Annotated in this window: 56 protein-coding genes (2 of these 56 only partly in view); 24 read left to right on the forward strand and 32 right to left on the reverse strand. The window is 65.2% G+C overall.

Annotated elements, in window-relative coordinates; genetic code table 11:
* Positions 1-154, forward strand: the 3' end of a protein-coding gene (locus ABGN05_RS07910) for an NADP-dependent malic enzyme (RefSeq protein ID WP_367953469.1). 2,129 nt of this gene lie to the left of the window's left edge; the window shows 154 of its 2,283 coding nt (coding positions 2,130-2,283); its start codon lies beyond the left edge, outside the window; its stop codon occupies positions 152-154.
* Between the two features lie 4 nt (positions 155-158).
* Here ABGN05_RS07910 and ABGN05_RS07915 read toward each other — a convergent pair whose 3' ends face one another.
* Together ABGN05_RS07915 and ABGN05_RS07920 are read right to left on the reverse strand one after the other, a co-directional pair.
* A complete protein-coding gene (locus ABGN05_RS07915) occupies positions 159-2,435 on the reverse strand; it encodes a mechanosensitive ion channel domain-containing protein (RefSeq protein ID WP_367953470.1) in 2,277 nt (758 codons plus the stop codon).
* Between the two features lie 147 nt (positions 2,436-2,582).
* Positions 2,583-3,701 carry a hypothetical protein gene (locus ABGN05_RS07920; protein ID WP_367953471.1) on the reverse strand — a complete coding sequence of 373 codons (1,119 nt, stop codon included), beginning with the start codon at positions 3,699-3,701 and terminating at the stop codon, positions 2,583-2,585.
* Between the two features lie 217 nt (positions 3,702-3,918).
* Between ABGN05_RS07920 and ABGN05_RS07925 the strand changes: the two genes are divergently transcribed.
* From ABGN05_RS07925 to ABGN05_RS07950, 6 genes are read left to right on the forward strand one after another with little or no spacing between them, the layout of a single operon-like run.
* A complete protein-coding gene (locus ABGN05_RS07925) occupies positions 3,919-4,470 on the forward strand; it encodes a cytochrome c oxidase assembly protein (protein WP_367953472.1) in 552 nt (183 codons plus the stop codon).
* 2 nt (positions 4,471-4,472) lie between these two features.
* Positions 4,473-5,639, forward strand: a complete 1,167-nt coding sequence (locus tag ABGN05_RS07930) for a c-type cytochrome (RefSeq protein WP_367953473.1) — start codon at positions 4,473-4,475, stop codon at positions 5,637-5,639.
* Positions 5,636-6,628, forward strand: a complete 993-nt coding sequence (locus ABGN05_RS07935; RefSeq protein ID WP_367953474.1) for a cytochrome c oxidase subunit II — start codon at positions 5,636-5,638, stop codon at positions 6,626-6,628. The genes ABGN05_RS07930 and ABGN05_RS07935 overlap by 4 nt, the downstream gene beginning before the upstream one ends.
* Before the next feature lie 3 nt (positions 6,629-6,631).
* Positions 6,632-7,702: a sodium:calcium antiporter gene (locus ABGN05_RS07940; RefSeq protein ID WP_367953475.1), complete on the forward strand. Its 1,071-nt coding sequence runs from the start codon at positions 6,632-6,634 to the stop codon at positions 7,700-7,702.
* Positions 7,699-10,239 carry a cytochrome c oxidase subunit I gene (ctaD, locus tag ABGN05_RS07945; RefSeq protein ID WP_367953476.1) on the forward strand — a complete coding sequence of 847 codons (2,541 nt, stop codon included), beginning with the start codon at positions 7,699-7,701 and terminating at the stop codon, positions 10,237-10,239. Before ABGN05_RS07940 ends, ctaD begins: the two co-directional genes overlap by 4 nt.
* Position 10,240: 1 nt before the next feature.
* Positions 10,241-10,624 (forward strand): hypothetical protein, encoded by a 384-nt coding sequence (locus ABGN05_RS07950; protein WP_367953477.1) that lies wholly within the window; start codon positions 10,241-10,243, stop codon positions 10,622-10,624.
* A 67-nt stretch (positions 10,625-10,691) separates the two neighbouring features.
* On the opposite strand, the gene ABGN05_RS07955 is transcribed toward ABGN05_RS07950, so the two are convergent.
* On the reverse strand, positions 10,692-11,183 hold the full coding sequence (locus tag ABGN05_RS07955; protein WP_367953478.1) for a BA14K family protein: 492 nt from the start codon (positions 11,181-11,183) through the stop codon (positions 10,692-10,694).
* A 424-nt stretch (positions 11,184-11,607) separates the two neighbouring features.
* Between ABGN05_RS07955 and ABGN05_RS07960 the strand changes: the two genes are divergently transcribed.
* Entirely contained in the window at positions 11,608-12,087 is a 480-nt protein-coding gene (locus ABGN05_RS07960) for a pyridoxamine 5'-phosphate oxidase family protein (protein WP_367953479.1), read from the forward strand.
* 158 nt (positions 12,088-12,245) lie between these two features.
* Here the strand turns inward: ABGN05_RS07960 and ABGN05_RS07965 are convergent, their stop codons facing one another.
* The gene (locus ABGN05_RS07965) at positions 12,246-13,352 is read right to left on the reverse strand and encodes a mechanosensitive ion channel family protein (protein ID WP_367953480.1); all 1,107 of its coding nucleotides are present in this window, start codon (positions 13,350-13,352) and stop codon (positions 12,246-12,248) included.
* A gap of 449 nt (positions 13,353-13,801) precedes the next feature.
* Between ABGN05_RS07965 and malQ the strand changes: the two genes are divergently transcribed.
* Together malQ and treY are read left to right on the forward strand one after the other, a co-directional pair.
* The gene (malQ, locus tag ABGN05_RS07970; protein WP_367953481.1) at positions 13,802-15,526 is read left to right on the forward strand and encodes a 4-alpha-glucanotransferase; all 1,725 of its coding nucleotides are present in this window, start codon (positions 13,802-13,804) and stop codon (positions 15,524-15,526) included.
* A complete protein-coding gene (gene treY / locus ABGN05_RS07975) occupies positions 15,523-18,177 on the forward strand; it encodes a malto-oligosyltrehalose synthase (protein WP_367953482.1) in 2,655 nt (884 codons plus the stop codon). The genes malQ and treY overlap by 4 nt, the downstream gene beginning before the upstream one ends.
* A gap of 117 nt (positions 18,178-18,294) precedes the next feature.
* Here treY and ABGN05_RS07980 read toward each other — a convergent pair whose 3' ends face one another.
* Complete coding sequence (locus tag ABGN05_RS07980) at positions 18,295-19,692, reverse strand: sensor histidine kinase (RefSeq protein WP_367953483.1); 1,398 nt, start codon at positions 19,690-19,692, stop codon at positions 18,295-18,297.
* 177 nt (positions 19,693-19,869) lie between these two features.
* On the reverse strand, positions 19,870-20,004 hold the full coding sequence (locus ABGN05_RS07985) for a hypothetical protein (protein WP_367953484.1): 135 nt from the start codon (positions 20,002-20,004) through the stop codon (positions 19,870-19,872).
* Between the two features lie 207 nt (positions 20,005-20,211).
* On the opposite strand from ABGN05_RS07985, the gene ABGN05_RS07990 reads away from it, so the two are divergent.
* The 3 genes from ABGN05_RS07990 (at position 20,212) to ABGN05_RS08000 (ending at position 22,141) form a co-directional block, all read left to right on the forward strand.
* The gene (locus ABGN05_RS07990) at positions 20,212-20,394 is read left to right on the forward strand and encodes a hypothetical protein (RefSeq protein ID WP_367953485.1); all 183 of its coding nucleotides are present in this window, start codon (positions 20,212-20,214) and stop codon (positions 20,392-20,394) included.
* A 483-nt stretch (positions 20,395-20,877) separates the two neighbouring features.
* Entirely contained in the window at positions 20,878-21,090 is a 213-nt protein-coding gene (locus ABGN05_RS07995) for a hypothetical protein (protein WP_367953486.1), read from the forward strand.
* 76 nt (positions 21,091-21,166) lie between these two features.
* On the forward strand, positions 21,167-22,141 hold the full coding sequence (locus ABGN05_RS08000) for a YihY/virulence factor BrkB family protein (protein ID WP_367953487.1): 975 nt from the start codon (positions 21,167-21,169) through the stop codon (positions 22,139-22,141).
* Between the two features lie 17 nt (positions 22,142-22,158).
* Here ABGN05_RS08000 and ABGN05_RS08005 read toward each other — a convergent pair whose 3' ends face one another.
* The 11 genes from ABGN05_RS08005 to sppA all read right to left on the reverse strand — a co-directional run bounded on the left by ABGN05_RS08005 (position 22,159) and on the right by sppA (position 31,984).
* Complete coding sequence (locus ABGN05_RS08005) at positions 22,159-22,290, reverse strand: hypothetical protein (RefSeq protein WP_367953488.1); 132 nt, start codon at positions 22,288-22,290, stop codon at positions 22,159-22,161.
* A gap of 95 nt (positions 22,291-22,385) precedes the next feature.
* Entirely contained in the window at positions 22,386-23,261 is an 876-nt protein-coding gene (olsB, locus tag ABGN05_RS08010; RefSeq protein ID WP_367953489.1) for a l-ornithine N(alpha)-acyltransferase, read from the reverse strand.
* 106 nt (positions 23,262-23,367) lie between these two features.
* Positions 23,368-25,521, reverse strand: coding sequence for a response regulator (locus ABGN05_RS08015; protein ID WP_367954339.1), 2,154 nt, complete (start codon positions 25,519-25,521; stop codon positions 23,368-23,370).
* 206 nt (positions 25,522-25,727) lie between these two features.
* Positions 25,728-26,723: an acrylyl-CoA reductase (NADPH) gene (gene acuI / locus ABGN05_RS08020; RefSeq protein WP_367953490.1), complete on the reverse strand. Its 996-nt coding sequence runs from the start codon at positions 26,721-26,723 to the stop codon at positions 25,728-25,730.
* Positions 26,724-26,778: 55 nt separating this feature from the next.
* A complete protein-coding gene (gene lspA, locus ABGN05_RS08025; RefSeq protein ID WP_367954340.1) occupies positions 26,779-27,279 on the reverse strand; it encodes a signal peptidase II in 501 nt (166 codons plus the stop codon).
* Positions 27,279-28,136 (reverse strand): TrmH family RNA methyltransferase, encoded by an 858-nt coding sequence (locus tag ABGN05_RS08030; RefSeq protein WP_367953491.1) that lies wholly within the window; start codon positions 28,134-28,136, stop codon positions 27,279-27,281. Before ABGN05_RS08030 ends, lspA begins: the two co-directional genes overlap by 1 nt.
* A complete protein-coding gene (locus ABGN05_RS08035; RefSeq protein ID WP_367953492.1) occupies positions 28,133-29,209 on the reverse strand; it encodes an RsmD family RNA methyltransferase in 1,077 nt (358 codons plus the stop codon). The genes ABGN05_RS08030 and ABGN05_RS08035 overlap by 4 nt, the downstream gene beginning before the upstream one ends.
* Positions 29,210-29,279: 70 nt before the next feature.
* Positions 29,280-30,263, reverse strand: a complete 984-nt coding sequence (gene lhpI, locus ABGN05_RS08040) for a bifunctional Delta(1)-pyrroline-2-carboxylate/Delta(1)-piperideine-2-carboxylate reductase (RefSeq protein WP_367953493.1) — start codon at positions 30,261-30,263, stop codon at positions 29,280-29,282.
* Positions 30,264-30,290: 27 nt separating this feature from the next.
* Positions 30,291-30,644: a LapA family protein gene (locus ABGN05_RS08045; protein ID WP_367953494.1), complete on the reverse strand. Its 354-nt coding sequence runs from the start codon at positions 30,642-30,644 to the stop codon at positions 30,291-30,293.
* A gap of 35 nt (positions 30,645-30,679) precedes the next feature.
* Positions 30,680-30,961 (reverse strand): integration host factor subunit beta, encoded by a 282-nt coding sequence (locus ABGN05_RS08050; RefSeq protein ID WP_072601755.1) that lies wholly within the window; start codon positions 30,959-30,961, stop codon positions 30,680-30,682.
* 48 nt (positions 30,962-31,009) lie between these two features.
* Entirely contained in the window at positions 31,010-31,984 is a 975-nt protein-coding gene (sppA, locus tag ABGN05_RS08055; protein WP_367953495.1) for a signal peptide peptidase SppA, read from the reverse strand.
* A gap of 229 nt (positions 31,985-32,213) precedes the next feature.
* On the opposite strand from sppA, the gene ABGN05_RS08060 reads away from it, so the two are divergent.
* From ABGN05_RS08060 to ptsN, 6 genes are all read left to right on the forward strand, one after another.
* Entirely contained in the window at positions 32,214-32,957 is a 744-nt protein-coding gene (locus tag ABGN05_RS08060) for an LPS export ABC transporter periplasmic protein LptC (protein WP_367953496.1), read from the forward strand.
* Between the two features lies 1 nt (position 32,958).
* Positions 32,959-33,519, forward strand: coding sequence for an LptA/OstA family protein (locus tag ABGN05_RS08065; RefSeq protein ID WP_367953497.1), 561 nt, complete (start codon positions 32,959-32,961; stop codon positions 33,517-33,519).
* A gap of 11 nt (positions 33,520-33,530) precedes the next feature.
* Positions 33,531-34,334, forward strand: a complete 804-nt coding sequence (lptB, locus tag ABGN05_RS08070) for an LPS export ABC transporter ATP-binding protein (RefSeq protein WP_373695908.1) — start codon at positions 33,531-33,533, stop codon at positions 34,332-34,334.
* Between the two features lie 153 nt (positions 34,335-34,487).
* On the forward strand, positions 34,488-36,008 hold the full coding sequence (gene rpoN / locus ABGN05_RS08075) for an RNA polymerase factor sigma-54 (RefSeq protein ID WP_367953498.1): 1,521 nt from the start codon (positions 34,488-34,490) through the stop codon (positions 36,006-36,008).
* A 241-nt stretch (positions 36,009-36,249) separates the two neighbouring features.
* The gene (gene hpf, locus ABGN05_RS08080) at positions 36,250-36,837 is read left to right on the forward strand and encodes a ribosome hibernation-promoting factor, HPF/YfiA family (protein ID WP_367953499.1); all 588 of its coding nucleotides are present in this window, start codon (positions 36,250-36,252) and stop codon (positions 36,835-36,837) included.
* Between the two features lie 67 nt (positions 36,838-36,904).
* A complete protein-coding gene (gene ptsN, locus ABGN05_RS08085; protein WP_367953500.1) occupies positions 36,905-37,369 on the forward strand; it encodes a PTS IIA-like nitrogen regulatory protein PtsN in 465 nt (154 codons plus the stop codon).
* 29 nt (positions 37,370-37,398) lie between these two features.
* Here the strand turns inward: ptsN and ABGN05_RS08090 are convergent, their stop codons facing one another.
* Together ABGN05_RS08090 and ABGN05_RS08095 are read right to left on the reverse strand one after the other, a co-directional pair.
* A complete protein-coding gene (locus ABGN05_RS08090) occupies positions 37,399-37,656 on the reverse strand; it encodes a BQ00720 family protein (RefSeq protein WP_367953501.1) in 258 nt (85 codons plus the stop codon).
* Between the two features lie 61 nt (positions 37,657-37,717).
* The gene (locus ABGN05_RS08095) at positions 37,718-38,143 is read right to left on the reverse strand and encodes an Hsp20 family protein (protein ID WP_367953502.1); all 426 of its coding nucleotides are present in this window, start codon (positions 38,141-38,143) and stop codon (positions 37,718-37,720) included.
* A 118-nt stretch (positions 38,144-38,261) separates the two neighbouring features.
* Here ABGN05_RS08095 and ABGN05_RS08100 point away from each other — a divergent pair, with 118 nt between their 5' ends.
* Entirely contained in the window at positions 38,262-39,203 is a 942-nt protein-coding gene (locus tag ABGN05_RS08100; RefSeq protein WP_367953503.1) for a nucleoside hydrolase, read from the forward strand.
* A 21-nt stretch (positions 39,204-39,224) separates the two neighbouring features.
* Here ABGN05_RS08100 and ABGN05_RS08105 read toward each other — a convergent pair whose 3' ends face one another.
* From ABGN05_RS08105 to ABGN05_RS08115, 3 genes are all read right to left on the reverse strand, one after another.
* Complete coding sequence (locus ABGN05_RS08105) at positions 39,225-40,130, reverse strand: ribokinase (RefSeq protein ID WP_367953504.1); 906 nt, start codon at positions 40,128-40,130, stop codon at positions 39,225-39,227.
* A gap of 70 nt (positions 40,131-40,200) precedes the next feature.
* Positions 40,201-41,094 carry a methylated-DNA--[protein]-cysteine S-methyltransferase gene (locus tag ABGN05_RS08110; protein ID WP_367953505.1) on the reverse strand — a complete coding sequence of 298 codons (894 nt, stop codon included), beginning with the start codon at positions 41,092-41,094 and terminating at the stop codon, positions 40,201-40,203.
* A 72-nt stretch (positions 41,095-41,166) separates the two neighbouring features.
* Positions 41,167-41,652 carry a DUF2244 domain-containing protein gene (locus ABGN05_RS08115; protein WP_367953506.1) on the reverse strand — a complete coding sequence of 162 codons (486 nt, stop codon included), beginning with the start codon at positions 41,650-41,652 and terminating at the stop codon, positions 41,167-41,169.
* 21 nt (positions 41,653-41,673) lie between these two features.
* Here ABGN05_RS08115 and nth point away from each other — a divergent pair, with 21 nt between their 5' ends.
* The gene (gene nth, locus ABGN05_RS08120) at positions 41,674-42,435 is read left to right on the forward strand and encodes an endonuclease III (protein WP_367953507.1); all 762 of its coding nucleotides are present in this window, start codon (positions 41,674-41,676) and stop codon (positions 42,433-42,435) included.
* A 55-nt stretch (positions 42,436-42,490) separates the two neighbouring features.
* Here the strand turns inward: nth and ABGN05_RS08125 are convergent, their stop codons facing one another.
* Positions 42,491-42,760, reverse strand: coding sequence for a hypothetical protein (locus ABGN05_RS08125; protein ID WP_367953508.1), 270 nt, complete (start codon positions 42,758-42,760; stop codon positions 42,491-42,493).
* Positions 42,761-43,041: 281 nt separating this feature from the next.
* On the opposite strand from ABGN05_RS08125, the gene rpsU reads away from it, so the two are divergent.
* Positions 43,042-43,323 carry a 30S ribosomal protein S21 gene (gene rpsU, locus ABGN05_RS08130; RefSeq protein ID WP_367953509.1) on the forward strand — a complete coding sequence of 94 codons (282 nt, stop codon included), beginning with the start codon at positions 43,042-43,044 and terminating at the stop codon, positions 43,321-43,323.
* A gap of 136 nt (positions 43,324-43,459) precedes the next feature.
* Positions 43,460-43,945, forward strand: coding sequence for a hypothetical protein (locus ABGN05_RS08135; protein ID WP_367953510.1), 486 nt, complete (start codon positions 43,460-43,462; stop codon positions 43,943-43,945).
* Between the two features lie 69 nt (positions 43,946-44,014).
* Here the strand turns inward: ABGN05_RS08135 and ABGN05_RS08140 are convergent, their stop codons facing one another.
* The 8 genes from ABGN05_RS08140 to dnaK form a co-directional block, all read right to left on the reverse strand.
* On the reverse strand, positions 44,015-45,298 hold the full coding sequence (locus tag ABGN05_RS08140) for a polyhydroxyalkanoate depolymerase (protein ID WP_367953511.1): 1,284 nt from the start codon (positions 45,296-45,298) through the stop codon (positions 44,015-44,017).
* Between the two features lie 589 nt (positions 45,299-45,887).
* Positions 45,888-46,181 carry a DUF1330 domain-containing protein gene (locus ABGN05_RS08145; RefSeq protein ID WP_367953512.1) on the reverse strand — a complete coding sequence of 98 codons (294 nt, stop codon included), beginning with the start codon at positions 46,179-46,181 and terminating at the stop codon, positions 45,888-45,890.
* A gap of 17 nt (positions 46,182-46,198) precedes the next feature.
* Entirely contained in the window at positions 46,199-46,885 is a 687-nt protein-coding gene (pyrF, locus tag ABGN05_RS08150) for an orotidine-5'-phosphate decarboxylase (RefSeq protein ID WP_367954342.1), read from the reverse strand.
* 17 nt (positions 46,886-46,902) lie between these two features.
* Entirely contained in the window at positions 46,903-47,493 is a 591-nt protein-coding gene (locus tag ABGN05_RS08155; RefSeq protein WP_367953513.1) for an NADPH-dependent FMN reductase, read from the reverse strand.
* 284 nt (positions 47,494-47,777) lie between these two features.
* Positions 47,778-48,386, reverse strand: a complete 609-nt coding sequence (pmtA, locus tag ABGN05_RS08160) for a phospholipid N-methyltransferase PmtA (RefSeq protein WP_367953514.1) — start codon at positions 48,384-48,386, stop codon at positions 47,778-47,780.
* Positions 48,387-48,505: 119 nt separating this feature from the next.
* Positions 48,506-49,633, reverse strand: coding sequence for a molecular chaperone DnaJ (gene dnaJ / locus ABGN05_RS08165; protein WP_367953515.1), 1,128 nt, complete (start codon positions 49,631-49,633; stop codon positions 48,506-48,508).
* A gap of 169 nt (positions 49,634-49,802) precedes the next feature.
* Complete coding sequence (locus ABGN05_RS08170; protein WP_367953516.1) at positions 49,803-50,906, reverse strand: acyltransferase family protein; 1,104 nt, start codon at positions 50,904-50,906, stop codon at positions 49,803-49,805.
* 173 nt (positions 50,907-51,079) lie between these two features.
* On the reverse strand, positions 51,080-52,996 hold the full coding sequence (gene dnaK, locus ABGN05_RS08175) for a molecular chaperone DnaK (protein WP_367953517.1): 1,917 nt from the start codon (positions 52,994-52,996) through the stop codon (positions 51,080-51,082).
* 271 nt (positions 52,997-53,267) lie between these two features.
* Between dnaK and ABGN05_RS08180 the strand changes: the two genes are divergently transcribed.
* Entirely contained in the window at positions 53,268-54,383 is a 1,116-nt protein-coding gene (locus tag ABGN05_RS08180) for a zinc metalloprotease HtpX (protein ID WP_367953518.1), read from the forward strand.
* A 1-nt stretch (position 54,384) separates the two neighbouring features.
* Here ABGN05_RS08180 and mutM read toward each other — a convergent pair whose 3' ends face one another.
* On the reverse strand, positions 54,385-55,162 hold the 3' portion of the coding sequence (gene mutM / locus ABGN05_RS08185; RefSeq protein ID WP_367953519.1) for a bifunctional DNA-formamidopyrimidine glycosylase/DNA-(apurinic or apyrimidinic site) lyase. It continues 116 nt past the right edge of the window; 778 of the gene's 894 nt are visible here — the last part of the coding sequence; its start codon lies beyond the right edge, outside the window; the stop codon is at positions 54,385-54,387.

Genomic DNA, 55,162 nt, shown 5'->3' on the forward strand with positions numbered 1-55,162 from the left:
CGCCACGAAGATGCTTCAGGAACTTGGCGGTTCCATGGTGATCGGGCCGCTGCTGGTGGGGCTCAACAAGCCTGTCCAGATCGTCAGCCTGAACGCCAAGGACAGCGACATCGTCAACATGGCGGCGATCGCCGCCTACAGCGCCGGGTCATGACGTATCAGGTCTGAGGGTCGGGAACGTCGATTGTTTCCGTCAGCCGTTCCGGCTCGCTCTTCGCAGCGGGCGAGGAGCGGACGCGCAGGGGCGGCGCGTTGCCGTCCTTGCCCTCGCCCATGTAGACGGTGAGGTGCGGGAAGGGAATCTCGACGCCGGCCTCGTCCAGCACTTCCTTGACGACCTCGTTGTAGGCGCGGCCGACGCCCCATTGCGAGCCCGGCAGCGTCTTGATGCGCACACGAACGACGACGGCGGAATCGCCGAGCTCGTTGACGCCGAACATCTCGAGATCCCCGATGATGGCGTCCTTGTGCTCGCCCTCCCTCAGGCGTTCGAAGGCGACGCCGAGCAGGCGCTTCACCTCCTTGATGTCCTCCCGATAGGCGACCCCGATGTCGGCCACGTGATAGGAGAAGCCGCGCATGAAGTTGGTGACGGTGTCGACCGACGAGAACGGCACGATGTGATAGTTACCGTCGATGCTGCGCAGGCCGACCGAACGGACGGTGAGCTTCTCCACGACGCCGGTCGTGCTGCCCACGGTGACGACGTCGCCCTCGTTCATAGCGTTCTCGAACTGGATGAAGACGCCGGTGATGATGTCCTGCACCAGCTTCTGGGCGCCGAAGCCGATGGCGAGGCCGGCCACGCCCGCGCCGGCGATCAGCGGTCCGATGTTGACCCCGATCTGCGACAGGGCGAGCATCAGGCCGAGCACGATCAAGGTGACCAGCGCCGCGTTGCGGAACAGCGCCAGCAGCGTCCGTTCCCGCGCCGTCGGCACCGTCCCGAAGGATGGATTGAGCCTGTAATCGATCCACGACGAGACCGCCAGCCACAGCACCAGGGCGATCAGGACCGTCAGGAACGCGCCGAACAACCCGCCGATGACCGACGACCCGGTCTCGCTGGCAGCCCATTCCACAACGTCCACCAGTTCCCAGATGTCGACCACCGCGAGCAGGAGGACCATAAGGATGATGAACCGGACGATCTTCAGGATTGTCGGCACGTAGTGGTTCAGCTGGCGCTCGAGCAGCGGCAGGCGCGCCTTCAGGTCCTCGGGCAGCCGCATGCCCCCGGTGATCGCGCGGCGGATGACCGCCATGACCAGCGCTGCCGCCGCAATCGCGATCAGCGTCTGCGCCGTCGAGACGAGCATGTATTCCATCGCGCGGTCGGGCCGCGTGACGGAGACCAGAAAGAGCGCCACGACGTAGAAGATTGCGAAGATGTGCCAGACGCCGCCGATGAGCTGAAGGGCGCGGCGCGACGAAATGCCGGGAAGTCCCTCGCCGTAGTCGCGGATGGCCTCGCCGACCTTGCTCTTCTTCTGCAGGATGATGACGATCGCCATCACGGCCGCGGTGATCTGGATCACCATGCGCAGTCCGCGGCCCGCCGCGAAAGACAGGGTGGAATTGGTGAAGGAGACGAAAAAGAGGATGCCGTAGCCGAGGAAGCCGGTCAGCCGCGCGCTCCAGAAATACCAGAAGTTCGCCTCGGTGTCGGTGATCGGCAGGACGCGCAGCCCGCCATAGCGCGGCGCGAGAAGGAAACGCAGCGCGACCTTGATGGCCTCAACGACAAGGAAGGCATTGAGGAAGTAGGCAAGCTGGACCTGCATGCGACCCATCTCGGCACCGCTGAAGAGCGCGATGCCGTAGCCCGCCGCCCATGCGACGAGAATGATGGCGAGATCGATCAGCCCGCCAGCCAGACGATAGACCAGGCGTCCGACCGTCCCGACCCTTGCCGAACGCCGCTCCAGCGACGCGAAGGGGCGCCGGGCGAGGAGCCGCAGCAGATAGAAGATCGCAAAGGCCGCCGCTGCGACGAGGACCACGCGCAGCACCAGTGAACCGAAGGCTTCCCAGCCGATGGTGGTCGTGCCTTCGAGCAGTCCGGCGAGGCCGTAGACGGACCGGACGATCTGGATACCGACCGCCGACGCCGCTTCGGCCGCGCCTTGCGTGTACGCGCCGATGCGCTGTGCCAGCGAAAGGGTCGGCGCGGCGGGCGCCGGTTGGGTGTCGGCGGATCTCGACGCCCCGGCCGCGCCGCGCAGGTACTCGATCAGCGCCGCGCGCGCCGCCGGGTCCTCCAGCGCTTGCACCAGCGCTTCGGCCAGCGCTGGATCGATGCCCGAGCGCTCGCTGGATTGCTCCGCCGCAGCCTCCGTCTCTGGAAGGACCTGGGCGAATGCCGAAGCCGACGGGCCGAAGGCGAGGATCGCCGTCAGGAAAATGCTGAGAATGAGGCGGAGCGGGTTCGACATCACGGTCCGGGTAGCCAATGAAGGCTTGTAAGGCAAGTTTCGCCGGCGGCGCGACCGCGGATCCCTCCCGGCGACCGCCAGACCGCGGACAAGAAAGCGGCCCGGACGTCGAGGCCGGGCCGCGTTTCGAAACGTCGACTGTCGGGACTAGCTTCGGTCGATGTACCGCACCGACATGTCGCGTCCGTCCGCCCTGATCTTGACTGAGAGAGGCCGGCCGGCCTGCGAGTAGCCTGCGAACTCATAGTAGATGTCGAGATCGCGCGTCAGGCTGCGGGTCGAATGGGCGACGCGGAAACGTCCGAGTTCATTGCGGACAACCCTGCGGACGGATTCTGGAACCGCTTCGAGCGGCACCGACTGGTCGATCGAATGGATGCGACCGTTCGGCAGCACGTCGACTTCGACGCGGCGTCCGTTCTCCAGATCCTGCCCGGCGATCTCGATTACGCGCCGGCCGTCATCGATCTCGAACTCGTATGTGCTGAAGCGCGCATCCGGAACGGCGTAGCGCGCCGTCCTCAGTGCGCGCCTGGCGACTTCGGCGCGCCGCTCCTCGCGGGCGGTCTGGCGATCAGAGCCGCGCGAGGCCTGGCCGTCGCCCCGCATCGTTTCGCGATCACGCATCTGCCGGCTCGTATCTTCGTCGCGGGCGGCGGATCGGCTGCTGCGGTCGGTTCGGTCCTGGCGGTTCACCGTCTCCTGTCCGGGACCTGCTCCGAGGTCCCAGCTCCTGTCGTCCTGGAACTGCTCGATGTCGCCGGGGACCTGTTCGCCCTCCTCGATGATGTCGCTGAAATCTTCCTGCATCCCGCGATCGGTGCTTGCAGTGCGATCCTGACCGTCATTCATGCGGTTGCGGGTCTCGACGTCATCGTTGGCGACGTCGGGGATCGGAAGCAAATCGGCGAGATCGCCGAATGTCCGGTCGTGCGAGGCTTGGGCATCCCGGTTTCTGTCATCGGGACGATGCCACTCGGAAGGCTGCCCTCCGCCGTCGTCCGCCTCTGCGACGTCGGCGCTCGCGCCGGGGTTGACGGGCGGATCGCCCATCGCATCGCGGACCGATCCATCGTTTCGGCCGGTCTCGTCGATCGCGTCGAGAATGTCCTCGCTTCGCAGGCCGTTGTCTTCGGCCGTGTAATCGGGACAGTTCATCTGCAACTGGGCGGTCGTGTCTTTCTGGCCCCCGCCAGAATCCTGCGCCATCGCGGGCGTCATGCCGATCGCCAGAACGCTGACTCCAGCCATCATAAGATGTCTCATTTTGCTCTCCCATATCTTTGCTGCGGGGGTGGACTGTCTCGGTTTTCCCCGCGCTGTTCTTTGCGTATGCTGCAGCGACAGTCCCATGGGACAACCCTTCAGGGTGGGATTTGTTCGATCCGATCCGGTTCGATCCCTCGTCTGCCCGGCGAATGTCCCTGCCCCCGGAACAAATGGCGCCGCGGCCTATTTCACGAGTGATGAGGGAACAGACGGCATGTTGACCGAACACATGCTCGAGCACATCGTGGCGATGAACGTCGTCGCGCCCTTCGCGGTTCTCGCGGGGCGAGGCTTTTTCATGCACCGGGCCTCGCCGTCCAGATGGCTCGGCGTCGCCATCGTTCTTCAGATCGTGCTTCTGTGGGGCTGGCACATGCCGGCGGGTCTGACCTTCGCGGTACGAAACCCGGCCGCCCTCCTCGCCATGCACCTCTCGCTCTTCGCCGCTGCCCTCCTGTTCTGGGCCGCCGTGATTGACGCGGCCGGCACGCGCGCCTGGGGCGCGCTGAGCGCGCTCCTCGTCACTGCCAAGCTGTCCTGCCTCCTCGGCGCCCTCTTCACCTTCGCACCACGACCGCTCTATGCGGGCTATCTTGCATCGAACGGCATCCAGACCGATGGTTCGGCACTGGAAGACCAGCACGTGGCAGGCCTGCTGATGCTCACGGCATACACCTTCAGCTACATCGGCGCGGCGGTGGTGATCGTGGCGCGATGGCTGTCGGAGGTCGAGAAAGCTCCCAGCTGGCATGACGGTCCGGCCTGACCATGTGGCGGCCGAAGAAGTTCAAGGCGCAACGGGCGGCGTTCTACCTGATCGTGTTCATGGCCATCGGTGCCGTGGGCGCCGCGGGGCTCATGCTCTCCGGCGTCTACAACGTCGCGGCATCCGCAAGACATTTCTCCATTACGGAGTACCTCATCAAGGTGGTCCTATGGCGCTCGGTCGCATTCCATAGCCGCGGCGGCCCCGAGGCTCCCGACCTTGCCGACCCCGGCCTCATCCGGTTGGGGGCGAATCACTTCGCCGCTGGGTGCGCCCCCTGCCACGGAAGCCCCGGTCAGGACAGGTCGGCGGCGGTGGACCGGATGTATCCTGCTCCGCCGCCGCTGGATCTCGTGCGCGACGACTTCGACACGTCGGAACTCTTCTGGATCGTCCAGAACGGATTCAAGTTCACCGGGATGCCGGCCTGGCCGGGCGAGGGTCGTAAAGACGAGGTCTGGCCGCTCGTCGCCTATCTGGAACACCTTCCGGAAACCAGCCCGGCGGAGTTCGCGTCGATGACCAGCGATTCCGGTGGAACATTCCGCGCGCAGCATGGTCTCGATTTCGGCGTCGGTTTCGCCCCCTCTGGCGAGGGGCTGCTGCGCTACTGCGCGACGTGCCATGGCGAGGCGGGCGCGCGTCCCGTGGATGGCCTCGTGCCGGCGCTCGCCGGCCAGAATGCAGCTTACCTGCGCCGGTCGCTGGAGGAATACCAGCAGAACCGGCGCCAGAGCGGCATGATGGAGACCGTCGCGGCGGAACTGGATACGGACACCATCGCCGAACTCGCGGACTATTATTCCCGCGCGCGACTAGCCGACCAGACTGTCGAGCAGCGGCCGGATGCGGCCAGCATCGAGCGCGGACGCGCGATCGCACTCCAAGGCATACCGACGGAGCGCGTTCCTCCCTGCGCCGCATGCCATTCGGGGACGAAATCGGACCAGTTCCCGCGCCTGACCGGCCTCTCCGCCACATACATCGAGGTCCAGTTGCAGCTCTTCCACGACGGTGTGCGGGCTCAGTCGCCCTACGCCGAGATCATGCACAACGTCGCCCGCTACATGAACCGGGAACAGATGGAAGACGTCGCCGCCTATCTCGCGTCCCTGCCGCCCGGAGCCGTGTTCGGCGCCGAGAGCGCCGCCAGGAGGGAAGGAAGATGAGGAAGCCCGCCGCTCCCCTGCTGCTCCTTGCCCTGGCGCTCGCGCTGAGCGGCTGCGCGGGCGTCCAGTCCGCGCTGATGCCGCGCGGCGAGGAAGCGATCGAGGTCGATCGCCTGTTCTGGACGATCACCGGGATCAGCGCATTCGTTACCGGGCTGGTGGTGGTTCTGGTCGCCGTGGCGATGTACGGCACGCCGCACTGGCGCGCCCGCCTCGACCGGGACTGGATCGTCTGGGGCGGCGGCATCGTCTTTCCGGTCGTCGTATTGACTGGCGTCTTCATCTACGGGCTGATCGTGCTACGGTCGGGAGACGTGCGCGCCCGGGAAGCGGAAGAGCCGGGCATCTCCGTCGTCGGCAAGCGCTGGTGGTGGGAGGTCGTCTATACCGGCCCCGACGGCGAACCGGTGACCACCGCCAACGAACTGCGGATTCCCGCCGGGCGCCCCATCGCGATCAGGCTGGAATCGGACAACGTGATCCACAGCTTCTGGGTCCCGCGGCTTGCCGGCAAGCTGGACATGATTCCCGGCCGCAGCAACGTCCTGACACTGGAGGCGACAGAGCCGGGCCTCAGCCGAGGCCAATGCGCCGAATATTGCGGCGGCGCGCACGCGCTCATGGCCTTCTACGTCGAGGTGCTGCCACAGGAGGACTACGACGACTGGCTGGCGCACGAGGCATCCGACGCCAGGCCTCCGGAAAGCAAGCAGGAGATCCGCGGGCAGGAGATCTTCATGCGTAGCGGCTGCGGCGCCTGCCATTCGATCCGCGGCACCGAGGCGAACGGCGTCATCGGACCCGACCTGACCCATATCGGTAGCCGCCACTCCCTGGCCGCGGCCGCCCTGCCCAACAGCAAGGCGGCCATCGCCACCTGGATCGTGGAAAACCAACACATCAAGCCCGAAAACCTGATGCCCGAATACCGCATCTTCGAGCCGGAGGAACTCGACGCGGTCGCGGCCTATCTCGAGAGCCTGGAGTAGGGCATGCTCGATTTCACCCAGTTCGGCCTAGCCATCAACATCACGCTGTTTGCCGCCGCCGCGATCGTTGTCTGGTTCGCGGGCACGCGGCTGACGGGCTATGCGGACGCGATCAGCCGCGTGACCGGCGCCGGTCAGGCAGTCGTTGGCATCATCCTGCTGGCCGGCGTGACCTCGCTGCCCGAGATCGGCGTCACGGCGACCGCGTCGATCTCCGGCGATGCACAGCTTGCCGTCAACAACCTGTTCGGGAGCATCGCGCTGCAGGTGGCACTGCTGGCGGTCGTCGATCTCTTCATCGGCCGCGATGCGCTGACGTCGGTCGTCCCCGATCCGACCGTCCTGCTCGAAGGCACGCTCAACGTCATCCTGATCAGCTTCGCGGCCGGTGCGATGGTCGCGGGCGACGTGCCGTTCCTCGGCGTCGGCCTCTGGGCCTGGGGATGCCTGTTCGGCTATGTCGGGGGCGTCTGGATGCTGTCGAAGGCGCAAGGCAAGCGGCCCTGGCTCGCGGCGCGCGGCGGCGAGGTCGATACGCCGCTGATCCGCGAACAGTTCGAACGCGAGGAGGCGTCCGCCGCCGAGGACGACAACCTGAAGACCCTGTTGCTGAAGATTGGCGTTGTGGCGGCGATCATTCTCGTATCAGGCTTCGTGCTGGCCAGGAGCGGTGACGCGATCGCCCAGCAGAGCGGGCTCGGCCAGAGCTTCGTCGGTTTCGTGCTCGTCGCCTTCGCCACATCGCTTCCCGAACTCAGCACGGCCATCACCGCCGCCAGGCGCCGGCTCTATACCATGGCGATCTCCGACATCCTCGGCACCAACATCATCAACGTCGCGCTGCTGTTCGCGGTCGACCTGCTCGACACCGATCCCGAGCCGGTGTTGAACCGCGTCGGCGACTTCGCGGTCTTCGGCGCGCTGCTGGCCGTGATCCTCACCGCCATCTTCATGGTCGGCATCGTCGAGCGCCGGGACAAAACGATCCTGCGCATGGGCTACGATTCGCTTCTCGTTCTCGTCGCCTATATCGGCGGCGTCGCCATCCTCTACACATTGCGGCCCGACACATGACCGAGACGACCGAAAGGAAGCTTCCGAACGAGGGAAACAGGCCCAAGGAGGAGGTCGAGGAGCTCCTGCGCATCTGGGCCATGCCCAAGGGTTTCAGGCTGGTCACGGCGGTCAACAACACCGTCATCGGCCTGCTCTACATCGGCGCGGCCTTCGCCTTCTTCATCGCCGCCGGCGTACTCGCGCTCCTCATGCGCACGCAGCTCGCCGTTCCCGAAAACGACTTCCTGAGCCAGGACCTCTACAACCAGATCTTCACCGTCCACGGCACCACGATGATGTTCCTCTTCGCGGTACCGGCCGTGGAGGCGCTCGGCGTGATGCTGCTGCCGCAGATGCTTGCGGCCCGCGATCTGCCGTTCCCGCGGCTCAGCGCCTTCGCCATCTGGGCCTATGTCGTGGGCGGGACCGTCTTCTTCTCGACCGTGCTCTACGACCTCGCGCCGAAGGGCGGCTGGTTCATGTACACGCCGCTGACCCTGAAGGAGTTCTCGCCCGGCGACAACGCCGACTTCTGGCTGCTCGGCATCGGCTTCATCGAGATTTCCGCGATCGCCGGCGCGATCGAGATCGTCGTGGGTGCGCTTCGTACCCGCCCGCCCGGCATGTCGCTCTCGAAGATGCCGATCTTCGGCTGGGCGATGCTCATTTTCGCCGCGATGATCATGTTCGCCTTCCCGGCCGTCATCCTCGGCACCATGCTGCTCGAGATCGAGCGCTCCTTCGGCTGGCCGTTCTTCACCGCCGACAAGGGCGGCGACCCGGTACTGTGGCAGCACCTCTTCTGGTTCTTCGGCCACCCCGAGGTCTACATCATCTTCCTGCCTGCGGCCGGGCTGGTCTCGATGATCGTGCCGACCATGGCCCAGCGCCCGCTGATCGGCTACAATCTGATCGTCGTCGCGCTCATCGCCACCGGTTTCTTCTCCTTCGGCCTCTGGGTCCACCACATGTTCACGACGGGCATACCGTCGCTCAGTCTCGCCTTCTTCTCGGCGGCGAGCATGGCGGTGGCGGTGCCGTCGGGAATCCAGATGTTCTCCTGGATAGCCACCATCGCCGGAAGCAAGGGCCGGTTCCGCATCAACACGCCCTCGCTCTTCGTGCTTGGCTTCATCTTCATATTCACGGTCGGCGGGCTCACCGGCATCATGGTCGCGCTGGTGCCGCTCGACTTCCAGGTGCACGACACCTACTTCGTGGTCGCGCATTTCCACTACGTGCTGATCGGCGGGATGGTCTTCCCGCTGTTCGCCACCTTCTACTACTGGACGCCGATGGTAGCGAAGCGCCAGCTGTCCGAGCGGCTCGGGCGGTGGGTGTTCTGGCTGATGTTCATCGGCTTTAACGTTGCCTTCTTCCCCATGCACATCACCGGTCTGCGCGGCATGCCGCGCCGCGTCTGGACCTACGAGTCCGGCCTCGGCTGGGACTGGCTGAACATGATCTCGACCGTGGGCGCCTACATCTTCGCCGCGGGCGTCGCGGTTTTCGTGATCGACCTCTTCCGCAATTTCCGCGCCGGCGAGGGCGGCCCCGACAATCCGTGGAACGCCGGCACGCTGGAATGGCTGCCCAACGACGTCTATTCGGCGCGCAGCGTTCCCCTGATCGACAGCCGCGAACCGCTCTGGGACCATCCCACCCTCCCGCAGGAAGTGCAGGAAGGCCGCCATTTCCTGCCGAACGCGCCCACCGGAGGGCGCGAGACCATCGTCACCTCGGCGATCGAGGGCAAGCCGCAATACATCATCCAGATGCCGGGACCCGGCTGGTCGCCATTCATCGCGGCGGTGTTCACGGCGAGCTTCTTCCTCCTCCTGACCATCAAGCTCGTCATCCCGGCGGTGATCTGCGCCGTGATCGCGGTCGGTGCCATGCTCTACTGGACCTGGGGCCTCGATCCGGGTCCCGGCAAGGGCGAAGTCGAGATTGGCGCCGGGCTCAAGGTTCCGACCTACATGTCGGGTCTGAGTTCGCATTCCTGGTGGGCGATGATCGTGCTGATGCTGGTCGCCTCCTCACTCTACATCGCCTACGTTTTCTCCTATCTCTACCTCTGGGTCGTCTCGCCCGAGTTCTGGGCCGGCCGCGCCTCTCCCGAAGTACCCGACTGGCTATGGCCGCTCGCCGACGCCGCGCTGATCGTCCTCGGCACGCTGTGCATGTGGGGGGCGGGCAGGCTTCTGCCGAAGCCGGGCGAGCGCCGGCTCCTGATGCCGGTCCTCAATGCGCTCGGTCCGCTGCTGCTCGCCGCCGCCGTGGCGCTGGAGATCTACGCCCACTGGCAGACCGGACTTTCGCCGACCGCCAATTCCTACGGCGCGATGGTCTACATGCAGAGTGTCGTCAACGCGCAGCTCGCACTGGCGCTGCTGTTCATGGGCGGCTTCGCGGTGGCGCGCTACTTCGCCGGCAAGCTGGATTGCGAGCGCCGCGTCAGCTTCGACAACGGCGCCCTGCTCTACTACTACGCTGCCGGGCAGGCGCTGTTCGGGCTTGTCTTGATCCACGGCTTCCCGCGGATGGTGATCTGACATGGACAGGCTGGACGAACTCCTCACGCCCAATCCCAAACCCTCCACCGTCGGCACGCTGGTCTATATCCTGTTCGGGCCGATCTTGTGGGCTCTGCAGTTCACCTTGATCTATGGCGGTCACACACTGGCCTGCAGCCAGGGCGCCACGCCGGCCGCAGGCGAATGGCTGGTCTATGCCGCCTCGATCGTCCCCGCGGTGATCGTGCTCGTTTTCCTCGTCGTACAGACGCCCTTCGCCCGCATACTGGGGCTGACGCGCGCGATGGAGGACCGGAGGGCCTACGACCGCATCGCGTGGGCCGTCGCCCTGCTCTCTGAGTTCGCCATCGTCTGGACCGGCGCGACGGCGCTGGTTGTCGCCGCCTGCACGCAGGGGCGCTGACCGGAATGGCGCGCATAAAGAAAACCCCGCTTACGCGGGGTTCCTTTGAAAGTCCGATGTTCGCCGATCAGCTGTAAGGCGAATTGCACTGCTGGCGAGGACCGTTATACGGCTGGAACGTATTGTCCGAAGCCCGATATGACCTGTACCGGTCGTAGCACCATTCGACATGGGCGTTGCCGCCACGGTTGCGGTCGGCGGTGATGGCGCCAGTAATCAGGGAGCCGGCGATGAAGGCAGCCGCCGGAAACCAGAACCCATTGTGCTCGCGATAGCCTGGCCGGCGCTCGCGGTAGCCGCGATGGCCATGGTAGTAAGCCCCATTGCCCCGACGTTCGAAACGCCCGCGATCATTGCGGTCGTGCTTGTTCCCCCGCATGTCGTGCTTGTTACCGCGCATGCGGTATTCGGACGACTCGCGCCAGTTTCGGTACTGAACCTGCTGGATCAGGTTGCCAGCTTCAGGTGCCGATGGTGGCGCGATCGGCGCAGCCGCGAGCGGTGCTGCCATCGATACGGACAGCAGTGCGGCTGAGAACGTGGTAAGGATCTTCTTCATCTTTATCTCCCCTTTCGGGAGTTGTCGTTGTCCCATGCGGACGAAGCCATACTTCGCTCGCACCAACGGGGCGCGGTGGGCATCGTTCCGGCTATGTGCATGAATTTTCGGTAACATTTGGCGTGAACGGTTCCGCTCCGCGCCGGACGCGCGCCTCAGCGACCGGGAGCTGGCAGAGTGCATCGCCCGGGCCGCGCTTGCGAAGAACTGCAACTTCGAGTTCGAGTTCGAGTTCGAGTTCGAACTGAGGAAGCCTCTCGGCGAAATCCAGAGACGCGCCGCGGCCTGAGGGCTCCCCCGGCAAGCGCGTTTCCTGCACCTTTCTGATCGCGCGCGCAGCCGCGGTTGCAGACTGTCGCACGGAACCTTCGCGTCTCCGCCGGGTTGGAAGGCACTCTCGAACCAACCCAATGGAGTTTGCGAAATGGCGCATGAAGACGACGTCAAGCGGGTCTGGGACCTCATGGAAAAAATCGGTTTCTGCATGCTTGCCACCCACGACGGCGACGACATCCGGTCGCGTCCAATGGCAGCCTATGTCGAACCGAAGGAGCACACGGTCTACTTCCTGACCGATGTCGAAAGCCACAAGGACGACGAAATCTCCCGCCGGCCGAACGTGTGCCTGGCATTCGCCGATTCAAGCGGCCAGAAATACGTATCGGTCAGCGGCGTCGCCGCGGTCAGCAACGACCGCGCGAAGATCAAGGAACTGTGGTCGACGCCCGCCAAGGCGTGGTGGGACAATGCGGAGGATCCGTCCATCCGCGTGCTGAAGGTGAGCCCGAAGGATGCGCAGTACTGGGACAGCCCGGGTACCGCCGTCAGCTACATCAAGATGGCGGCCGCCGCCCTGACGAACACGCGCCCGGCAATCGGCGACCAGGCCAAGGTAAAGATGTGAAGCCTTCGATCCGCGGGCGCTGGCTTCGGCGCCCGTGAATCGCGTTGAGGTCCTCGGCAGATTGGACGCGCAGGGTTTGTCCCGTGCGTTCTGGCCGGATCAAATCTCCTCCCGCCGGAGACGCCCCGAACGCTCTCCTGACCTGAAGATTTGCCGCGTTATCTCGTGACCTTGCGTGCGGGCACCTGCCGCTCGGTCTTCTCCGGAGGATCGCTTCCCGGGGGAGACAGGTCCCTGATACGGAACTGCGGCAGCGCATCGGGATGCGTCTTCTGCAACCATTCCACCAGGCGCTCGCGGATCTCGCAACGGAGATCGAAAGCGATGCCCGCATTTCTCGCGCTGGCGAGAGCCCGCACCTCCATCATGTTTTCCCGGAAATCGGTGACCTGGACGACGACCGTGTCGCCGTCCCAGTGCCTGGAATTCCGCACGATCCGTTCCACCTCTGTGCGCAGTTCGTCGACCGGCGTCGAATAATCCAGGTAGATCAGGACGGTTCCGAGCAGCGTTGATTCCTCGCGCGTCCAGTTCTGGAACGGCTTTTCGATGAAATACGAGAGCGGCACGATGAGGCGTCGCTTGTCCCATATGCGCACCACCACATAGGTCGAGGTGATCTCCTCGATATTCCCCCACTCGCCCTCGACGATCACCGCGTCGTCGATCCGGATCGGTTGGGTAATGGCGAGCTGGATCCCGGCGAAGATGTTCTTGAGCAGCGGCTGCAACGCCAGGCCGACGACGATGCCGGCCGCGCCCGCCGAGGCGAGCAGGCTGACGCCGTATTGCCGCACCCCTTCGAAGGTCATCAGCACGGCGGCGAGCGCCACCACGACGATGAGCGTGTCGGCGACGCGCAGCAGGATGCGCATCTGCGTGACGTGCTTGCGCGCCAGCAGGTTGTCCGCCGCATCCAGCTTGAAGCGCCTCAGGTGGATCCGCAGCCATAGGTCGAGCGCGACCCGGACCGTCCATGCCGCGAGCAGGATGAAGCCGATTAGGAGGATGTGGCGGATGATCGCGACCTCTCGGTCCGAGATGGGCGCGAGGTCCGAGGCAATCGACAGGGCGACGATGACGAGGGCGAGGCTGAGCGGGCCGCGCAGGCTCGAGATCAAGCGATTCAGGAACAGGCTTTTCGGCTGAAGGAGCTTGACGCCCCACCGAAGGATGAAAACCCGGAACGCCCAGGCGAGCCCGACGGCGACGATGACGAGGCCGGCGACGACGACCCAGGCGGGAAGGGGATAGAAAGCGTCCATATGTCGATTGCCGGGAATTCCAATCAGCCGTCCGGCCTGCCTCGATCACGCGATGCGAACGGCGTCGGGATCGTTTTCCCGTCGAACCCCCTCTGTTCTCCTTCTGCTCCGGAGACCCTACACGATCGCTTCGGAAGGATCACCGGTGGATTTTGCACTGCACACGTCGGTGAAGCCGGCGTACCGTTTCGCCAACAGTGGCGAGGGGAGTTGTTCCCGCTTTGCGGGAGCAGACGCCGGCGCGAGCGGACTGCGCCAAGGCGGCGCCTCCCGGGAAGAATTTCTTGGCTCTGGGAATATTCGCTACAACCAACAGGACGATCGAGTGGATTGCGAGTTCGGATACGGCGGCCCGGAACATTCGTGCCCGTACAAAGTTGAAGATCGAGCGGTTTTCAGCGAGTCTGCCGGTGAACCCGCTCGACGAACCTCGAAAGAATCCCTCCCGTATGGCAACGAACCCGTTCACGACGGTCTCCGAACATGTCTCCGACGGCGCGTCCCGATGTTACCTGCCGTCATGGCTGGACGCTCAGCCGATCTGGGGTATCACGCTCCAGCTCTACGAGGTGAGGTCGAACCGCAACTGGGGTGTAGGCGACTTCTGCGACCTGATGACCGCCTGCGATATCGCGGCAGAAGCCGGCGCCGATTTCGTCGGCCTCAATCCACTCCATGCGCTCTTCATGGCCGATCCGGAACGGTGCAGCCCTTTCTCGCCCTCCAGCCGGCGTTTCCTCAATCCGATCTACATCGCCGTCGACGAGGTGGAGGGTTACATTCCCTCCGATGCCGTCTCCGGCAAGACGCGAACCCTGCGCGAGACGGATATTGTCGACTACCGCGAGGTCGCCGCGCTGAAGATGGCGGTGCTGCGCCGGATATGGACCGACCGCGCGGAAACACAGTCTTCCGGAACCCGCGACGCCTTCCGCCGCTTCTGCGAGGAGAAGGGCGAGCCGCTCAGGCTCCACGCCCTGTTCGAGGCGCTGTCGATGGAAATGGTCGCGCGCGGCTTCGCCAGCGGCTGGCGAGACTGGCCCGAGGAGTATCGCCATCCCGAAACAGCCGCGGTGGACGACTACGCTCGCGACCACGCGGAGGAGATCGATTTTCACCGCTGGCTGCAATGGCTCTGCGAGGAGCAGCTCGCGCAGGCAGCCGGCATTGCGCGCCGGGCGGGCATGCGCGTCGGTCTTTATCTGGACTTCGCCGTCGGCGAAGCGCCCGACGGGTCGGCGACATGGACGGACCAGAATGCCTACGTCATCGGAAAGTCGGTCGGCGCGCCGCCGGACTGGTTCAGCGCCTATGGTCAGGACTGGGGACTGACACCATTGTCGCCGGACGTGCTGGCCGCGACGGGATGCGCGGCCTTCGCGGCATCGATCGAGGCCTCGATGCGTCATGCGGGCGCTGTCAGGATCGATCATGCCATGGCGCTGCAGCGCCTCTTCTTCATCCCCGAAGGCCACCCTCCCGCCGAGGGCGAGTATGTTGACTTTCCTTTCGAGCAGCTGATGCGCACGCTTGCCGATCTCTCGCACGAGCGGCGCACCATCGTCATCGGCGAGGATCTCGGCGTCGTGCCGCCCGGCTTCCGCGACAAGATGGAGGAATGGAACGTCCTGTCCTACCGCATCGCCTATTTCGAGAAGAAGGATCGGGACTTCATACGCCCGAAGGACTATCCGCCGCTCTCCATCGCATGCCTGTCGACGCACGACCTGCCGCCGCTCCGCGCCTGGTGGCGCGGCGACGACATCCGGCTGCGGCAGGGCATCGGCGCGATCGACGAGAACATGGCGCACGACCAGGCCCGCGAACGCGCGGTCGAGCGGATCGCGATCATGGAGGCCCTGCAGGACGCGGGCGCGGCGAGCGACGAGGAGATCGCCCTGTTCGCCCGCTCGATCGAGAACCCCGAGGCCGACCTGCCGCTCGCCTTCTGGGCCGCGATGCACCGCTTTCTCGCGCTCACGCCCAGCCACCTGACCGCCGTGCGGCTTGCAGATCTAACCGGCGAAGACCGGCCGACCAACGTCCCCGGCACCGTGGAGAGCTATCCGAACTGGCGCTTCAAGGCCCCTGTTCCGCTTGAGGACCTTTCGCGCAGCGAACTCTTCCGGACCATCACCAGCGCCGTCGCGCAGACACGACCGAGATCCGCATGAGCATTCCGCGCGCCACCTACCGTATCCAGTTCCGCGAGGGAATGGATTTCGACAAGGCGGCCGCCCTGGCGCCCTATTTGCGGCGGCTTGGGGTGAGCCACCTCTATGCCTCGCCGATCTTCACGGCGGCGCGCGGCTCGACGCATGGATACGACGTCGCCGACCATAACGAGATCGATCCCGAACTCGGCGGCCGGACCGGATTCGACCGCCTCCTTGCGGCGCTGAAGGCCGAAGACCTGAAGCTCCTCCTCGACATCGTGCCCAACCACATGGCCGCGGCGGTGGAGAACCCCTGGTGGCGCAGCGTGGTGGAGTGGGGCGGGCAGAGCCCCTTAGCGGCGCATTTCGACATCGACTGGAGCACGAAGCTCACCCTGCCCCTGCTCGGCCGTCCCTATGACGTGGCAATCGCCGGCGGAGACGTCCGTCTCGACGTCCACCGCAACGGCGGATATATAGGCCTCGCCCTGGGCGACATGGTCCTGCCCATCCACCCCGGCTCCTACGAGGAGGTTCTTTCGGGCTTCGAGGCACCGGCCGCGCGCGTGCTCGCCGAGATCGCCGGGAGGGCCGGGCCGGATACGGATGAAAATTTCCATGAAGAGGTGCGCCGGTGCCTCGCCGGCGGCGACCTCGGGCCGGAACTCGAGCGTGCGTCGAAGGACCCGGCCTTTCTCGACCGGGTGCACGGTCAGCAACCCTGGGAACTCATTCACTGGCAGGAGGCGCGGCGGCGGCTGAGCTATCGCCGCTTTTTCGAGATCACCGGGCTCGTTGGCGTGCGCGTCGAAGATGGCGCGGTGTTCGACGACGTGCACCGGCTCACCTTGCAGCTCGTTCGCGACGGTGCAGTGGACGGTCTGCGCGTTGACCATGTCGACGGGCTCGCCGATCCGACCGGCTACCTCCAGCGCCTGCGCCGCGAGATCGGGCCCGACAGGTATCTCGTGGTCGAAAAGATACTCGAAGGCGAGGAAGTGCTGCCGCCTGAATGGCCGGTCGACGGAACAACCGGCTACGAGTTCATCGCGTCCGTCGCCGACCTTATCTCCGATGCCGGCGGCAGTGGTGCGCTGGCCGATGCCTATCGGGAAGTGTCGGGAGAACGGCTCGAACCGGACGAGATGGTCCGGCAGGCGCGCTCCGAAATGATCTACCGGAACTTCGAAGGCGAACTCGATGCGCTTGCCCGGCACGCGGCGGCGATCGCGCGCGGCGCGGACACATCCGTGCCCGGAGAGGCCGACTTCAAGCGCGCGATCGGCGAACTGGTCGTCGCCTTCCCGGTCTACCGCACCTACGGTGGCGCCCGGGGTTTGGGCGAAACCGACCGGCAGATCGTCGACAAGGCCGCGCAGAAGGCGGCCGCGGGCGCCGACGGACAAGTCGCGGCGGCGCTGGAAACGGTCGTCGCGATCCTGAAGGGAGAGACCGCGTCCGGTGGCAGCGGACACGCGGCAGTGTTCCGCGCGAAATTCCAGCAGGTCACGGGTCCGGTGATGGCCAAGGCCGTCGAGGACACGTTCTTCTATCGCTACAACCCGATGATCGCGCTCAACGAGGTCGGCGGCGACCCCTTGCATCCGTCGGGCGGGCCTGAGCGGTTTCACGCCCGCATGGCGGCCGCCGCGCGCCGCAGCGACCACAGCCTGCTCGCTACCGCAACCCACGACACCAAGCGCGGCGAGGACGCCCGCGCGCGTCTCTATGCCCTGAGCGAGGCGCCGGAACGATGGAGCGAAGGCGTGGCGCGGTGGCGGCGGCATCACGCGTCCATGATCCGCCAGGCGGACGGCGGTCCGGCGCCGGAACCGGCGGTCGAATGGCTGATCTACCAGGGGCTCGCCGGCGTCTGGCCCGACGATGCCGACCCCACGGATGCCGGGAGGCTGCGCTCGCTTGCGGATCGGGTCAGGCCCTATCTGGAAAAATCGCTGCGCGAGGCGAAGCTCCGGACGAAATGGACAGATGTGAACGAGCGGTACGAAGACGCGGTGAAGGATTACGTAGACCAGCTGCTGTCGCCGGAAAACGGCGAATTCCTGAAGAACTTCGCCGAGACGCTCGAACCTATCATCGCAGCCGGCCGGATCTACAGCCTCGTGCAGACCCTGCTGAAGCTGACCGCCCCCGGTGTTCCGGACGTCTACCAGGGCTCGGAAGACGTCGATCTCAGTCTGGTGGATCCCGACAACCGGCGGCCGGTCGATTTCGGCGCCCTCGAACGAAGCCTCGGCCGCGGCGGACGGCAGCCCTTCGACAGGCCTCCCCCGGGCCTAGCCGCCGCCAAGCAGGCGTTGATCGCGCGCGTCCTGTCGCTCCGCGCCGAGCGTCCTGCCCTTTTCGAGCGGGGCGGCTACGAGCCCGTCGAGGTCACCGGTCCCCGCGCAAAGCATCTCGCAGCATTTGCGCGGGAAAAGGGCGGCGATTCCGTCCTGGTCGCGGTCCCCCGGCTGATCCTGGAGGCGCCTCGCGCCGGGCTCGCGTTCGACCCCGAGTGGTGGAAAGAGACCTTCATCGACCTGCCGGAAAGCCTTGTCGGCAAACCACTGCGGAACCTCCTTACCGGGCAGCCGTGGACGGCGAGGAAAGTCCTGCAGGCCGGCGAGCTTCTGGTAAGAGCGCCAGTGATCCTCCTGGGAACATAACTTAAAGGGCCGACCCTCCGTGACCGGTCGTTGTCCTGGATTCGCGCCTGGCTGGTCCGTGCCGAAAGCCGGGGCTTCATCGGGTCCGCTCCATCGGCGGATCCGTCCGGCGCACCGCTATCCGTCGGGATCGAGCTCGATCCGACAGGTGAAGCCGCTGGCCGGGTAGTCGAGCCGGACGCGATCGTTGGCAGCGCGGAAGAGGCCCCGTTCGAGCAGCCTGGATCCGAAGCCGCGCCGCTCTGGCGGGATGACCGGCGGGCCGCCGGTCTCGCGCCAGTCGAGGGTCACACTTCCCGCCGCGCAGAGTTCCCAGCTGATGCGCACCCGCCCCATGGCGGACGACAGCGCTCCGTATTTCGAGGCATTCGTCGCAAGCTCGTTGATGGCGAGCGCCAGAGGGGCGACGCGTTTCGCCGGGAGGCCGACGTCGGGACCGTCGAGTTCGAACGCGTCCCGGTCGGTCGGCTGGAACGGCGTGAGAGCCGACAGGATCACTTCGCGCAGCGGCGCATCCGAGGTGCTGCCCTTCAGCGCAAGGTCGTTTCCGATCGCCAGTGCCCGCAGGCGCGAATTGAAGAGCTTCAGGGCCGCATCGATGGCGACCGTTTCGCGAAACGTCTGCTTGGCGATGGTCTGGATGATCGCCAGCGTGTTCTTGGAGCGGTGGTTCAGCTCGTCGGCGAGCAGTTCGAGCCTTTGCTCGCTCTCCTTGCTGTCGGTTATGTCGTAGAGGATGCCGATGACGCGCCTGCGCGAACCGTCCTGGCTCGGCGCGAACTGGCAGCGCAGCCGCAGCCATCGTGCCGCTCCGTTCGGCCACAGATAGCGGAAGTCGGACTGGAAGCGCATCTCGCCGCGCGCCATTGCCTGCGCGCCCTCCTCCTGGATACGCTCGCGCTCGCCGGGTGCATAGCGCGCGCGCAGTTCCTCCACCGTGGGGCTGGCATCCGCCGGGAAGCCGCATATCCGGTTGAGTTCCGGCGAGTGCTTCAATGTGCCGGTCGCCAGGTCGAGGTCCCAGATCGCCATCTCGGCCGCGTCCATGGCCAGACGCAGCGTCGCCTCACTCTCGGCGAGCGCGTCGTCGGCGAGCTTTTCATCGGTGATGTCCTTCAAGGTCCCGACGTACCGCACGGCCTGCTCGCGACCGTCGATCTCCTGGAAAATCGCCTCGCCATAAGCCTCGACCCAGCGCACCGCACCGTCGCTTGCCCGCCGGATGCGGTAACGGAATTCCTTCTGCTCCCGGATGGCAGGGTCCAGCGCGCGGCGGGCCATCGCGGAGGTACGCGGGAGGTCCTCCGGGTCGGTCACGTCGCTCACTTGCTGAAACGTTACCGGCCGATCGGGTGGAAACCCGCAGATCCTCTTCGCCAGTTCCGAATAGACGATTGTACCGGTCCTGAGATCCCAGTCCCAGATGCCGATGCGGGCGGCCTGGAGCGCTACTCTTACCGGCGGCGGAAGGTGGACCTCATCGGCATACCGGCCGTCGGGTATCAGGCTGTTCACTGCTCCCCCGCATCAGGCGCATCTGAATCCGCATGCGGACGGTTAGGCCGGCGCGGCGCCTTTTGTTGGCCCATCGGGCAGGCGCATCATTCAATCAGTCCGGACGCTCGTCAATCGGTTTTAGCCGGCTTGATGATCTTCGGCGAAATCCGGCCGTCCGGCACCCACCGTTCATCCTCACCCAATGAACCAGCGCCTGTGGTCTTCGAACACAGCGTAGAGTTTATCGTCGCGAAACGCGGTTGCGGTTTTCTTCCTCGGCCCAACCCTGCTTTTCAGCGCGGTGGAGGGCGATCTGAGAAGGTCGTCCATGGCGGTTTCCTCGCTGCCGTTTTCTGTCCGACCAGACCCATTGCGGAATGCTGCAGTTCCCACACCGCGCAGCGGCCTGGAACTAGGCGGCCCTGCCGCACGTTGCCTTTCGAAGAGATCGCATCGCTCTTGTCGGCTGGTTGGTCGGCTGAAGCGGGATGGACGAAGGGTCCATCCGACAATACCCACTCATGAAAGGAATTGACCATGGCCGCACCGCAGGTTCCGGAAACGAAGGCACGTCAGGGACGCAAGGGGGTGCCGGTTCTGATCGTTCTGGTCGCCGGTATCATCCTGGCGATGGGCGCCTGGTGGATCGCCGAGATCTACGGCGTCGCCATTGCGCCCGAACAGCCCGTCGCCGACGCCGAGCACACGATAGAAAATTGATACCCGGCACGCGTACAGCGAGGCGCCATGGAGGCGCCTCGCACAAGGCTGTTCGCGATATATGTGCTCGGCAATGCGACGCCTCGGGTCTCCTCACTGGGGTAGAGACTTTTGCGCAGCAAGGCCCAGATGACGAGGGCTGCCAGGATGAAAGGGCCGAGCCCTGCTACGAACAACCGAACATAATCCGAAAGAACCCCTCCACGACCATTCTATTCTTCACGGGGTTTATCAGCCCTGCCGTCCCCACTGCGCGCAGGGGCGGGCTCCGGCGGGGGCACGGCCACGGGCACTACATCCTTGCCCTCCCGCCTGGCTTTAAGCCATTCGGGCAGGAATTCGGCCGCCAGGCTCTTCAGATAGGAACTCATCGTCGCCTCCGTTGCCTTCCGACAAGGGCGTGTTCGCCTTCGCCTGTCAGGGGAACAAACTGTTACGCGCGCGGGTTCCCGTACGAACCGAGACGATCGCGGGAGAATTCAGATGACGGACAGAAAAGTTCAGCTTTCGAAGGATGCCAAACGGGAAAAGCGGAAGCCGGCTGTTTCCGCGACGGGTCCGCTGCCGGACGCCGGGGCGCTCGACGAGGACGACATCAAACGCGTCGACCTCGAGCTACGTTCGATCGGCGAAACCGACTGGCAGGACGAGGTCCCCGCGGACCGGGCCGGGATGCCGGACCGCAAGCGCGGCTGACCTGCCGGGACACCTTACGGAACCTCGCCCGCGAACCGTTGTTTCCTTCGGGTCGAGGGCTTGAGGGAGCAAAGACATGTCGAAGGCTGACGCCGGCAGCGAAGCAGGACGAGGACGCGAGGCGGAGTGGCCATCCGAGATCCCCGCCAAGGGCTGGAAGGATATCCTCTGGCGCGTGTGGAGCGAGATCACGGAAGACCGCGTGACGCTGATCGCCGCCGGCGCTGCGTTCTACCTGCTCCTGGCCCTGTTCCCGGCAATGGCCGCGTTCGTGTCTCTCTATGGATTCGTGGCCGATCCATCCAACATCGCCGAGCAGGTCTCGTTTCTGGGCGGGGTGTTGCCGTCAGGAGGCATGGAGCTGATCCAGGACCAATTGGAGAGCCTCGTGACCCAGGATAGCAGCGCGCTGAGCTTGAGCTTCGTCTTCGCTTTCCTGATCTCGTTCTGGAGTGCCAACAACGGGGTCAAGACGCTCTTCGAGGCGCTCAACGTCGCCTACGAGGAGAACGAAAAACGCTCCTTCGTCTGGCTCAATCTCGTCGCCTTCACCTTCACCCTGGGGGCCATGGTCATGGGGATCCTCATGATCGCCGTCGTCGGCGTCATCCCGGCGTTCCTGTCGATCGTCAATCTCGGCCAGTTCTCCGAGCAGCTGATCGCCATCGGGCGCTGGGCGCTCATGCTGGTGCTGATCGTGTTCGGCGTCTCGCTTCTCTATCGCTATGGCCCGAGCAGGGAGACCGCCAAATGGCGCTGGATCTCATGGGGAAGCGGCCTGGCGACGGTCGTGTGGATCGTCGCATCGATCGCATTCTCCTACTACCTGCAAAATTTCGCCAACTACAACGCCACCTATGGTTCGCTCGGCGCGGTGATCGGCTTCATGCTGTGGGCGTGGATCTCGGTCGTGATCCTCATCGTCGGCGCCGAGATCAACGCCGAGATGGAGCACCAGACGGCGCGGGATTCAACGACCGGCGATCCCCAGCCCATGGGCGAACGCGGGGCGACGGTCGCGGATACGCTCGGCCGTCCTGTGGTCGACTGAAGGCTGCCCGCCGGTTCCTAGGATGTCCTCTTTCCGGGCGCGCCTTTGCCGGTGCCGTTCCACGTCAGGTCGCCGAAGATGACGATGGCGCTGAAGAAGGCGAAGGCTGCGAGCACGGCGGTGACGACGATCAGGCTTTCGGTGGGCATGTCTTGTTCCTCCATCGATGATGTTTTCATCGATGGAGGAAACCGCGGGGGTCCACCTTGACCTGGATCAACCGTCGCGCGGCCCGACCTGGCCTCTATGCCGCGAAGCGCTGGGCATCGGCGCCATAGTAGTTGAGATAGCGGCCGGATATCCATTCGGTCGGCAACACGACGAAGACGTCGGTCGTGCTGAAATCATGGTCGATCACGCAGCCGTCGCCGAAACGCGCGCCCAGCCTCAGATAGCCCTTGATCAGCGGCGGCATGGCGGCCAGCGCGGAGCGCATGTCCACCGCCTCGATCGGCATGAGGTCCATGGAGCGGTAGCGCGAGGCGACCGCCCGCACGTCCCAGTCCGCGCCCGCGCGGGCGTTGTGGGCCAGGAAGGTCAATGCCTCGGCATGGCTGGCCGGAATGGTGCCGGGGAAGGAGGCGCAGCCGGTCATCACGTCGATGTCGTGCTGGCGGCAGTAGGCCCAAATGCCTTGCCAGAGGAGTTCCACTGTTCGCTTCGACCGGTATTCGGGCAGGACGCAGGAGCGGCCGAGTTCGAGGAAACGCCGCTCGGCATGGCGTGCCATCAGCGCTTCCAGTTCGAACTCCTCGTCCGAATAGAAACCGCCAGCCCGTAGCGCGCCTTCCTGCCTTAACAGGCGATACGTGCCGACGATCTGGCGATGGTCCGGACCGCCGATCGCCGTGTCGAAGACCAGGAGGTGGTCGCAGATCGCGTCGAACCGGTCGGCGTCGCGCTGTTCCAGCGCATGCACGTACTGGCGCTTTGCGCCGAGTTCGTCATAGAACACGCGGAAGCGGATCTCCTGCGCCGCGGCGATTTCGGAGGAATTGCGCGCAAGCCGGACTTCCATCGAGCCGAGTCGTCCAAGAAGGGCAGTCCTTCCGGGAGTTTCGTCGACTGCGATGGCGCTGGAGGGGGACGGGACGCACTGCGGAAACATGGCTGCCGACATGTGATTCTCCCTCGTCGCCAGAGTTCGCGGGCGATACGACCTCAGTGCTACAATAGGATGACAGCGCATTCCCCGCAACGTTCGGCCAAGGTCGACTTGGGCCGGCTCAGGCGGCAGCCTGATCCTGGACCGCCTCCAGGAGCGCATGCGGATCGAGCGGCTTCGTCACGAATCCAGTGGCGCCGTGGGCGAGAACGGTGTGCCGGGTGCTTTCCTGGCTGTCGGCCGAAAGCACCATGATGGGAATGGCCGGCAGGCCTTTTTCTTCCTCGTGCTTGCGGATGAGCGCGATGGCGTCGAGCCCGTCCATGACCGGCATGTGAAGATCCATCAGCACGACATCGATGGTCGCCCCCTCCCGCGAGGCGATCACCGCGTCGACGGCCGATTTCCCGTCGCCGACATGGATCACCCCGTAACCCCTCTTCTCCAGCACCGCGCGGGTCATCAAGGCGTTGATCTCGTTGTCCTCGGCGACAAGCACACTCGTGGCCTTGTCGCGCGGACGACGCCCGGTGGGCCGATGCGTGCGCAGGCTGTGCACCGAACCCTGCACGGGCGGCTCGACGAGGCCCTTCGTGAGGATGCGCAGCATGGTCGCGCCACGAACCGGCCTCGCGAGGAAGGTGGAGTAGCCCGCGCTTCGGTACTGGAACAGCTTGCCCCGATCGGTCGGGGCGATCAGGATGACAGCCTGGAAATCAGCATCCGAATGCTTGCGCAGCCGCGACAGCGCCGCGCCGTCGACACTCTCGATCGCGGCATCGATCAGGATCGCGGCGAATGCGCTCCTGCCGTCGGAAATGAGGTGTTCGGCGTCTCCCAAGGACCGCGCGACGCGAACCGCGCCGCCATTGCCGCGCAGCGTCATAGCCATGGCTTCCGCCTCGACGACGTTCTCGGACACGATCAGGATCGAACTTCCGCGCAACACGGCGCGCCGCTCCGTCGAAACCGGCGTCTGTTCCGGCAAGGGCAGTTCGAAGGTGAACTGGGATCCCTTGCCGATCTCGCTTTCGACGACGATGCGTCCCTTCATGGCGTCGGCGATGCGCTTGGAAATCGCCAGGCCCAGTCCGGCTCCGCCATGTTTGCGCGTGGACGTGCCGTCGGCCTGTTCGAATTCGCGGAAGATGCGGCCGATCTCGCCGGGAGTGAGGCCGGGACCGCTGTCGACGATGCCGAAGCGCAGGGCCGGCGCCTCGTCGTCGCGGCTGGCGGTGACGGTAACCAGAACGCCGCCTTCCTCGGTGAACTTCACCGCGTTGCCGACGAGGTTCAGCATGATTTGCCGCAGCCGTCCCGGATCGGCTTCGATGATCGCGGGAACCTCGGGATCGATGTGGCAGCCCAGTCCGATGTTCTTGGAGAAGGCGCGCGCCGCCATCAGCTCGACCACGTTCTCGACCAGTTCGCGCGGCGAGATGGACTGCGGCTCGAGCTCGAAGCGTCCGGCCTCGATCTTGGAAAAATCGAGCAGATCCTCGATCAGGGCGAGCAGCGCGTTCGCGGAGGTCGAGACGGCGCCGACATAGGTGCGTTGCTCTGGCGTCAGGTCCGTGTCGGCAAGCAGCTTCGCCATCCCCATGATGCCGTTCATGGGCGTCCGGATCTCGTGGCTGACGGTCGCCAGGAACCGGGACTTCGCCTGGCTGGCGAATTCGGCCCGCTCGCGCGCGGCGATCAGGGCGGCCTCGGCGCGCTTGCGCCCCGTGATGTCGCGCGCGATGGTCCGGTGTGACACGGTGCCGGTCGCCTCGTCGCGCACGGAGAGTTCGATCCAGGAGAACCAGCGGACCCCCGCGGCTGTCTGGATCGCGACGTCCGCCGACGTGAGGTGTTCACCGTCCGCGAAGGCGGCGTCCGGAACCACGCCTACCTCGACGCCCAGTTCCTCGAGCGTGCGCCCGGTGAGATCGCGCGGGTGGCGGTCGAACATCTCGGCAAAGACGCGATTGGTGTAGACGATCCGTCCGTCATGGTCGCGGTGCACCACCAGGTCGCCCAGCGCGTCGATCAGCCCGCGGAAACGCTCCTCGCTTTCGCGCAATTCCCACATGCGGTCGGCTAGGCTTTCGATCTCCTCGCGATTTCTCTCGGCCGCCTTCTCGGACAGGCGCATCTCGCGCCGGTCCTCGATGAGCACGCGTGCGAGCAGGGCTACGCCGGCCAGACCGGTCAGGAGCAGGCCGTAGCTCAGGAGACCCGGAGCGCCGCTGAGAAAGGAATATCCGGTCAGGACGAGGATAGCGGTCAGCATGACGAGATCGCCGATCGCGAAGCGGTCGCGTAGCTGCCGCAAGGAAGCTGGCGTTCGTGCGAGCCCGGTCCCTCCCGCGCCGATCGTGGCTGCGGGACGGATCGCTCTGGTGTTCGCGGTCCCCTGATCCGACGTCATGGCCGGACCCTAGGCGAACACGGATTAGAGAAGCTTTTGAGAGCCCGCTAAAACTTTAGCGATACCGGTCATTTCGCCATGTCGACGACGACCCGCCCGCGTATCCTGCCCTCCACGATGGCATGCGCGGCATCGACTATGCCGCCGAAGCCGATGGTGGTCGACAGCGAGGCCAGTTTCGCGCGGTCGAGGTCTCGCGCGAGCCGTCCCCAGGCCTCCCGGCGCAGGCTGAGGGGCGCCATGACGGAATCGATGCCGAGCAGGGAGACGCCCCGCAGGATGAAGGGCGCGACGCTCGCCGGAAGATCCATGCCCCCGGCCAGCCCGCAGGCGGCCACCGCGCCACCATAGGATGTCATCGAAAGAACGTTGGCGAGCGTATGGCTGCCGACGGCGTCCACCCCGCCGGCCCAGCGCTCTCGCCCGAGCGGGCGGGCGGGTCCCGACAGTTCGTCTCGCGCAATGACTTCCGCCGCGCCGAGATCCCGCAGGTAGTCCTCCTCCGACGTGCGCCCGGTCGATGCGACGACGTGGAAGCCGAGCCGGGAAAGGATGGCAATCGCTATCGAGCCCACGCCGCCAGCGGCACCGGTCACGATGACCGGACCCCGCTCCGGCGCGATGCCATGGCGTTCGAGCGCCATGACGCAGAGCATCGCCGTATAGCCGGCCGTGCCGATCGCCATGGCCTCGAAAGGCGTGATCTGCGGCGGAAGCTTCACCAGCCAGTCGCCTTTGACCCGCGCGAGCCCCGCATAGGCGCCGTGATGGGTCTCGCCGACCCCCCATCCGTTGAGGATCACCTGGTCGCCCTCGCGCCAGTCCACGTGCGAGGACTTGACCACCGTGCCGGCGAAGTCGATCCCCGGAACGAGCGGAAAGCGCCGGACCACGGGCGCCATGCCGGTGATCGCCAGCCCGTCCTTGTAATTCACCGTCGTCGCCTCGACGGCGACCGTGACGTCACCCTCCATCAGATCGTCTTCCGTCATCTCGGCGACCGCGACCGACTGCTTTTTGTCCTCGTCGCGCGTGACGAGAAGGGCCCTGAACGTTTCCGGCATGTCTTTTCCCAGCTTCGTTTCCTCTCGCCGACTGTGCTTCCGCGAGGGAATGTCGTCAACCACCGGGAGGCCGGTCGTCCGGGTTTCGCTCCACCGGCCGCCGCCAGGCAAGCAGTTCCTCGACCACGACCAGCAGAGCGCCGACCGTGATGAACGCGTCGGCCAGGTTGAAGACGGCGAACGACCAGTTCCCGACATGGAATAGGATGTAGTCCACGACATAGCCGAGGAGCGCGCGATCGATCAGGTTTCCAGCGGCGCCAGCCAGGACGAGCGCGAACCCCATTCGCGCGACGGCCTGGTGCGGCTCCGTGCGCGACGCGAGCCAGGTCACGAAGCCCATGACCGCGGCGGCCATGACGACCAGGAACAGGTTGCCCGACCCGGAAAACATGGAAAAAGCGATGCCGGTGTTGTGGATGCGAAAGAGCGAAAGCACCGGCAGGAGCTCGATCCGCTCGTGCATCTCCATGCCGGTCTCGACCAGATACTTGATCAGCTGGTCGAGCCCCACCGCCGCGATCGCGATCACCACGAGCAGAAGCGGACGTTTCATCATGCGCCGGCGGCCTCGAGCGACAGGGCCGAACGGCGCACCTCGTAGAGCATGACCCCGGTGGCGACGGCGAGATTGAGCGAATCGGCGCGCCCTGCCTGGGGGATGCGCAGCAGGCGGTCGCACGAGGCGGCGAGTTCCTCCGGCAGGCCCTGCTGCTCGTTACCCATGAGAAGCACCACGGGTCGGCCGGCATAGTCCACGCTGCGGTAATCGACGGAGCCCTTCAGATGCGTTCCCGCCAGCATTCCCTTGAAGCCTTGCCGCCAGGCGAGGAACCCTTGCGTCGACGTCCGCGCGACCGGCACGGCGAAGATCGAGCCCATGGTCGCGCGCACGGTTTCGATGGCGTAGGGATCGGTGGTCTCGCCGACGAGGATCACGCCCTTCGCGCCGACGGCGTCCACGGTTCGGATGACGGTCCCGAGATTGCCGGGATCGCGGACACGGTCCAGCGCCACCCAGACGTCCTGGCCGGACGGTTTCACCTCGCCAAGCGGCGTCCAGCGCTGCTCGAAGACGCCGACCACCATTTGCGGGTTGTCGCGGCGGGTGATGGCGGAGATCACCTTGTCGTTGACCTCGAGCACCAGCCCGCCCGCCGCCACCGTGCGCGCGGCGATTTTCTCGACCGCGGGATTGCCAAGCCCTGACTTCGAGAACACGAGCGTGCGGATGGTCCAGCCGAGGTCGAGCGCGTCGATGACGAGCTTCAGGCCCTCGGCGAGGAAGGCGTTCTGCTGGTCGCGAAATTTCTTCAGCGCCAGCGCCTTGATGTCCTTCACGATCGGATTGGCGAGGCTGGTGACCTCCTTGACCTGCCCGACCCGATGTCCGCTTCGCTGCCCGGAATTCATGCGCCTACCCATCTGGAGAACAGCGACGTGGAGAGCGCGCGGCCCGCCGCCTTCTCGCGGATGACGAGTTCGCCCGATTCGACGCGCCCGCCCATGCCCGCGAAACTGTCGCGCATCAGCGCGTGGATGGCGAAGAAGGACGCCCGGATCGAATAGGCCGTGAGCACCACCGCCAGCGGCCGGTCAGTCAGGATGGAGCGGGCGAGGTCCACCATGTCGGGCAGATCCTCGAAGAGCTGCCAGACTTCGCCCTTCGGTCCGCGCCCATAGGCCGGCGGGTCGAGGAGCACGATGTCGTAGCGGCTGCCACGGCGCTCCTCGCGCTCGGCGAATTTCTTGGCGTCCTCGCAGATCCAGCGGATCGGCCTGTCTCCGAGCCGGGCGACCTCCTGGTTCTCGCGCGCCCAGCCGATCGCCTTCTTCGAGGCATCCACATGCGTCACCTCGGCGCCCGCGCGCGCGGCGACCAGGGAGGCAATCCCGGTATAGCCGAAAAGGTTCAGCACCCTCACCTGCCGCCCGGCACCGCGGATCAGCGCGTCCATCTGGCTCCAGTGCGAGGCCTGTTCGGGAAAGACGCCAACATGCCGGAACGAGGTGAACCGGCCGAGATAGTCGATGCCGTCATGCCGCATCGGCCAGGTCTCGCCGAGCACGGCCTTGGGAAAGCGCCAGCGGCCCATGCCCTCCTCGTCGGTGTCGCCGGTGAAGATCGCGTCGACGTCGTTCCAGTCCGCCTCCGGCAGGGCACGGGCCCAGATCGCCTGACCTTCGGGCCGCACGATGCGGTAGGGACCGTACCGTTCCAGCTTTTCGCCGCTGCCCGAATCCAGCAGGGCATAATCCTCGTTGGGGGTGACTTCCAGGATGAGCGGAACCGTCTCGGCGGGCAGCGTACCGGAGCGTCTTGCGCGCGGCTTGACCGCCTGTGCCGCCTCGGGATTCGGCCTCGTCGCAGCGGGAGCGGAGCCGAGTCCATGCGACGGGGCTGCATCGCCCGACCGCCGACGATCCCGGCCGGCCGCATTCGGCCGCGGCCGCGCGTCGCGGCGCTTTTCGCGCGGGGGCTTCACGGCCTTGCCTCGTTCTGAAACATCGCGCGCTTCTGCCATAGCGCCGCAACAGGCGCAACGCGGTCGAGGCTCAGCGATCCGGTCCCGCCGGTCCATCGACCGCCCGGTAGACTGCGATGCCCGCCGCGAGGTCCTCCAGCGCGGCGCCGACGGACTTGAAGAGGGTGATCTCGCCCCCGGTTTCGCGCCCCGCCTTCTCGCTCCGGGTCAGGCCGAAGAGATCGGAGACGATGGCATCCTTCGACAAGGCGCCAGATGCGAGCGGCTGGACGATGTCTCCCGCTTCCTTCGTAGCGCCCGCAAGGGTATCGACGAAGACGCGCGCGCGCCGGATCGCCTCGTCGTCTGCCTCGCGCATCGCCGGCGTGAAGCCGCCGACCAGATCGACATGCGTACCGGGACGGAGATGGCGGCCCTCGATCAGGGGGTCGGTCGAGATGGTGGCGGAGGAGATGATGTCGGCGCGGCCGATCTCCTCGGCGAGGTCCGTCACCGCCGTCGCGTTCAACCCCTCGGCTGAAAGCGCTTCGGCCACCCTGCCGGCATTGGCCGGAGTCCGGTTCCAGATGCGGATTTCGTTGATCGGCCTGACCGCCGAATGCGCCTTGGCAAGGAACGGCGCGAGCGCTCCCGCGCCGATCACCAGCAGCCGCGACGCGTCCTCGCGCGCCAGGTAGCTCGCCGCGAGCGCCGATGCGCAGGCGGTCCGCCATTGCGTCAGCCGCTGGCCGTCGATCAGCGCACGCGGTTCGCCGGTCCTGCCGTCCAGCAGGAGATAGAGCCCCATGACCGCGGGTTTGCCGATGGCATTATTGTCAGGGGAGACGGTGACGATCTTCACCCCGACGAAGCCGCCGTCAGACGTTCCGGCGCGCTGGAAGTCGTTCCAGGCCGGCATGAGGAGCAGGGTGGAGGAGGCTCCGTCCGGCCGTTCGATCGTATGGTGGTGTCGCACAGGCTGGACCGCGCCGTCCCGGAACGCTTCGCGCAGTGTCTCGATCAGACCTGCGAAATTCAGGACGCGGTCGACCTCGCCGGCGTCGATCATGCGCATGGAGGGCTCCGGCGATGCGCTGCGCGCTCAGCCACGCGGCGCGGGCACGCCGGTGGTGCCGGGGGCGGCATTGCGCTGCGCCTCTGTAGCCGGTGCGGCGCGCTGCTGGTTCAGGAGATTGTGCACCTCGCGCCGCTGCACGCGCGCTTCCTTTCGGTAGCGACCCTGCCGCATCCATGTCGCGAGACTGCCAATGATCATGCCGACGATCAGAGCGAGGAACAGCATCACGAACAGCGGCAGTTGGATCGTCAGCGCCATGTTGCCCGGATTGAACGGATCGAGCGTGAAGGCCGTCATCTGCCGGTTGGCGACGGCCAGCGCGATCAGGATGATGGCGACCGGAACGACGATGACGATTAGAACGACCCTGTTGAGCATTCGCTATCCGTTTTTTCTTGAAGAAGCAGCCGTGGCTACTTCATGTTGAGGCGCTCGCGAAGTTCCTTCCCCGTCTTGAAGAAGGGGATCCACTTTTCCTCGACCTCAACGGACTCGCCCGTCCTGGGGTTGCGCCCGGTCCGCGCCGGTCGGTTCTTGACCGAAAAGGCGCCGAAGCCCCGCAACTCGACGCGGTTGCCCTCCGCGAGCGCTTCCGTGATCTCCTCGAAGATCGCGTTGACGATGTTTTCCACGTCGCGCAGGAAGAGATGCGGATTGCGGTTGGCGATGCTCTGGACCAGCTCGGATTTTATCATTGGCAGGATTCCTCTCGTGCCGCGAAATCCTTGTTTCCGCTGGCATTATCAATCGCGCCTGGCAGCCGTGTCAGGTTGCCAGAGCGACAGCAGACCGTCAAGGAAGATACGATCACCACCGAGGTCGCGGATAAGGTCCGCGCCGGAGGAAGGCAGGCCGATCGCGCTTGCGATCGCGCGCATGATCGACTGCGCGAAGAGGAAGTTGCCGGAGCCCTTCTTCTTCCATTCGATGACCTCCAGATCGGGATCGACCCCTTGCTCCTTGAGCCATTCGATCGCGACGTCCTCGCCGCCGACCGCATCCACGAGCTTGAGCTTAAGCGCTTGCCGGCCGGTGAAGACGGAGCCGTCGGCCAGCGCCAGCACCTCCTCGCGCGACAGCGGACGCCGCTCGGTCACCAGCCCGACGAACCAGTCGTAGGAATCGAGGATCATGGCGCGGATCATTTGGCGCTCCGGCTCGGTCGTCGGATTGAACGGCGACGGTTCGGCCTTCAGAGGCGACGACTTGATGGATTCGAGGCCGATGCCAAGCTTTTCCATCAACCCCGTCAAATCCGGATACTGGACGAGGACGCCGATGGATCCGACGATCGAGGACTTGCGCGCCACGATATGATCGGTCGCGCTGGCGATCATGTAGCCCGCCGAGGCGGCCAAAGTGCCGACCTGCGCCGTCACGGGTTTCTTTTCCGCCAGGCTCCGGACCGCCTCGAAGATTGCCTCGCCGCCGGCGGTCGTTCCGCCGGGGGAATCGATGGTCAGGATGACCCCCTTGACTGCGTCGGCCTTGCCGATGCGTTCCAGCCGGTCGATCAGTTCTTCGTCCTCGACGATGGTGCCCTCGATGCTCACCTGGGCGATGTGGTTGCGGCCCGTTCCCGGCACAGCGTCGCCGAACGCCCAGTAACCGAAGATGGCAATGGCGATCGCGGCGGCGATAAGCGTCGCCACGCGCCAGAAGGTGAGTTTGCGCCGCAACCGGCGGCGGTCGATGATGTCGTCGGCACGAAGCGCCATGGGTTTCCTCGCGGGAACGATGAAATGGTCTGCCGCTTCTAGCGCTTCCCGAGGCGATTGGAAACGCCGGCGGCGTGCCCCATCCGCCGGTCTGCGATGGCCAGTAGGCTGATCGCGGGTCGCGCGGGATTGCGATTAATCCAAAAATCACCATATTGCAGTGCAATGGGGCCTGTAGTCGGACCGAATGCGTCCGATAATTCGACCTGTTGCCGCGGCAACGGGAACCATGAGGCTCATCCGGCACGACATGGCAACGAACACGGCTCACTACGCTCAGTATCGCCCGAGCCCGCAAGGCGGAGCCGTGGACACGTCGTCGCAAGGCCGCGAAACCGCCTTCGCCGGTGCGTTGCGTCATTCGCGCAGGGTGCGGCTGTTCAAGATCCTGCTGCCCACCCTGGCGGTGCTGCTCGCAGGCGGCTTCGCGATCTATTCCTATGTCCTTTCCCCGGCGGGGATTTCGATCGACATCGTCGGGTCGGGTATCGCCGACGGCAAGCTCGTCATGGCCAATCCGACCATGAACGGCTACACCAAGGAAAATCTTCCCTATTCCATGAAGGCCAGGCGAGCCATCCAGGATCTGTCCATGACGGGTGCCATCAAGCTCGAGGGGATCGATGCCAAGGTTCCGCTCTCGTCCGACTCCTGGGCCGTCATCAGTGCCGATGGCGGGCTCTACGACGACGAGGGACGCACCCTCGATATCAACACGCCTGCGACATTCACCACCTCCGACGGTCTGACGGCGAAGTTCAAGTCGGCATTTCTCGACATGGAAGCGGGAGAACTCAGAACCTCCGACCCCGTGGAAATCGTCCAGGGCGGGTCCCGCATCACCTCCGACAAGTTCCAGGTTCTTGAAAGAGGAGACGTTTTCCTCTTTGAGGACAGGGTCCGGATGAAGATCGATCCGCGCGAAGTAGAGAACGAAGAGTCGGCGGCTGGCGCCGGGAAAACGGGGAACTAGGATGACGCGCCATTTCCGCGCCCTTGCCGCACTCTTCGCGGCCATGATCGGCTGCTCGGCCGCCATGGCCCAGGGCGAGAGCCGCTTCACGGGATTGAAGCTCTCCGGCGACCAGCCGATCCAGATCGAGAGCGACAAGCTGGAGGTTCGCGATGCCGACGGCCTCGCGATCTTCACCGGCAACGTCAACGTCGTGCAGGGCGAGACCTTGCTCAAATCGACGCGGATGAAGGTCTACTACGCCAAGAAAGGCGAAGGGGACCAGCAGGCGCCCAGCGGCGAGTCGATGCAGAGCATCGAGCGGATCGAAGTGGACGGGAAGGTCTACGTCAAGACCCAGACCCAAGTGGCGACCTCCGACCAGGCGGCCTTCGATATGGCGACCGACACCTTGACCATGTCCGGCAAGGAGGTCGTTCTCTCCGACGGCCCCAACGTCATCGTCGGCTGCAAGCTCACCGTGCTGATGAGCACCGGAGAGGCGACGCTGGACGGGTGCGGGAAGAAGAAGGGCTCGGGCCGGGTGAAAATGCTCCTGCAGCCGAGTTCGCGGTCGCAGTAGGGCGGCCTGGAGTGTCGTTTTTCTCGCGCAGATCCGCCAGCGTCCCCGCCGCCGCCACGACACCGGCGGCCAAGCCGGATCGTGAGAAGCTGAAGGGCACGCTGATCGCTCGCGGCCTGTCCAAAAGCTATCGCGGCCGCACCGTGGTGAGCGGCGTCTCAATCGGCGTGCGCGCGGGCGAGGCCGTCGGCCTCCTCGGACCTAACGGCGCAGGCAAGACCACCTGCTTCTACATGGTCACCGGCCTCGTGCCCGTCGACGAGGGCACGATCGAGATCGACGGTTTCGACGTCACTACGATGCCCATGTACAGGCGCGCCCGCCTCGGCATCGGCTATCTGCCGCAGGAGGCCTCGATCTTCCGAGGCCTCACGGTCGAGCAGAACATCCGCGCGGTGCTCGAGGTCGTCGAGAAGAACCGCAAGCGGCGCGAGGAAAAGCTGGACGAGCTGCTGGAGGAATTCCACATCTCGCACCTGCGGAAGTCGCCAGCAATCGCGCTGTCGGGCGGCGAGAGGCGGCGCCTGGAAATCGCCAGGGCCCTGGCGTCGAACCCGAGCTTCATGCTGCTCGACGAGCCCTTCGCCGGCATCGATCCCATCGCGGTCGCCGACATCCAGCAGCTCGTGCGGCATCTGACCGCCCGCGGCATCGGTGTCCTGATCACCGATCACAACGTCCGCGAGACGCTGGGGCTGATCGATCGCGCCTACATCCTGCATGCGGGCCAGGTCCTCACGCATGGCCGGGCCAACGACATCATCAGCAATCCCGACGTGCGGCGCCTGTATCTCGGCGAGGCGTTCTCGCTCTGACCCGCCTGCACCATCCGCCTTTGATCTTCCCCTGAAACCGTTCGGTAAGCGCCGCCTGATAGCTTGGCCTTGACAAGCAAAAGCCGGGCCAGTTTCTAATGCGGCTGGACGGTTGGTCCGCAAGGACCGGGTGTGGGGTACAGGGTAATCAGTATGGCGCTCGCAGCGAAACTCCAACTGCGGCAATCGCAGGCGCTCGTCATGACGCCGCAGCTGATGCAGTCGATCCGGCTGCTCCAGTTCACGCATGCCGAACTTGAGCGCTTTATCGACGACGAGATCGAGCGCAATCCGCTTCTCGAGCGTCGCGCCGACGAGGACGACCGGCCGGAGCCCGAGGCAGAGCCCCCCCCAGAGCGCGAGGCGGACGGCGAGACCGATTGGTTCGCCTCCGATCTCGACCACAATGCCGAAAGGCTCGCCGACCGCCTGGATTCATCGCTTGAGAACCTCTATCCGGATGATCCTGGAACCCGCGACCGGCTCAGCCCCGACCTTTCGCTGACGTGGAAATCGGCCGCGGGATCAAGCGGCTCGGGCGGCGACGGCGGTTTCGACCTCGAGGACGTAGCAGCCGCCGCCGTCACTCTGCGCGATTCCCTCACCGAGCAGATCGCCTTCGGTTTCGCGGAGCCGGTGCACAGGATCATCGCGTCGGAACTGGCGGACAGTCTGGACGATTCAGGGTATATTCGCGACGATCTGGCCGAACTTGCGCTGCGCCTGGGAATCGACCGCTCTTTGCTTGAAACGGTCCTGATCGGCTGCCAGAACTTCGACCCGCCCGGCCTGTTCGCCCGCAACCTCTCCGAATGCCTGGCAATCCAGCTCAAGCGGCTGAACAGGCTCGATCCCGCGATGCAGGTGCTCCTGAACAACCTCGACCTCCTGGCGCGACGCGATTTCGTCGCCCTGCGGCGCCTCTGCGGGGTGGACGAAGGCGACCTGATCGACATGCTGGGGGAGATCAAGGCGCTCGACCCGAAACCGGGTGCCGGTTTCACCGGGCAGGGAGCCGAGACGATCGTGCCAGACGTGGTCGTGCGTCCCGCCCCGGACGGCACCTGGGCCGTGGAGCTCAACCCCGACACCCTGCCACGCGTTTTGGTCGACCAGACCTATCTGGCGCGGATCTCGTCCGGCGCGCGGTCCCCGGCCGACAAGGAATTCCTGTCCGATTGCATGCAGAGCGCAAGCTGGCTGACGCGTAGCCTCGACCAGCGTGCCCGCACCATCGTCAAAGTTGCGTCCGAGATCGTTCGGCAGCAGGACGCCTTCCTCATGAAGGGCATACGGCATCTGCGTCCGCTCAACCTGAAGACGGTGGCCGAGGCGATTCAGATGCACGAATCGACGGTCAGCCGCGTCACCGCGAACAAATACATGCAGACGCCGCGCGGCGTCTTCGAACTCCGCTTCTTCTTCACCGCCGCAATCGCCTCGGCCGAAGGCGGCGACGCACATTCCGCCCAGTCCGTCCGCCATCGCATTCGCCAGATGATCGACGAGGAAAAACCCTCTGATGTGCTCTCCGACGATGCGATCGTCGACGTTCTGAGGAAAAGCGGCATCGACATCGCGCGCCGTACCGTCGCCAAGTACCGGGAGGGCATGAACATTCCGTCCTCGGTGCAGCGGCGGCGGGAAAAGCGGGCGATGGCCGGCGCGATGTAGACATGGGCTGGTCCGGCCGTCTTTGCCGCTGCGGAAACCCTCAGGCGACTTGCTTCGCGTTGACAAAGCAAATCGAAGTTCCTAGAAGCCGCCCACCCGCGGACCGGCGTGCTGCGCCGTCCGGCAACATCGGAACTCGCGCCGGAACCTGGCGTTACGTCGCCGCACGTGCTTGTGCCGGGCGGTCGCAGGTATAAACTCGGTAGCGTCACACACCACGGCAGGAAAGGTCGGTTTCGAGATGGGCCTGCGTATATCCGGCAAGCAGATGGAAATGGGTGAGGCGTTCCGCACCCGAATCGATCAGAGGATCGAGGAAGCGATCTCGAAATACTTCGATGGGGGGTTCTCCGGCCACGTCACTGTGGAAAAGTCCGGGTCGCGCTTCTCGGCCGACTGCATGATCCATCTGGACACGGGGATGGCGCTTCAGGCCGAGGGGAAGGCGCTGGATCCGCAACTTGCGTTCGACGCGGCCGCCGACCGCATCGAGAAGCGGCTGCGCCGCTACAAGCGCCGCCTGAAGTCGCATCAAGCTGCATCGCCCGAAGAGGCGATCTGGACCGACATTCCCTACAGGATCGTTGCCGCGGTTGCAGAAGAGGAGGAGGAAGTCGCGGAGGACTACGCCCCGACCGTCGTCGCCGAGACCTCGCTCGTGCTCAAGACCATGAGCGTGGCATCCGCCGTCATCGAACTCGACACCAAGGACAGCCCGGTCTACGTGTTTCGCAACGCGGGGACGGACACGATCAACATCGTCTACCGCCGGGCCGACGGGAACATCGGCTGGATCGATCCATCCGCCGTGGCATCGAACGGATCCTAGAGCCTCATCGCATTTCTCGGCCTGTTGGGGACGGCCCCGCGGTGGCACAAACTAAGGACGCGAAGCAATGGATCTGAGCGATCTGATCGACGTTCCGGCGATCATGCCGGCCTTGAAGGCCAACTCCAAGAAGCAGCTTTTGCAGCTCATGGCCGAGAAGGCGAGCGAGATCACCGGGCTTGCAGAACGCGAGATATTCGACACCATCCTCCAGCGCGAGCGGCTCGGCTCGACGGGTGTCGGCAATGGCATCGCCATTCCGCATGGAAAGCTGCCCGGAGTGAAAGAGATCACCGGCGTCTTCGCGAGACTGGACCATCCGGTGGAATTCGAGGCGCTCGACGATCAGCCGGTCGACATCGTCTTTCTGCTGCTTGCGCCCGAGGGTGCGGGTGCTGACCACCTGAAAGCCCTCTCCCGCATCGCGCGGGTCTTGCGGGATTCGGAGACTGTCGCAAAAATCCGCGGCACGAAGGATGCTGCCGCGATTCATACCTTCCTGGCATCGACCCCGGCCTCGCACGCCGCCTGAACGGGTGCCAGGCCGGTGTCCTGCGGCCGTCAGTGGATGCTGACTGCCGTGAGGTCGTTCTGCATTGCGGCCCCGAGCGCGCTGTCGCGCTCGTCCGTCAGCAGGATGGGCTGGCCATTGGCCGCGAACAGCGCCCAAAGCTCAAGGCCGGGTGCAATCTCCGGCATCCCCGGAAAGCGGCCCTTCAGTTCCTCGCTCTTCACCTTCTTGAGGTAGGCGAGCGCGCCTTCACCCAGATGGGCGAACTGGTCCGCCGTCATCGTGGAAATCCGTTCTTGTTCAGTCATTTCAAGCCTCCTTGCCGAGGGCTGCCAACATGCCAACCCGCGTTCGAGCTAAGGGTTCCGTTCAGTCTTTCACCGATATGTTTATTTTCCGTACCAGCCTTTCAGGCTGGGGACGGTCGAGATCGACGGAGAGGAGCCCGTTCTTCAGTTCCGCTCCCACCACCCGCATGCCATCGGCAAGAACGAAGGAACGCTGGAACTGCCGCGCGGCGATGCCGCGATGCAGGTATTCGCGCTCGACGTCGTCCGTCTGCTTGCCACGGATTACCAGCTGGTTCTCCTCGGTCGTAACCTCGAGGTCGTCTTCCGAGAACCCCGCCACCGCCAGTGTGATGCGGAGCCGCTCACCATCGGCGTCGGTCCCGCGGAGCCGTTCGATGTTGTAGGGTGGATAACCGTCGCCGGTCTTGGCCACGCGTTCGAGCGTCTTTTCCATGGCATCGAACCCGAGCAGGAGCGGGCTCGAAAAGGGCGTCATGCGCGACATCTGTATTTGGTCCTCCTAAGAGCGACGTGGAAAGCGGAAAAACCCGGATGGCATTCTCCCGCGTGCCACTGATATGGTCCGCCGCTTCATGAAGTTCAAGCGGTTGCAGGAGTTGGCCATGGGTGCCCCGCGCAAGATCATCATCGACACTGATCCCGGCCAGGACGACGCCGTCGCCATCCTGCTGGCGCTTGGAAGCCCCGAGCTCGACGTGCTCGGCATCACCGCGGTCGCCGGCAATGTTCCGCTGGCGCTGACGGAAAAGAACGCGCGCAAGATATGCGAGCTCGCGGGCAGGCCGGAGACCAGCGTGTTCGCCGGATGCACGCGACCGCTGGTGCGGCGGCTCGTCACCGCCGAACACATTCACGGGCGCACCGGGCTCGACGGTCCCGATCTTCCCGAGCCGGCAATGCCGCTCCAGGAACAGCACGCGGTCGACTTCATCGTCGAGACGCTGCTGGCCGAAGACGAGAAGGCCGTCACGCTCTGCACGCTCGGACCGCTCACCAACATCGCCGCGGCGCTAAACCGCGCGCCCGAGATCGCGCCGCGCATCCGCGAGCTCGTCTTGATGGGCGGCGGCTTCTTCGAGGGCGGCAACGTCACGCCGGCGGCGGAATTCAACATCCATGTCGATCCGCACGCTGCAGAGATCGTCTTCAAAGCCGGCATCCCGCTCGTCGTCATGCCGCTCGACGTTACCCACAAGGCGCTGACGACCGCCAGAAGGGTGGAGTCGTTCCGCGCGCTCGGTACCCGCGTCGGGATCGCGACAGCGGAACTGCTGGAATTCTTCGAGCGCTATGACGAGGAGAAGTACGGCAGCGACGGCGGACCGCTGCACGATCCCTGCGTGATCGCCTATCTCATCCGTCCCGACCTTTTCGGGGGCCGCTTCTGCAACGTCGCGATCGAGACCGCGTCCGAACTCACCATGGGCATGACGGTGGTGGACTGGTGGGGCGTCACCGGCCGCGAGAAGAACGCCATGGTGATGCGCGACGTCGATTCCGACGGCTTCTTCGACCTTCTGACGGAACGCCTTGGCCGTCTCTGAGCGACGTCGGCTCCGAAATTCCTACCCAGCGGCCTTCAACGCCTCCAGCACGTCGGAGCGCAACGGTATCGCTGGCTGCGCGCCGGGCTTCAGGCAGGCGAGCGCGCCGGCCACCGCGGCAAGCTTCAGCGCGGCGTTGAGCCCCGCCCCTTCGGCCAGTCCCGCGCCGAGATACCCGCAGAACGTGTCGCCCGCCCCGACCGTGTCGACGGGCGTGATGGGTATCGAGGGCACCGAAAGCTCGGCGCCGGGCGAAGCGGCAACCGCGCCCTCCCCGCCGAGCGTCACCACGATCGTCCTGCCGGTGGTGCCGGCGAACGACCGCATCTTGCCGACACGATCGGCGCCGGTCAGACCGAGCGCGCCCGCATAGTTTTCGAATTCCGTCTCGTTGGCGACGACGATGTCGGCTTCGGTGAGCAGGGAAACCGCGTCGGCGCGGAAAGGCGCGGTGTTCAGGATCGACACGGCCCCTGCCTTCCGGGCAGCGCGGAGCGCAGCTTCGACCGTCGAAATGGGGATCTCGTGCTGGAGGAGCACGACGTCTCCCTTTTCCATCATGGCCTTGCCGACGTCACCCGGCAGGACGGCGGCGTTGGCGCCCGGCGCGATGGCGATCATGTTCTCGCCGTCTGCGCCTACCAGGATAAGCGCCACGCCGGTCGCCGCGTGGGAGACATGGACGCCGGAAAGGTCGACGCCGCCGGCGCGCAGCAGGGTCAGCGCCTCCTCGGCGAAGGCATCGCTTCCGACCGACCCTATCATGCGGACCTCTGAACCCGCACGCGCGGCCGCGAGCGCCTGGTTGGCGCCCTTGCCGCCCGGAGCGGTCGAGAAGCGGTCGCCGCTGACCGTCTCTCCGGCGTGGGGAAGACGGTCGACCGTGGTGATGAGGTCGAGATTGATGGAGCCGATGACGATGACCACGCGTGCCTCCCGGACGTTGCGGAGGCACGCTAGACGATTTGGGCCGCAGATTGAAATGGCAAGGCTGGCGCTATCCCGCCATCCGGCCCGCTTCCCATCCGAGAATGGCGCGCTTGCGGGTGAGGCCCCAGTGATATCCGGTCAGTGCGCCGGATTTTCCCACCGCCCGGTGGCACGGGACCACGAAGGAAACCGGGTTCGCACCGATCGCGGCGCCCACAGCGCGGCTGGCCTTCGGCGCGCCGATCTCGGCGGCGATGCGCGAATAGGGCTTGGCGTGTCCCAGCGGTATCTTCAGAAGCGCCTCCCAGACCCGAACCTGGAAATCGGTTCCGATCAGCACCACCCGCAGGGGTTCCTCGCCCCGCCAGCGCGCCGGCTCGAAGATGCGGGCGGCATAGGGCACCGTGGCGGACAGGTCCTCGACATAGGTGGCGTTCGGCCAGCGCCCGGACATGTCGGCGAAGGCCGCCTTCTCCTCGCCCGCGTCGCAGAAGGCAAGCCCTGCCAGGCCCCGGTCGGTCGCCATGACGAGCGCGATACCGAAGGGTGAGACGTGGTAGCCGTAGCGGATCGTCAGCCCCGCCCCGCGCGACTTGTAGTCGCCCGGCGACATGGCCTCGTGCGTGACGAAAAGGTCGTGCAGACGGCCCGGACCGGACATGCCGAGTTCGAGCGAAGTTTCCAGGAGCGGCAGGCCCTCGTCGAGCAGCCGCCTCGCATGATCGAGCGTGACCGCCTGGAGGAAGGCTTTCGGCGACAGCCCCGCCCAGCGTGTGAACAGCTTCTGCAGACCCGTGGGCGTCTCGCCCACTGCCTCGGCAAGCTCTTCGAGCGAGGGCTGGTCGCGGTAGTCGCGGCTGATCTTCTCGATCACCTTCCGCACGATCTCGTAGTCGCCGAAATCGGCGGCATGCGCGGCAGGCGTGATGTCTTTCTGCAGGATGGCGGTCTGGGCGTTCATGGCGTTGTCTCCTTGACCGCGACTATCGCGCGAACCGGAAACCCTCTCCACCCGAAACTTGCCTATCCCGGATCAGCGCGACTTCGCCGTCGCGAGCGCCTGCCCGAAGGCGGTCGCGAAGCTCTCGCGGTCGTCGGGATTGAGGAAACTTCCGATCGTGACATCGCGGCCCTGTCCCTCGACGGCCATCCGCGTGATGCCGATCTCGTTGTGGCGGGACACGGCGAACTTCGCCCAGAACGGGTTGAACAGATGCGTCTCGCCGCGCCCCGAAGGCGCAATCTTTCGGATGTCCAGCCGCGTGCGGGTAACGGTCACCTCCTCGCGGGCGCGCGCCGCGCGATAGTTCATTTTGAACGCGAAGTAGACGAGGAGCACGTCGAGGCCGAAGAAGCCAACGATCGGCCATGCGCCGATCGACCAGAAAAGCAGGCCGATCGCGAACGAGATGATACCGATGACGCCCATGAGAATGGCGAAACCCCTGGGGCCGAGCGAACGATGCGGCGTCAGCAGCGCGCTGAAAATCGGCTCGTCCGCGGCGTTTGTTTCGTCCATGACAGGAATTATAGAGAGCGGATGCAAAAGCCCAAGGTCAAAAACGCCGCACCGCGCATCACGGGAAAGACCTCCGCGAAGAGGCGGCGCAAGTGCGCCTATTCGCCCGAGGAAGTCCGCGAGATGTTCCGCCGGTTTGCCGTCCAGCGGCCGGAACCGCAGGGCGAACTGGAGCACGTGAACCCCTTCACCCTCCTTGTCGCGGTGGTGCTGTCGGCGCAGGCGACCGATGCCGGCGTCAACAAGGCGACGCGCGCGCTCTTCGCCGTCGCCGACACACCGCAAAAGATGCTGGAAATCGGAGAGGACGGGGTCGGCGAATACATCCGAACGATCGGGCTCTGGCGCAACAAGGCGAAAAACGTCATTGCCCTGTCGCAGGCGCTGATCCGCGACTATGCGGGAGAGGTACCCGGCGACCGGGACCTGCTCGTGAAGCTCCCAGGCGTGGGGCGCAAGACGGCGAACGTGGTTTTGAACATGGCGTTCGGGCAGCCGACCATGGCCGTCGACACGCACATCTTCCGGATCGGCAATCGGTTGGGACTGGCGCCAGGCAAGACGCCGGAGGAGGTCGAGGCCGGGCTACTGGCGGTGATACCGGCGGATTACCTGCGCCACGCGCATCACTGGCTGATCCTGCACGGGCGCTACGTGTGCAAGGCCCGCAAGCCCGAATGCACGAGCTGCATCATCGCAGACCTTTGCAAGGCTGCGGAAAAGACGAACGCGATCCCGGCACCGCTCGTGCCGCTCGGTCCGATACCCGAGGCGGGCCTCTGAGGCGCCCCGTGCGCGCGCACGATTTCCGTTGCGGCGTCGCGCGACTGCACGGAGCTCAGCGCTCCGGACCATGCGCGGCGCCGAGCGCGCCGGCCTGGTTGCCGCCGCCGCGCGTACGCTCCACCTGATCGAGCCTCTCGAGCAGGCCTTGCATCTTTTCTGGCAATCCCTCGCCAAGTCGGAACGGCGGCAAATTCTGCAGGAACCGCGCGTTCTGCGTAGAACGCAGCTCCCGCATCAGGTTGCGGGAGTTCTCGTCTTGGTCGTGGCTTTCTCCGGAAGCCATTTTGCTTCTCCAACTCTGAACTGTTTTGTTGCGGGACAACCAGAATCTCCGTGCATGGTTCCGGTTCTGCGAGGAACTTCACCAAGGTCGGCCGAACAGGGTAAAATTTGAATTAAATGTGCTTCAATCCCAGAGGCACGGTAATTTCCGCTCGCTCCGGTGCCATGCATCCAACCGCCGCGCCGGCCGTTTACAAACAAATTCGCCACGCAGGGTGTCATTCCCGTCTCGGGTGGGGTACTACCCCCGTTTCGGGAACGCAGCCATTCGTCCCCCTCGCGCCGTCGGCATGGTGCCGACGCACAGATGAAGGAAGAACATTGCAAGTACATGTGAGAGACAACAACGTCGACCAGGCACTCAAGGTGCTCAAGAAGAAGATGCAGCGGGAAGGCGTCTTCCGTGAAATGAAGGCCCGCAGATCCTACGAGAAGCCATCCGAGAAGCGTGTCCGCGAGAAGGCGGAAGCTATCAGGCGGACGCGCAAGGCGGCCCGCAAGCTGGCCCAGCGCGAAGGGATCATCGCAAGCCCCAAGAAAAAGCCGCGCGATGCGCGCCCGGGTACGCGCCCCGCGCCTTCGTTTGCCAACGCGACACACTAGCCGTTTTCACCGACCGCGAAGGTTCGCTGCTGCGAATCTTCGCTGCGGTGCGGAATCGGGATTTACAAATCCGCGGAGCGGCGCTTCCATCCACGTCTGAGGTTCCGTAGCGGAACCTCGAGACGCGGAGGTTGCAATGAGCTTTGGCCTTTTCGCATTCATCCTTGTCCACGTGGCCTTGAGCCTCGTTGGAATCGTCAGCGGGCTCGTCTGGCTGGCGGGTCTGCTCGGCCGTCCGATCCATACCCGCTGGACGCACGTCTTCCTCGCCACGACCACGCTGACGACGCTGACCGGCTTTCTCCTGCCGTTCAGCTCCCTGACGCCGGCGGTTGCCGTCGGACTCGTCTCGACGGCGCTTCTGGCCGTGGCGCTCGCGGCCTATTATCGATTCCATCTCGCCGGCTTCTGGCGCCCGGTCTTCGTCGTCACGGCGCTGATAGCGCTCTATCTGAACGTCTTCGTGCTCGTCGTGCAGTCGTTCCTGAAGATCGGACCGCTCAACGCGCTCGCCCCAACCGGCTCGGAACCGCCTTTTGCGGCGGTCCAGGCGGTTGTTCTGGTGCTGTTCGTGATTGCGGGATTCCAGGCGTTGCGGCGCAACCGGGGCGCCATAGCCTGAAACAGCCCATCCTGACCCGCGCGATTCGGACGGAAGCCGACCACTTCCTTCCGGCTCAAGGAACCAGTTCTACGCCTTGGCCTTGTCCGACTTCACGAGCCGGGGGCGGATCGCCGTGCGGCTTTCCTTGCCGTAGCTCGTGATGAAATCGGCGATGCGCGGCACGATCTCGGAGCGGAATCGCGAGCCGTTGAAGACGCCGTAGTGCCCGACGGCGGGCTGCATGTAGTGCACCCGGTAGTCGGCAGGGATGTTCACGCAGAGGGTCTGGGCGGCCTTCGTCTGCCCCAGCCCGGAAATGTCGTCGTTCTCGCCCTCCACGGTCATCAGCGCGACGGTGCGTATCGCGGTCAGGTCGACCGGTTCTCCGCGATGCTTCATCGTGCCTTTGGGGAGGTCGTGGTTGACGAAGACCGTCTCAACCGTCTGGAGGTAGAACTCGGCAGTCAGGTCCATCACGGCCAGGTATTCGTCGTAGAAGTCGCGATGCTTCTCGGCCGAATCTCCGTCATGCTTGACCAGGTGCATGAAGAAGTCCTTGTGGGCGATAATGTGCCGGTCGAGGTTCATGCTCATGAAGCCGGAAAGTTGCAGGAAGCCTGGATAGACGTCGCGCATGAAACCGGGTTCCGGCCACGGCACCTGCATGATGACGTTGTTGCGGAACCACTCGATGCCCTTCTCCTCGGCCAGCAGGTTGACCGCGGTGGGGTTCTTGCGCGTGTCGATCGGGCCGCCCATCAACGTCATCGTCGAGGGCGACAGCGGATCGCCCCGCGCTTCCATCAGTGCCACGGCCGCGATGACCGGCACGGCCGGCTGGCACACTCCCATGACATGCACGTTCGGTCCCAGCGCGTGCAGCATCTCGATCACGTAGTCGATGTAGTCGTCGAGGTCGAACCGGCCCTCCGAAAGCGGCACCATGCGGGCATCCGCCCAGTCGGTGATGTAGACATCCGCGTGCGGAAGCATGGCCTCGACCGTACCGCGCAGCAGCGTGGCGTAGTGTCCAGACATCGGCGCCACGATCAGCAGCTTCGGATCGGGGCGCTTTCCGGCCGGTACCGCCCGTTCGAAGTGGATCAGATCGCAGAACGGTCGGCTCCAGACGATCTTTTCGGAGACCGGAACCTGCTTCCAGTCGACCACCGTCGATTTCAGTCCGAATTCCGGCTTGCCGTAGCGGCGGGTCGTCCGTTCGAACAGTTCCGCCATTGCCGCCGCGGTGCGGCCGAAAGGCGTGTGCGACAGGGGATTGAGCGGGTTGGAGTAGAACAGCCGCGCCGCGTCGGCAAAGGCGCGATAAGGCTGCGCCGCAGCATGGCTCAACGCGTAGAGCTGATAGAACATGTCTTACCCTTCCCGCCCGGACCGCCCAGCTTCGCGCCGTTCGGCTAATGAGTTATGAACGGTCACGGTACCGGTATTCTGCTGCAATGCAATAGAAGAGGTTTCGTTGCCGCCACGGGACAGATAGTGCCGGATGCTCAGAGGGTTCGAAGCAATATGACGCCCTCGAAAGCGTCGACGCGCTCCTGAATCTCCCCCTTGAACCGCTCCCGCAGCGAAGGATTCGCTTCGCAGGCAATGATTTCCGCCAATCCAAGCCGCGCGTTGAAGGGCGCCTGACGGAAGGTCGAGAGCCCGGCCCGGCGGGAGCCTCGTTGGCGCGCCGCGTCCAGGAAGGTCGACAGGAGCGCCGTTCCGTTGCCGCGGCGCGCGTGTGCACCGAGAGTTCGCAGAGCCAGTATGTGTCTCCGACCGCAAGCGCGATGGCAAACCGACCACATGATCGGCCCCGTCGGCGGCGACGGTCACATCGTGCCGGCCGAGCAATTCTCCGAAAGCCTCGGGTGAGGAGGGCTCCGCCTCCGCGAGGCGGAGATATCCGCGGTCGCTGAAGAGCTTTGCAGCCGCCGTCTCGGCTTCGGTCAGCACATCAGCCGTCGTAGCCCTCGACGATGACCATCTCGGCGTCGGCGACGGTCTGGCGGATCGCCTTGGCCGCCTGGTAGTCGGCCGAGTTGTAGCAGTCGCGCGCCGCCTGCAGGGAGGGGAACTCGATCACCACGTTGCGCCCGCGCCCGCGACCTTCCATGGCCTCGTAGGTGCCGCCACGGGCCAGGAACTTCGCGCCGTATTTTTCGAAGGCCGGCTTGGCGGTGGTCACGTAGTCCTTGTAGCGCTCGGGGTCGCGCACATCGACATGAGCAATCCAGTAGGCTTTCGGCATTTTCCCTCCTCCCGGCCTCAGGCGGCCGTTTTCATTTCATCCAGTATCGATTGCGCGGCCGCGCGCGGGTCGGAGGCGGCCACGATCGGACGGGCAACCACGAGGTGGCTCGAACCAGCCCGGATCGCATCGGCGGGCGTCATCACGCGTTTCTGGTCGCCATGCGCGGCGCCCGCCGGCCGGATGCCCGGTGTGACTACAGCCATGCCCTGCCCGACGATGCCGCTGACCGTATGGGCTTCGCTCGCAGCACAGACAACGCCTCCCATTCCGGCCGCGCGCGCCTGTGCCGCCCGGCGCATCACGAGCGCGTGCGGCTCGTACTGGTACCCTGCCTCGACCAAGTCCTGCTGGTCCATCGAGGTCAGTACCGTCACGCCGAGCAGGCACAGATCGCTGCCCCTGGCCGCTTCCACCGCGGCGCGCATCGCCTTGGGATAGGCATGCAGCGTCAGCATGGTCACGCCGAGCTTGACGATGCTCTCCACGCCCTCGGCGACCGTGTTGTCGATGTCGAGGAGTTTAAGGTCGAGGAAGACCTTCTTGCCCTCGGCCGCGAGGTCGCGCGCGAATTCCAACCCGCCGGCGAAGGCGAGGCGGTATCCGATCTTGTAGAAGCCGCAAACCCCGTCGAGATCACGCACCATTTTCTCGGCTGCATCGACGCTCGGCAGGTCGAGGCCCACGATCAGCCGATCGCCCATCTCGCTGGCCGAAACCCTCACGGCTCCACCCTGGTCGAAAGAAGCCTGGCGTGCTGAATGAGCGCTGTGCATAACCTGGTCATTCCTTTCCTCAGCCGGTCGTCCCTGAAATCGCCCTCGTCGTCGAAGGCATCGCCGCCGTTCGGCACGGAAACCTGCGGCGCGATCACTTCCATGCCGATATGCGAGAGCACCGCCCGCAGATGGTTTGCCGACCGGATGCCGGCGAAATGGCCGTTGGACGACGAACATATCGCCACTACCTTGCCCGGATAAGGCTTCAGCGGCCTGCCGGCATCCCTGCTCACGCGGCTCACCCAGTCGATCGTGTTCTTCACCAGCGGCGGTATGGAGCCGTTGTATTCGGGCGTGCAGATCAGGAGGGCGTCGTGTGCGGCGAAGAACCGTGCGAGTTTCATCGCGTTCTCCGGAATGCCCTTCTCCTTCTCGAGATCCTCGTCCATGATCGGCAGCGGATAGTCGCCGAGCGAGATGCGGGTCACCTCGGCGCCCTGCATCGCCAGTTCCCTTGTCGCCGCATCGGCGGTTCTGCCGGAATAGGCGCCGCTCCTGATCGATCCTGCGAAGACGAGAATCCTGGGTGTCATCGATCGTCCGCTCTGCGAATCTGCAAACGGCTTATAGGGATTCGGCGGCGGCAAGGAAACCGCATTTGCGCGGCGAGGGAGCGCGTATGTCGCGTATCCTTTGGCGACGGCTCTGGATACGTGCGCCTACCGTCTTCTTCGGCGGCGGGAAGGTAGCGAGTCCGATCGGCTCCGCCTGCACCAGCCAGACGGCCGCGCGCCGGACCCCCAAACGCCCCAATTGTCGCGAATGGATGGAGAACTGACGATGCGTCTGACAAATCAGGAGAGACGGCGAATGTTCGCTATGCGTGAGACCGCCTGCGGTAGATCCACAGCCGCGTCGGCGGAATGTTGCGGATGACGAAATCGAAATGCTCCACCGTATAGGCGCCGCGTCCCGGCGGGATGGGTGACCGCGGTCCGTAGGTGAGCTGGACGACCGGCCGCCCGGCGGGGATGCGCGTCAGCAGATCCTCCAGATAGGCGACGCGCTGGGAGACGGGAAAATTCAGCAGCGGAACGCCGGAAATGACGGCATCGAAGACCATGTCCCTCCGGTCGCCCAGAGTCTCGTCGAGTTTGAAGGCGTCGCCCTGGATGACGTTCACCTTCGGAAACAGCCTGCGGACATGCGCGGCGAAATCCTGCGAGAACTCGATCGAGTAGAGGTTCTCGGGCGCGACCCCGCGGTCCAGGATCGCCTTGGTTATGACGCCCGTGCCAGGACCGAGTTCCAGGACCGGAAGGCCGGAGGAAAGGTCGATGACCGAGGCCATGCGCCGGGCGGTCACGGAACTGGTGGGTATGATGGAGCCGACGGCCTTGGGCTTGTCGAGCCAGCCCCGGAAGAAGCGGAGTTCGTCGTCGAAACGTCCGGCGAGGCCTTTCAGCACTGCATTGCCGCGCGCCATTGGTGTTCTCCTGTGCGCTGCCCCGCCCCACCAGGATATAGGAAGCCATTGCGGGCTTTTACACCGTCCAGGCTCCCCGTCGCTCTTTGATCGTGTGAACGTGTGAGTGCTCCGGCGGTTCAGTTTCCGAACGACTCGAAGAAGTCCTTCATGCGGTTGAAGAACCCGTTCGACTGCGGGCTGTTCTCCTTGGACGACAGTTCCTCGAATTCCTGCAGCAGCTCTCGCTGGCGCTTGGACAGGTTCTGCGGCGTTTCCACCGCAACCTGGATGATGAGGTCGCCGACCGCGTTCTGGCGCAGCACGGGCATGCCCTTGCCCTTGACCCTGAACTTGCGTCCGTTCTGGGTGCCTTCAGGGATCTTGACCCGCGTCTGAGTGCCGTCGAGCGTCGCCACCTCGAAGGAACCACCCAGCGCCGCCGAGGTCATCGAGATCGGCGCCGTGCAATAGAGGTTCTCGCCTTCGCGCTGGAAGAACTCGTGCGGGGCAACCGACAGGAAGATGTAGAGATCGCCGGACGGGCCGCCACGCATGCCCGCCTCGCCCTCGCCCGTGAGCCTGATGCGCGTGCCATCCTCGATCCCGGCCGGAATGTTGACCGACAGCGAGCGTTCCTCGGTGACGCGGCCCTGGCCGGCGCACTTCTCGCACGGGTCCTTGATGATCTGGCCGCGGCCGTGGCAGGTCGGGCAGGTTCTTTCGATGGAGAAGAAGCCCTGTGCGGCGCGCACCCGGCCGGAGCCCGAGCACATGGCGCAGGTGACCGGCTGCGTGCCGGGCTTCGCTCCGGAGCCGGAGCACTCGGTGCAGGTTACCGAACTCGGCACGTGGATCTGCGCCGTCTTGCCGGAGAAGGCTTCCTCCAGCGTGATTTCCATGTTGTAGCGGAGATCGGCGCCGCGCTCGCGCCCACCGCTCGAGCGGCGCCGGCCTCCGCCCATCATCTCGCCGAAGATGTCCTCGAAGATGTCTGAGAAGCCGCCCGCGCCTGCGAAGCCCGCGCCGCCGCCCATGCCACCCTGCTCGAAGGCCGCGTGTCCGAAGCGGTCGTAGGCGGCGCGCTTCTGGGGATCCTTGAGGAACTCGTAGGCCTCGTTGATTTCCTTGAACTTGCGCTCGGCATCCGCATCGCCGGGATTGCGGTCCGGATGGCACTGCATGGCCAGCTTGCGGAATGCCGCCTTGAGTTCCTTTTCGTCGGCGCCCTTCTGTACGCCCAAGGTCTCGTAAAAGTCGGCCTTCATGGTTCTGGGAGTGTCCTGGCAATCGAGAGAAAGATCGGATGTGCGGCGTCGCGACCCGCAGGCCCCGATTTAGTGACAGCTTGCACGTCGCGCCATAGCACAGCGGCAAAGAGACGGAAATTTTCCTCCGTTTCGCCGCTTTTTAACTCCCGCGCCCTGTTTGGGGAACCTAGACCACGCGTGCCTGCGACGTGCCGGTCATGCGCGAGGAAGTTCCTCCGCCGGCCAGGCCGTTGATGAGCTTCGCCATCGGCCGCTCGAAATAGCGGTCCGACAGGATCGAGACGGCAATCACCAGCAGCGCCGGAAGGAACCAGTAGACGTAGAAGTCGACGTAGCCGAGCGGTTCGAGCAGCTTCTTCCACAGCACCGCGATGAACAGGGACTCGATCACCGGGTGAATGAGATAGATGCCGAGCGACACCTTGCCGACCGGGTGCAGGAACCAGAGATAGCTCGAATTCTCCGGTTCCGTGCGCTCGGCCAGCGCTGCAAGGTACATGGCGGCGCCGAGCAGCGCCACCACGACGTAGGCCGGCTGCAGCGTGGCCATCGCCACGATCGAGATGGCAAACATCGCCCAGCCCGGCACGTGGCTGCGTAGCCGCCAGCGGCTGTCGCGGACCGCCATGGCGACCAGCGCGCCCAGCGCGAAGTCGGCAAAGGCCCTGTAGGCACCCCAGGTGTCGGCCCGGAGCCAGCTTTCGAAGGGTATCACGCCCGCCGCCGTCGCCGCCTCCAGCGCCACGATGGCCACCAGCGAGATCGCCGCCAGCCCCGGCTTGCCGCCAAAGCGGAAGGCAAGCACGATCGCCGGCAGCAGCAGGTAGCAGAACCATTCCGCCGACATCGACCAGGAGACGTAGTTGAAGGTCAGAAGGTCGGTGAAGCCCCAGGCGTGCATGAGGAGGAGATTGGCCGGCAGCGCGCTCCATGCATAACGCTCCGGGCTGTCCGAATGCACCAAGCCGAGATCGACGGCAAAGGCGATTGCGACGAAGAACGCAAGCGTCGCGAGATAGAGCGGATAGAAGCGCGCGATGCGGCGGACGAGGTAGCGGCGGAACGAGCCGGGCTCGGTCAACAGAACGTCGCCGTAGCGCTCCATGATCAGGAAGCCCGAGATCATGAAGAACATCTCCATCAGCGGCATCAGCCGATAGAGGAAGGCGCTGACGTCCTCCGTTCCCGGCGGCGCGAAACGCATGAAATGCCACATCATGATCGAGATCGCGGCAATCAGCCGCCATGTCTCGAAGATGCGATAGTGCATGTGCCCGGCCCTCGCTCACGACCCGTATGCTCGTGGGGGATGTGTAGGCAACGAGCTATCGCCAGTCGACCTTAAGCTCCTGTTAAGCTTAACCACCGGCCTGGTAGGACCCAAAACGCGAAAAGCCCGGCATCGGCCGGGCTTTTCTTAGCGACTGTGGAGGCTGATCGCGATCAGGCCGACTTCTTCTTGTCGTCGTCGTCGATCTCCTCGAAGTCGGCGTCGACCACGTCCTCGCCGGACTTGGAAGCGTCGGCCTTGGCGTCTGCTTCCGCGGCCTCCGCCTGGCTGGCCTCGTACATGGCCTGGCCGAGCTTCATCGAGGCTTCGCCGAGCGCGGTGCTCTTCGCCTTGATGTCTTCGAGGTCCTCGCCCTCGAGCGCCGTCTTCAGCGCAGCGATGGCATTGGAGATCGCGTCGCGGTCGTCCTCGGAGACCTTATCGCCATAGTCCTTGAGCGACTTCTCGGCGGAGTGGACCAGAGCCTCGCCCTGGTTCTTTGCCTCGACCAGCGCGCGGCGCTTCTTGTCGCCCTCGGCGTTGGCCTCGGCGTCCTTGACCATCTTCTCGATCTCGGCATCGGAGAGGCCGCCGGACGCCTGGATGCGGATCTGGTGCTCCTTGCCGGTGCCCTTGTCCTTGGCCGAGACGTTGACGATGCCGTTGGCGTCGATGTCGAAGGTGACCTCGATCTGCGGCACGCCGCGCGGAGCGGGCGGGATGCCCACCAGGTCGAACTGGCCGAGTATCTTGTTGTCGGCCGCCATTTCGCGCTCGCCCTGGAAGACGCGGATCGTCACTGCCGACTGGTTGTCCTCGGCCGTGGAGAAGGTCTGCGACTTCTTGGTCGGGATCGTCGTGTTGCGGTCGATCAGGCGGGTGAACACACCGCCGAGCGTCTCGATGCCGAGCGACAGCGGGGTCACGTCGAGCAGCAGGACGTCCTTTACGTCGCCCTGCAGCACGCCGGCCTGGATAGCGGCGCCCATGGCCACGACCTCGTCCGGGTTCACGCCCTTGTGCGGCTCCTTGCCGAAGAACTGCTTCACGACCTCATGCACCTTGGGCATGCGGGTCATGCCGCCGACGAGCACGACCTCGTCGATCTCGGCAGCCTTCACGCCGGCATCCTTGAGCGCCGCCTTGCAGGGTTCGATCGTGCGCTGCACCAGATCGTCGACGAGCTGCTCGAACTTGGCGCGCGTCAGCTTCATGGTCAGGTGTTTGGGACCCGACTGGTCGGCCGTGATGAAGGGCAGGTTGATCTCGGTCTGCGCGGACGAGGAAAGCTCGATTTTAGCCTTCTCGGCCGCTTCCTTCAGGCGCTGAAGCGCGAGCTTGTCGGAGCGCAGGTCGATCCCCTGGTCCTTCTTGAACTCGTCGGCGAGATAGCCGACCAGCCGCATGTCGAAGTCCTCGCCGCCGAGGAAGGTGTCGCCGTTGGTCGACTTCACCTCGAAGACGCCGTCGCCGATCTCCAGGATCGAGATGTCGAAGGTGCCGCCGCCGAGGTCGTAGACCGCGATGGTGCCGGCCTTCTTCTTGTCGAGACCATAGGCGAGCGCGGCCGCCGTCGGCTCGTTGATGATGCGCAGCACTTCGAGGCCCGCGATCTTGCCGGCGTCCTTGGTGGCCTGGCGCTGGGCGTCGTTGAAGTATGCGGGAACGGTGATGACGGCCTTGTCGACCTTCTCGCCGAGGTAGGATTCGGCCGTTTCCTTCATCTTCTGGAGCGTCATCGCCGAGATCTGGGAGGGCGAATACTTGCTGCCGGCGGCCTCTACCCAGGCGTCGCCATTGTCGGCCTTGACGATCTTGTAGGGGACAAGCTTCTTGTCCTTCTCGGTCACCGGATCGTCGTAGCGGCGGCCGATGAGGCGCTTCACCGCGAAGATGGTGCCTTCAGGGTTGGTGACCGCCTGGCGCTTGGCCGGCTGGCCGACGAGCCGCTCGTCGCTGTCGGTGAACGCGACGATGGAAGGGGTGGTGCGGGCGCCTTCCGCGTTCTCGATCACCTTGGCGTCCTTGCCGTCCATGACGGCCACGCATGAATTGGTCGTTCCGAGATCGATACCGATTACTTTAGCCATTTTCTTCTCTCCGCTAAGCAGGCTGCCAGGACCCGTACCGGCATTCCACACGGCAGCCCCTGTTTCAGGAAACAGCCCCCTCCCCATGCGATTCCGGCACGGCTCAGAAGCGTTGCGGCGTATATAAGAACAGGATTTTTATCGCGCAAGCGCGGCCCTGGAATGCTTTTTCGCCGGATTCGAGACTTCGCGAACGGCGAGCGAAGCGCTTCTCCTGGCCGACGGTTGGATGCCACTCGGCAAACCCGCTCTCCCTCCCCATATCCCTTCCATGAATGCGACACCCGATCTCGACTTCTTCGAACAGCGCCGCCACCGCGCGATGAACGCGCTGCACACCTGGCTGCTCGGCGCCGGTAGCCTGGCGCTTCTCGCCGTCACCGCCTTCGTCTTCGCCGGCGGCACCGGCGTGGTCTACGCGCTTGTTTTCGGAGCGGTGTCGATGTGGATGATGCGGCGCGTCAGCCCGCAGATTGTGCTTTCGATGTATGACGCTCGCAAGGTCACCCGCCGCGAGTTTCCGGAAGGCGTGGCGCTGGTGGAGGAACTGGCCCGCCGCGCGAAGTTGCCGTCGGTTCCGGTGCTGCACGTCGTGCCGTCCCGCCTGATGAATGCCTTCGCGGTCGGCCGCCTGGAGGATTCGGCCATCGCCGTCACCGACGCGCTGGTACGGCGGATGACAACCCGCGAGCTCGCCGGCGTGCTGGCCCACGAGATCAGCCACATCGCCAACGAGGACGTGAAGGTCATGGCCTTCGCCGACATGGTCTCGCGCTTCACCTCGGTCATGTCGACGGTCGGCATCTTCACGCTGGTCCTCAACGTGCTTGGCTTCGCAGGCGGCTACGAGGCGCAGGTGCCGTGGCCGGCGGTCCTGATCCTGATCGCGTCGCCGACGATCGGCGGGCTCCTGCAACTCGCGCTGTCGCGCACACGCGAATACGATGCCGACCTGAACGCCGCCGTCCTCACCGGCGATCCGGACGGACTCGCCTCCGCCCTGCTGAAGCTCGAACGGGCGCAGCGCCGTATCTGGGAAGGCCTGGTGCTGCCGGGCAGTCGCATGCCGGACGCCTCGGTGCTGCGAAGCCACCCGATCACCGAAGAGCGCATCCGGCGCCTGATGGCGCTGAAGTCCGCGCGCGGCCTGCCGGAACCGTCGCCGATGGTGGAAGCGCTCACGCAGCCGCCGCGGCCGCGACGCAGCTTCATACCGGACGCCGGGCGCGCGCGTCGCCCGGTCGATTATCATCGCATCGCCTCGCTGATGGCGGCCGATCATCCGGTCGCGGCCGAGCGCCACGACAGTCCGTCTCATGATGGGCCGCTGGCCGAGCCCGACGGCCCGCCGCGCCTGCGCATCCGCCGCGGCGGGCTGTGGTGGTGAACTACCGCTGGCAGACGGGACAGTAGAAGGTCGAGCGCCCGGACTGCACGATCCGCTGGATCACGCCGTTGCAGGTGAGCTTCGGGCAGGGCTCTCCCTCGCGCCCGTAGACGGCGAAGGAATGCTGGAAATAGCCCAGCGATCCGTCGGCATGGACGTAGTCGCGCAGCGACGAGCCACCGGCCTCGATCGCGTCCGCAATCACCTCCCGCACCGCCGTCGCCAGCCGATCCGCCGCCTTCGTCGGCGCGCCGCTCTTCGCCACCAGCGTGCCCGCCAGGCGGCGCGGCGAGAGGCCTGCGCGCCAGAGTGCCTCGCAGACATAGATGTTGCCAAGTCCGGCGATCAGCCGTTGGTCGAGCAGCGCCGCTTTCAGCGGCGCGCGCTTGTCGCGGAAGAGGCGGGCGAGAATCTCGCCGCCTAGCTCGTTCCCGGTCGGCTCGATCCCCAGATCCGCAAGCAGCGGATGATCCACGAGATGTCCCGGCTCGGCGAACAGCATGAAGCCGAAACGGCGCGGATCGTTGAAGACGATGCGGCTCAGCCCGCCCGTGCGCTCCTCGAGGTGGAACACGACATGATCGTGCGCCGCCGCCTTCGAGCGCTCGTGGAGGAACTCGCCGGGAACCACGGCGGTCTCGCCGGCCTCGATGCGCCAGGAGCCCGACATGCCGAGATGGCTGATGAGGCCAAGTCCGTCGTCCAGATGGGCGATCAGGTATTTCGCCCGCCGCGACAGCGCCTCGACCCGGCGCCCGGTGAGACGGCCGACGAAATCC

The organism is Aquibium pacificum (assembly GCF_040839445.1).
GTDB classification, from domain to species: Bacteria; Pseudomonadota; Alphaproteobacteria; order Rhizobiales; family Rhizobiaceae; genus Aquibium; species Aquibium pacificus.

What these genes read in the sequence shown, in the direction of transcription:
- ABGN05_RS07915 (WP_367953470.1), bottom strand. Translation starts at nt 2,435, where the DNA reads ATGTCGAACCCGCTCCGCCTCATTCTCAGCATTTTCCTGACGGCGATC.
- ABGN05_RS07920 (WP_367953471.1), bottom strand. Translation starts at nt 3,701, where the DNA reads ATGAGACATCTTATGATGGCTGGAGTCAGCGTTCTGGCGATCGGCATG.
- ABGN05_RS07925 (WP_367953472.1), top strand. Translation starts at nt 3,919, where the DNA reads ATGTTGACCGAACACATGCTCGAGCACATCGTGGCGATGAACGTCGTC.
- ABGN05_RS07930 (WP_367953473.1), top strand. Translation starts at nt 4,473, where the DNA reads ATGTGGCGGCCGAAGAAGTTCAAGGCGCAACGGGCGGCGTTCTACCTG.
- ABGN05_RS07935 (WP_367953474.1), top strand. Translation starts at nt 5,636, where the DNA reads ATGAGGAAGCCCGCCGCTCCCCTGCTGCTCCTTGCCCTGGCGCTCGCG.
- ABGN05_RS07940 (WP_367953475.1), top strand. Translation starts at nt 6,632, where the DNA reads ATGCTCGATTTCACCCAGTTCGGCCTAGCCATCAACATCACGCTGTTT.
- ctaD (WP_367953476.1), top strand. Translation starts at nt 7,699, where the DNA reads ATGACCGAGACGACCGAAAGGAAGCTTCCGAACGAGGGAAACAGGCCC.
- ABGN05_RS07950 (WP_367953477.1), top strand. Translation starts at nt 10,241, where the DNA reads ATGGACAGGCTGGACGAACTCCTCACGCCCAATCCCAAACCCTCCACC.
- ABGN05_RS07955 (WP_367953478.1), bottom strand. Translation starts at nt 11,183, where the DNA reads ATGAAGAAGATCCTTACCACGTTCTCAGCCGCACTGCTGTCCGTATCG.
- ABGN05_RS07960 (WP_367953479.1), top strand. Translation starts at nt 11,608, where the DNA reads ATGGCGCATGAAGACGACGTCAAGCGGGTCTGGGACCTCATGGAAAAA.
- ABGN05_RS07965 (WP_367953480.1), bottom strand. Translation starts at nt 13,352, where the DNA reads ATGGACGCTTTCTATCCCCTTCCCGCCTGGGTCGTCGTCGCCGGCCTC.
- malQ (WP_367953481.1), top strand. Translation starts at nt 13,802, where the DNA reads ATGGCAACGAACCCGTTCACGACGGTCTCCGAACATGTCTCCGACGGC.
- treY (WP_367953482.1), top strand. Translation starts at nt 15,523, where the DNA reads ATGAGCATTCCGCGCGCCACCTACCGTATCCAGTTCCGCGAGGGAATG.
- ABGN05_RS07985 (WP_367953484.1), bottom strand. Translation starts at nt 20,004, where the DNA reads ATGGACGACCTTCTCAGATCGCCCTCCACCGCGCTGAAAAGCAGGGTT.
- ABGN05_RS07990 (WP_367953485.1), top strand. Translation starts at nt 20,212, where the DNA reads ATGGCCGCACCGCAGGTTCCGGAAACGAAGGCACGTCAGGGACGCAAG.
- ABGN05_RS07995 (WP_367953486.1), top strand. Translation starts at nt 20,878, where the DNA reads ATGACGGACAGAAAAGTTCAGCTTTCGAAGGATGCCAAACGGGAAAAG.
- ABGN05_RS08000 (WP_367953487.1), top strand. Translation starts at nt 21,167, where the DNA reads ATGTCGAAGGCTGACGCCGGCAGCGAAGCAGGACGAGGACGCGAGGCG.
- ABGN05_RS08005 (WP_367953488.1), bottom strand. Translation starts at nt 22,290, where the DNA reads ATGCCCACCGAAAGCCTGATCGTCGTCACCGCCGTGCTCGCAGCCTTC.
- olsB (WP_367953489.1), bottom strand. Translation starts at nt 23,261, where the DNA reads ATGTCGGCAGCCATGTTTCCGCAGTGCGTCCCGTCCCCCTCCAGCGCC.
- ABGN05_RS08015 (WP_367954339.1), bottom strand. Translation starts at nt 25,521, where the DNA reads ATGCTGACCGCTATCCTCGTCCTGACCGGATATTCCTTTCTCAGCGGC.
- acuI (WP_367953490.1), bottom strand. Translation starts at nt 26,723, where the DNA reads ATGCCGGAAACGTTCAGGGCCCTTCTCGTCACGCGCGACGAGGACAAA.
- lspA (WP_367954340.1), bottom strand. Translation starts at nt 27,279, where the DNA reads ATGAAACGTCCGCTTCTGCTCGTGGTGATCGCGATCGCGGCGGTGGGG.
- ABGN05_RS08030 (WP_367953491.1), bottom strand. Translation starts at nt 28,136, where the DNA reads ATGAATTCCGGGCAGCGAAGCGGACATCGGGTCGGGCAGGTCAAGGAG.
- lhpI (WP_367953493.1), bottom strand. Translation starts at nt 30,263, where the DNA reads ATGCGCATGATCGACGCCGGCGAGGTCGACCGCGTCCTGAATTTCGCA.
- ABGN05_RS08045 (WP_367953494.1), bottom strand. Translation starts at nt 30,644, where the DNA reads ATGCTCAACAGGGTCGTTCTAATCGTCATCGTCGTTCCGGTCGCCATC.
- ABGN05_RS08050 (WP_072601755.1), bottom strand. Translation starts at nt 30,961, where the DNA reads ATGATAAAATCCGAGCTGGTCCAGAGCATCGCCAACCGCAATCCGCAT.
- sppA (WP_367953495.1), bottom strand. Translation starts at nt 31,984, where the DNA reads ATGGCGCTTCGTGCCGACGACATCATCGACCGCCGCCGGTTGCGGCGC.
- ABGN05_RS08060 (WP_367953496.1), top strand. Translation starts at nt 32,214, where the DNA reads ATGAGGCTCATCCGGCACGACATGGCAACGAACACGGCTCACTACGCT.
- ABGN05_RS08065 (WP_367953497.1), top strand. Translation starts at nt 32,959, where the DNA reads ATGACGCGCCATTTCCGCGCCCTTGCCGCACTCTTCGCGGCCATGATC.
- rpoN (WP_367953498.1), top strand. Translation starts at nt 34,488, where the DNA reads ATGGCGCTCGCAGCGAAACTCCAACTGCGGCAATCGCAGGCGCTCGTC.
- hpf (WP_367953499.1), top strand. Translation starts at nt 36,250, where the DNA reads ATGGGCCTGCGTATATCCGGCAAGCAGATGGAAATGGGTGAGGCGTTC.
- ptsN (WP_367953500.1), top strand. Translation starts at nt 36,905, where the DNA reads ATGGATCTGAGCGATCTGATCGACGTTCCGGCGATCATGCCGGCCTTG.
- ABGN05_RS08090 (WP_367953501.1), bottom strand. Translation starts at nt 37,656, where the DNA reads ATGACTGAACAAGAACGGATTTCCACGATGACGGCGGACCAGTTCGCC.
- ABGN05_RS08095 (WP_367953502.1), bottom strand. Translation starts at nt 38,143, where the DNA reads ATGTCGCGCATGACGCCCTTTTCGAGCCCGCTCCTGCTCGGGTTCGAT.
- ABGN05_RS08100 (WP_367953503.1), top strand. Translation starts at nt 38,262, where the DNA reads ATGGGTGCCCCGCGCAAGATCATCATCGACACTGATCCCGGCCAGGAC.
- ABGN05_RS08110 (WP_367953505.1), bottom strand. Translation starts at nt 41,094, where the DNA reads ATGAACGCCCAGACCGCCATCCTGCAGAAAGACATCACGCCTGCCGCG.
- ABGN05_RS08115 (WP_367953506.1), bottom strand. Translation starts at nt 41,652, where the DNA reads ATGGACGAAACAAACGCCGCGGACGAGCCGATTTTCAGCGCGCTGCTG.
- nth (WP_367953507.1), top strand. Translation starts at nt 41,674, where the DNA reads ATGCAAAAGCCCAAGGTCAAAAACGCCGCACCGCGCATCACGGGAAAG.
- ABGN05_RS08135 (WP_367953510.1), top strand. Translation starts at nt 43,460, where the DNA reads ATGAGCTTTGGCCTTTTCGCATTCATCCTTGTCCACGTGGCCTTGAGC.
- ABGN05_RS08140 (WP_367953511.1), bottom strand. Translation starts at nt 45,298, where the DNA reads ATGTTCTATCAGCTCTACGCGTTGAGCCATGCTGCGGCGCAGCCTTAT.
- ABGN05_RS08145 (WP_367953512.1), bottom strand. Translation starts at nt 46,181, where the DNA reads ATGCCGAAAGCCTACTGGATTGCTCATGTCGATGTGCGCGACCCCGAG.
- pyrF (WP_367954342.1), bottom strand. Translation starts at nt 46,885, where the DNA reads ATGGGCGATCGGCTGATCGTGGGCCTCGACCTGCCGAGCGTCGATGCA.
- ABGN05_RS08155 (WP_367953513.1), bottom strand. Translation starts at nt 47,493, where the DNA reads ATGACACCCAGGATTCTCGTCTTCGCAGGATCGATCAGGAGCGGCGCC.
- pmtA (WP_367953514.1), bottom strand. Translation starts at nt 48,386, where the DNA reads ATGGCGCGCGGCAATGCAGTGCTGAAAGGCCTCGCCGGACGTTTCGAC.
- dnaJ (WP_367953515.1), bottom strand. Translation starts at nt 49,633, where the DNA reads ATGAAGGCCGACTTTTACGAGACCTTGGGCGTACAGAAGGGCGCCGAC.
- ABGN05_RS08170 (WP_367953516.1), bottom strand. Translation starts at nt 50,906, where the DNA reads ATGCACTATCGCATCTTCGAGACATGGCGGCTGATTGCCGCGATCTCG.
- dnaK (WP_367953517.1), bottom strand. Translation starts at nt 52,996, where the DNA reads ATGGCTAAAGTAATCGGTATCGATCTCGGAACGACCAATTCATGCGTG.
- ABGN05_RS08180 (WP_367953518.1), top strand. Translation starts at nt 53,268, where the DNA reads ATGAATGCGACACCCGATCTCGACTTCTTCGAACAGCGCCGCCACCGC.